This is a genomic window from Burkholderia sp. ZZQ-2, from assembly GCF_050768715.1.
Classification (GTDB): Bacteria; Pseudomonadota; Gammaproteobacteria; order Burkholderiales; family Burkholderiaceae; genus Burkholderia; species Burkholderia cepacia.
In genome coordinates, this window is record NZ_LDVA01000087.1 from 1 (window position 1) to 46,573 (window position 46,573).

36 protein-coding genes and 1 pseudogene are annotated in these 46,573 nt (G+C 68.4%); 21 read left to right on the forward strand and 16 right to left on the reverse strand.

All coding sequences use genetic code 11. The features are described 5' to 3' along the window. A partial coding sequence (locus ABY44_RS03785) for a pirin family protein (RefSeq protein ID WP_431640881.1) occupies window positions 1–371 on the reverse strand: 371 nt, incomplete at its 3' end. A 369-nt stretch (window positions 372–740) separates the two neighbouring features. Here ABY44_RS03785 and ABY44_RS03790 point away from each other — a divergent pair. From ABY44_RS03790 to ABY44_RS03805, 4 genes are all read left to right on the forward strand, one after another. Next, the gene (locus tag ABY44_RS03790; RefSeq protein ID WP_021158492.1) at window positions 741–1,523 is read left to right on the forward strand and encodes an ABC transporter substrate-binding protein; all 783 of its coding nucleotides are present in this window, start codon (window positions 741–743) and stop codon (window positions 1,521–1,523) included. A gap of 241 nt (window positions 1,524–1,764) precedes the next feature. After that, the gene (locus ABY44_RS03795; protein ID WP_027786761.1) at window positions 1,765–2,454 is read left to right on the forward strand and encodes an ABC transporter permease; all 690 of its coding nucleotides are present in this window, start codon (window positions 1,765–1,767) and stop codon (window positions 2,452–2,454) included. Then, window positions 2,451–3,164 carry an ABC transporter permease gene (locus ABY44_RS03800; RefSeq protein WP_027786760.1) on the forward strand — a complete coding sequence of 238 codons (714 nt, stop codon included), beginning with the start codon at window positions 2,451–2,453 and terminating at the stop codon, window positions 3,162–3,164. The genes ABY44_RS03795 and ABY44_RS03800 overlap by 4 nt, the downstream gene beginning before the upstream one ends. 18 nt (window positions 3,165–3,182) lie before the next feature. Next, entirely contained in the window at window positions 3,183–3,962 is a 780-nt protein-coding gene (locus ABY44_RS03805) for an ABC transporter ATP-binding protein (protein WP_027786759.1), read from the forward strand. 76 nt (window positions 3,963–4,038) lie between these two features. Here the strand turns inward: ABY44_RS03805 and ABY44_RS03810 are convergent, their stop codons facing one another. Further along, the gene (locus ABY44_RS03810; protein WP_021158490.1) at window positions 4,039–4,536 is read right to left on the reverse strand and encodes a GNAT family N-acetyltransferase; all 498 of its coding nucleotides are present in this window, start codon (window positions 4,534–4,536) and stop codon (window positions 4,039–4,041) included. 133 nt (window positions 4,537–4,669) lie between these two features. Here ABY44_RS03810 and ABY44_RS03815 point away from each other — a divergent pair, with 133 nt between their 5' ends. Continuing rightward, window positions 4,670–5,596, forward strand: coding sequence for a LysR family transcriptional regulator (locus ABY44_RS03815; RefSeq protein WP_060174821.1), 927 nt, complete (start codon window positions 4,670–4,672; stop codon window positions 5,594–5,596). Window positions 5,597–6,159: 563 nt separating this feature from the next. Then, window positions 6,160–7,239 carry a porin gene (locus tag ABY44_RS03820; RefSeq protein WP_034195856.1) on the forward strand — a complete coding sequence of 360 codons (1,080 nt, stop codon included), beginning with the start codon at window positions 6,160–6,162 and terminating at the stop codon, window positions 7,237–7,239. Window positions 7,240–7,375: 136 nt separating this feature from the next. Here ABY44_RS03820 and ABY44_RS03825 read toward each other — a convergent pair whose 3' ends face one another. After that, window positions 7,376–7,714, reverse strand: coding sequence for a P-II family nitrogen regulator (locus ABY44_RS03825; protein WP_006398637.1), 339 nt, complete (start codon window positions 7,712–7,714; stop codon window positions 7,376–7,378). An 83-nt stretch (window positions 7,715–7,797) separates the two neighbouring features. Further along, window positions 7,798–9,507 (reverse strand): NAD+ synthase, encoded by a 1,710-nt coding sequence (locus ABY44_RS03830; RefSeq protein WP_060174822.1) that lies wholly within the window; start codon window positions 9,505–9,507, stop codon window positions 7,798–7,800. A 110-nt stretch (window positions 9,508–9,617) separates the two neighbouring features. Between ABY44_RS03830 and ABY44_RS03835 the strand changes: the two genes are divergently transcribed. Continuing rightward, window positions 9,618–10,799 carry a GNAT family N-acetyltransferase gene (locus ABY44_RS03835; RefSeq protein WP_060174823.1) on the forward strand — a complete coding sequence of 394 codons (1,182 nt, stop codon included), beginning with the start codon at window positions 9,618–9,620 and terminating at the stop codon, window positions 10,797–10,799. A 64-nt stretch (window positions 10,800–10,863) separates the two neighbouring features. Here ABY44_RS03835 and ABY44_RS03840 read toward each other — a convergent pair whose 3' ends face one another. After that, a complete protein-coding gene (locus ABY44_RS03840; RefSeq protein ID WP_060174824.1) occupies window positions 10,864–13,122 on the reverse strand; it encodes a glycoside hydrolase family 3 C-terminal domain-containing protein in 2,259 nt (752 codons plus the stop codon). A gap of 150 nt (window positions 13,123–13,272) precedes the next feature. Here ABY44_RS03840 and ABY44_RS03845 point away from each other — a divergent pair, with 150 nt between their 5' ends. From ABY44_RS03845 to ABY44_RS03855, 3 genes and pseudogenes are all read left to right on the forward strand, one after another. After that, window positions 13,273–14,307, forward strand: a complete 1,035-nt coding sequence (locus ABY44_RS03845; protein WP_060083247.1) for a helix-turn-helix transcriptional regulator — start codon at window positions 13,273–13,275, stop codon at window positions 14,305–14,307. Between the two features lie 49 nt (window positions 14,308–14,356). Next, window positions 14,357–14,518, forward strand: a pseudogene (locus ABY44_RS03850) (GIY-YIG nuclease family protein); the annotation flags it as partial. A gap of 33 nt (window positions 14,519–14,551) precedes the next feature. Next, window positions 14,552–15,241 carry a GIY-YIG nuclease family protein gene (locus tag ABY44_RS03855; RefSeq protein ID WP_431640891.1) on the forward strand — a complete coding sequence of 230 codons (690 nt, stop codon included), beginning with the start codon at window positions 14,552–14,554 and terminating at the stop codon, window positions 15,239–15,241. A gap of 56 nt (window positions 15,242–15,297) precedes the next feature. Here ABY44_RS03855 and ppa read toward each other — a convergent pair whose 3' ends face one another. After that, the gene (gene ppa / locus ABY44_RS03860) at window positions 15,298–15,825 is read right to left on the reverse strand and encodes an inorganic diphosphatase (protein ID WP_027786751.1); all 528 of its coding nucleotides are present in this window, start codon (window positions 15,823–15,825) and stop codon (window positions 15,298–15,300) included. Window positions 15,826–16,058: 233 nt separating this feature from the next. On the opposite strand from ppa, the gene ABY44_RS03865 reads away from it, so the two are divergent. The 5 genes from ABY44_RS03865 (at window position 16,059) to ABY44_RS03885 (ending at window position 21,641) form a co-directional block, all read left to right on the forward strand. Beyond that, window positions 16,059–17,498 carry an aldehyde dehydrogenase family protein gene (locus ABY44_RS03865; protein ID WP_027786750.1) on the forward strand — a complete coding sequence of 480 codons (1,440 nt, stop codon included), beginning with the start codon at window positions 16,059–16,061 and terminating at the stop codon, window positions 17,496–17,498. 91 nt (window positions 17,499–17,589) lie between these two features. Next, on the forward strand, window positions 17,590–18,348 hold the full coding sequence (locus ABY44_RS03870; protein WP_060174826.1) for an SDR family oxidoreductase: 759 nt from the start codon (window positions 17,590–17,592) through the stop codon (window positions 18,346–18,348). 125 nt (window positions 18,349–18,473) lie between these two features. After that, window positions 18,474–19,778 carry an MFS transporter gene (locus ABY44_RS03875; RefSeq protein ID WP_431640887.1) on the forward strand — a complete coding sequence of 435 codons (1,305 nt, stop codon included), beginning with the start codon at window positions 18,474–18,476 and terminating at the stop codon, window positions 19,776–19,778. A gap of 226 nt (window positions 19,779–20,004) precedes the next feature. After that, window positions 20,005–20,418: a helix-turn-helix domain-containing protein gene (locus tag ABY44_RS03880; RefSeq protein ID WP_059486205.1), complete on the forward strand. Its 414-nt coding sequence runs from the start codon at window positions 20,005–20,007 to the stop codon at window positions 20,416–20,418. Continuing rightward, window positions 20,415–21,641, forward strand: coding sequence for an alpha/beta fold hydrolase (locus ABY44_RS03885; RefSeq protein ID WP_060174828.1), 1,227 nt, complete (start codon window positions 20,415–20,417; stop codon window positions 21,639–21,641). The genes ABY44_RS03880 and ABY44_RS03885 overlap by 4 nt, the downstream gene beginning before the upstream one ends. Window positions 21,642–21,755: 114 nt before the next feature. Here the strand turns inward: ABY44_RS03885 and ABY44_RS03890 are convergent, their stop codons facing one another. Genes ABY44_RS03890 through hemC form a run of 3 tightly spaced genes read right to left on the reverse strand, consistent with a single transcriptional unit; the run spans window position 21,756 to window position 25,920 of the window. Further along, complete coding sequence (locus ABY44_RS03890; protein WP_011352869.1) at window positions 21,756–22,943, reverse strand: heme biosynthesis protein HemY; 1,188 nt, start codon at window positions 22,941–22,943, stop codon at window positions 21,756–21,758. 2 nt (window positions 22,944–22,945) lie between these two features. Further along, window positions 22,946–24,916, reverse strand: a complete 1,971-nt coding sequence (hemDX, locus tag ABY44_RS03895) for a fused uroporphyrinogen-III synthase HemD/membrane protein HemX (protein WP_059697683.1) — start codon at window positions 24,914–24,916, stop codon at window positions 22,946–22,948. After that, complete coding sequence (gene hemC / locus ABY44_RS03900; RefSeq protein WP_027786743.1) at window positions 24,916–25,920, reverse strand: hydroxymethylbilane synthase; 1,005 nt, start codon at window positions 25,918–25,920, stop codon at window positions 24,916–24,918. The genes hemDX and hemC overlap by 1 nt, the downstream gene beginning before the upstream one ends. A gap of 207 nt (window positions 25,921–26,127) precedes the next feature. Here hemC and ppc point away from each other — a divergent pair, with 207 nt between their 5' ends. Further along, window positions 26,128–29,154 carry a phosphoenolpyruvate carboxylase gene (gene ppc / locus ABY44_RS03905; RefSeq protein ID WP_060174829.1) on the forward strand — a complete coding sequence of 1,009 codons (3,027 nt, stop codon included), beginning with the start codon at window positions 26,128–26,130 and terminating at the stop codon, window positions 29,152–29,154. 135 nt (window positions 29,155–29,289) lie between these two features. On the opposite strand, the gene ABY44_RS03910 is transcribed toward ppc, so the two are convergent. After that, entirely contained in the window at window positions 29,290–30,042 is a 753-nt protein-coding gene (locus ABY44_RS03910; RefSeq protein WP_060083242.1) for a class I SAM-dependent methyltransferase, read from the reverse strand. A 218-nt stretch (window positions 30,043–30,260) separates the two neighbouring features. Here ABY44_RS03910 and ABY44_RS03915 point away from each other — a divergent pair, with 218 nt between their 5' ends. From ABY44_RS03915 to ABY44_RS03925, 3 genes are all read left to right on the forward strand, one after another. After that, complete coding sequence (locus ABY44_RS03915) at window positions 30,261–31,070, forward strand: helix-turn-helix transcriptional regulator (protein ID WP_059486192.1); 810 nt, start codon at window positions 30,261–30,263, stop codon at window positions 31,068–31,070. Window positions 31,071–31,208: 138 nt separating this feature from the next. Then, the gene (gene argH, locus ABY44_RS03920; RefSeq protein WP_027786739.1) at window positions 31,209–32,618 is read left to right on the forward strand and encodes an argininosuccinate lyase; all 1,410 of its coding nucleotides are present in this window, start codon (window positions 31,209–31,211) and stop codon (window positions 32,616–32,618) included. 94 nt (window positions 32,619–32,712) lie between these two features. Beyond that, the gene (locus ABY44_RS03925) at window positions 32,713–33,396 is read left to right on the forward strand and encodes an HAD family hydrolase (RefSeq protein ID WP_060174830.1); all 684 of its coding nucleotides are present in this window, start codon (window positions 32,713–32,715) and stop codon (window positions 33,394–33,396) included. A gap of 82 nt (window positions 33,397–33,478) precedes the next feature. On the opposite strand, the gene ABY44_RS03930 is transcribed toward ABY44_RS03925, so the two are convergent. The 5 genes from ABY44_RS03930 to apbC form a co-directional block, all read right to left on the reverse strand. Continuing rightward, complete coding sequence (locus tag ABY44_RS03930) at window positions 33,479–34,306, reverse strand: lysozyme inhibitor LprI family protein (protein WP_059590462.1); 828 nt, start codon at window positions 34,304–34,306, stop codon at window positions 33,479–33,481. Then, entirely contained in the window at window positions 34,306–36,585 is a 2,280-nt protein-coding gene (locus tag ABY44_RS03935) for an arginine/lysine/ornithine decarboxylase (RefSeq protein ID WP_059697693.1), read from the reverse strand. The genes ABY44_RS03930 and ABY44_RS03935 overlap by 1 nt, the downstream gene beginning before the upstream one ends. An 81-nt stretch (window positions 36,586–36,666) precedes the next feature. Beyond that, a complete protein-coding gene (gene dcd, locus ABY44_RS03940) occupies window positions 36,667–37,236 on the reverse strand; it encodes a dCTP deaminase (RefSeq protein ID WP_006398615.1) in 570 nt (189 codons plus the stop codon). A gap of 112 nt (window positions 37,237–37,348) precedes the next feature. Next, complete coding sequence (sodC, locus tag ABY44_RS03945) at window positions 37,349–37,885, reverse strand: superoxide dismutase [Cu-Zn] (RefSeq protein WP_027786736.1); 537 nt, start codon at window positions 37,883–37,885, stop codon at window positions 37,349–37,351. 133 nt (window positions 37,886–38,018) lie between these two features. Next, window positions 38,019–39,110, reverse strand: a complete 1,092-nt coding sequence (gene apbC, locus ABY44_RS03950) for an iron-sulfur cluster carrier protein ApbC (RefSeq protein WP_021163794.1) — start codon at window positions 39,108–39,110, stop codon at window positions 38,019–38,021. Window positions 39,111–39,461: 351 nt separating this feature from the next. Between apbC and ABY44_RS03955 the strand changes: the two genes are divergently transcribed. Together ABY44_RS03955 and metG are read left to right on the forward strand one after the other, a co-directional pair. Next, on the forward strand, window positions 39,462–40,106 hold the full coding sequence (locus tag ABY44_RS03955) for an OmpA family protein (protein WP_021163796.1): 645 nt from the start codon (window positions 39,462–39,464) through the stop codon (window positions 40,104–40,106). A 375-nt stretch (window positions 40,107–40,481) separates the two neighbouring features. Continuing rightward, window positions 40,482–42,635, forward strand: coding sequence for a methionine--tRNA ligase (gene metG, locus ABY44_RS03960; protein WP_059686614.1), 2,154 nt, complete (start codon window positions 40,482–40,484; stop codon window positions 42,633–42,635). A 67-nt stretch (window positions 42,636–42,702) separates the two neighbouring features. Here the strand turns inward: metG and ABY44_RS03965 are convergent. Continuing rightward, a partial coding sequence (locus ABY44_RS03965) for a translocation/assembly module TamB domain-containing protein (RefSeq protein WP_431640889.1) occupies window positions 42,703–46,573 on the reverse strand: 3,871 nt, incomplete at its 5' end.

Genomic DNA, 46,573 nt, shown 5'->3' on the forward strand with positions numbered 1-46,573 from the left:
CCCGCCCCGGCCGGCGCGAGCCAGATCCGCAGCAGGCGCAGCGGCTGGTCCCACGACGCGTTGGCTTCGCTGAGCATGACGCCGGTGCCGGCGCTCAAGCGCTGCACGCCGCCCGCACGCACGATTGCCCCGTTGCCGAGGCTGTCGCGGTGCGCGAGCGCGCCGTCGAGCACGTAGGTGACGATTTCCGCATCCCGGTACGGCCGCATCCCGTAGCCGCGGGTCGGCGCGATGCATTCCTCGTTCAGTTCGCGCAACGCGCCGAAGACCGGCGGCCCGCTCCGGGCGGACGCGCAAGGAAAGCTGTGAAGGAATTCGTGCCAGCCATGGCTGCGCTGGTCGCGATCGGCGGCGCGGCGGATCTGGAACATGGGACGGACACTCCGTGAGAGGCGCTGTTCTGGTATGCCGTCACTGTATGAGTGTGCCAATCGCGCCACAATCCACCGCTCGCGCACTGCATCGTTGCATCTGCGGATGCAATTGACCCAATGCCCGCTGCAAATGCGGCGATTATCGCAACAGCCGGATCAATGCCTCGAAGAATCGATCGGTCGGCCCGGATTGCCGGTTTCCGGGTATCGCGTTCGGGTAAAATACCGCCCTTTTGGCGTTCGCCGTTCCGGCGGCCGCCATCGCCAGAGCGCCGATCGGCGAATTTTGGCCGTCTAGAATACGCCGCGGCGCCCGGTCCGACCGGCCGCGAGCGCCCCCGGAAAGTCAGCAACAGAAGGATCGAAATGAAGAAGGCCGCCCTGTGCGCCGCCCTCGCCCTCGTGGCGGGCAGCGCCTTCGCGAAGGAGTGGAAGACCGTGCGGATCGGCGTCGACGCCAGCTACCCGCCGTTCGAGTCGACCGCGCCGAGCGGCGAGATCGTCGGGTTCGACGTCGATCTCACCAAGGAAATCTGCAAGCGGATCAACGTGAAATGCGTGTGGGTGGCGCAGGATCTCGACGGGATCATCCCGGCGCTGAAGGCGAAGAAGTACGACGTCATCGTGTCGTCGCTGACCGTCACGGACAAGCGCCGCGAACAGATCGACTTCTCCGACAAGGTATACGACGCGCCGGCGCGGATGATCGCGAAGGCCGGTTCGCCGCTGCTGCCGACGATCGCCTCGCTGAAGGGCAAGCGCGTGGGCGTCGAGCAGGGCTCGACGCAGGAAACCTACGCGAAGGCGTACTGGGAGCCGCAGGGTGTGACGATCATTCCTTACCAGAACCAGGACCAGGTCTATGCCGATCTCGGCTCGGGCCGCCTCGACGCGACGCTGCAGGACGAGCTGCAAGCTGACTACGGCTTCCTGCGCACGCCGCGCGGCAAGGGCTTCGCATTCGCCGGGCCGGAAGTGAAGGATCCGAAGACGATCGGCGACGGCACCGCGATCGGCCTGCGCAAGGAAGATACGGACCTGAAGCTCAAGATCAACAAGGCGCTGGCCGACATGCACAAGGACGGCACGTACGACCGGCTGTCGCACAAGTATTTCGCGTTCAGCGTCTATTCGGCTTCGGCCCGCTGAGCGTCGAAAAGAAGAGGTAACGGATGCGGGGGCGGCCCCGTGTCCGGGCAGTACAGGCAGTCGACCACGCGCCGCCCGCCCCCTCGCCCGCCGCTCGCGCGACGGGCTGGCCTGGCACCGATGCCGGGGCGGACGGTCATGATACGCACGGGGCGTTCCGCGCAGCTTGGCGGGCGCGTCTTTCGCGGCGCACCGCGTGCGCCCTACGGGACCCCACTAGGGACCACACCAGGGACCACATATGTTTCTACAAGGTTACGGCCCGCTGATCCTCGCGGGCACCTGGCAAACCGTCAAACTGGCGGTGCTTTCGCTTGCGCTGTCGTTCCTGCTGGGGCTGCTCGGCGCGGGCGCGAAGCTGTCGCGCAACCGCTTCACGAACGGCGTCGGCACCGTCTACACCACGCTGATCCGCGGCGTGCCCGACCTCGTGCTGATGCTGCTGCTGTTCTACAGCCTGCAGATCTGGCTGAACATGGCGACCGACGCGCTCGGCTGGGACCAGATCGACATCGACCCGTTCCTCGCCGGCGTGCTCGTGCTCGGCTTCATCTACGGCGCGTACTTCACCGAGACCTTCCGCGGTGCGTTCCTGTCGGTGCCGCGCGGCCAGCTCGAGGCCGGCAGCGCGTACGGGATGACCAGCTGGCAGGTGTTCACGCGGATCATGTTCCCGCAGATGATGCGCTTCGCGCTGCCGGGCATCGGCAACAACTGGCAGGTGCTCGTGAAGTCGACCGCGCTCGTGTCGATCATCGGCCTGGCCGATGTCGTGAAGGCGTCGCAGGACGCCGGCAAGGGCACGCTGCGGTTCTTCTTCTTCACGCTGATCGCGGGTGCCGTCTACCTCGCGATCACGACGATCTCGAACTTCGTGCTGATGTGGCTCGAAAAGCGCTACTCGACCGGCGTCCGCAAGGCTGACCTATGATCGACCTCATCCAAGAATACTGGCGCAACTACCTCTACACCGACGGCTACCGCATCACCGGCGTCGCGATCACGCTGTGGCTGCTGGTCGTGTCGATCGGCCTCGGCTTCTGCCTGTCGGTGCCGCTCGCGGTCGCGCGCGTGTCGAAGAAGAAGTGGCTGTCGGGCGCCGTGTGGCTCTATACGTACGTGTTCCGCGGCACGCCGCTCTACGTGCAGCTGCTGCTCTGCTACACGGGCCTCTACAGCCTGCAGGCCGTGCGCGGCACGCCGATGCTCGACGCGTTCTTCCGCGACGGGATGCACTGCACGCTGCTCGCGTTCACGCTGAACACCTGCGCGTACACCACCGAGATCTTCGCGGGCGCGATCAAGGCGACGTCGTACGGCGAGATCGAAGCCGCGCGTGCCTACGGGATGTCCACGTTCACGATGTATCGCCGCGTGATCCTGCCGTCGGCACTGCGCCGCGCGCTGCCGCTGTACAGCAACGAAGTGATCCTGATGCTGCACGCGACCACCGTCGCCTTCACCGCGACCGTGCCGGACATCCTGAAGATCGCCCGCGACGTGAACTCGGCGACCTACATGTCGTTCCATGCGTTCGGCATCGCCGCCCTGCTCTACCTCGTGATCTCGTTCACGCTCGTGTGGCTGTTCCGCCAGGCCGAGCGTCGCTGGCTCGCGTATCTGCGCCCGCAAGGCAAGTAAGTTTTCGCAGGACTATTGATGAATTCCCAGACTCAGAAGCTTTTCGTCGACGATCTGCACAAGCGATACGGCGACAACGAGGTGCTCAAGGGCGTGTCGCTGAAGGCGAACTCGGGCGACGTGATCAGCGTGATCGGCTCGTCCGGCTCCGGCAAGAGCACGATGCTCCGCTGCATCAACTTCCTCGAGCAGCCGAATGCGGGCCGCATCTTCGTCGACGGCGAGGAAGTGCGCACCGCGCTCGACAAGACGGGCGCGCTGCGCGCGGCCGATACGAAGCAGCTGCAGCGCGTGCGCACCAAGCTGTCGATGGTGTTCCAGCACTTCAATCTCTGGTCGCACATGAACGTGATCGAGAACGTGATGGAAGCGCCCGTGAACGTGCTCGGCATCCCGAAGAAGGAAGCCGAGGAGCGTGCGCGCGCGTATCTCGAGAAAGTCGGCCTCGCGCCGCGCGTCGAGAAGCAGTATCCGTCGCACCTGTCGGGCGGCCAGCAGCAGCGTGTCGCGATTGCGCGCGCGCTGGCGATGCATCCGGACGTGATGCTGTTCGACGAACCGACGTCGGCGCTCGACCCGGAACTGGTGGGTGAAGTGCTGAAGGTGATGCAGAAGCTCGCCGAGGAAGGCCGCACGATGATCGTCGTCACGCACGAGATGGGCTTCGCGCGCAACGTGTCGAACCATGTGATGTTCCTGCACCAGGGCCGCGTCGAGGAAGAAGGCGTGCCGTCCGAGGTGTTTGCCAACCCGAAGAGCGAACGCCTGCGCGGGTTCCTGTCCGGCAGCCTCAAGTAACGCGCACGAAACGCACGACGTTCGAACGGGCGCCTCGCGGCGCCCGTTTTGCGTTTACGTGGCATTTACGTGGCGTTCATGCGGCGCTCACCGGCGCGCTGTCGGCAAACGCGCGCAGTTCGTCGCCCGCGAGCCGGTAGCGCACCCATTCGCTCTGCGGCGCCGCGCCGACGCTCTCGTAGAAGCGGATCGCCGGCTCGTTCCAGTCGAGCACGCTCCACTCGAAACGCCCGCAGCCCGACTCGACCGCGATCCGCGCGAGCGCCTTCAGCAGCCGCAGCCCGGCGCCCGCGCCGCGAAAACGCGGCGACACGTACAGGTCCTCGAGATACAGCCCCTGCCGGGCGAGCCACGTCGAATACGAGAAGAAATACACGGCGAAGCCGGCCGGCTCGCCGTCGACCTCGCAGATCAGCGCGCGCGCCGGCGATCCGTCGCCGAACAGGCTGCGCTCGAGCGACGCGGGCGTCGCGACCACTTCGTGCTCCGCCTTCTCGTAGACGGCCAGTTCGGTAATGAAACGCAGGATCTGCGGCACGTCGGCGACGGTGGCGGAACGAATGTCGATTTGCACGGGATGAGCCCTCCTCCGGCCCGGACTTGAAACGGAAAGCGGCGCCGCGCAGCCGCGCTGGCGCCAATCAGATCGTCATGCTACGTTCACGCAGCGCCTGCAGGAAGTGCAGGTTTTTCATCCTGACCTGAACATGATGCATCCCGACCTGCGCCGTCTCGACCTGAACCTGCTGCTCGTGTTCGACGCGCTGTACCGCCACCGGTCCGTCGCCGCGGCCGCGCACGAGCTCGCATTGAGCCCGTCCGCGCTGAGCCACGCGCTCGCGCGGTTGCGCGACGCGATCGGCGATGCCCTGTTCGTGCGCCTCGGCAACGAGATGCAGCCGACCGTGCGCGCCGACGACATCGCCACCTGGGCCGGCGACGCGCTCGACGCGATGTCGAAGGGGCTTGCCCGCGCGCGCCGCTTCGATCCCGCGCAAAGCGACCGCACGTTCGTGTTCGCGGCGACCGACTACACGGCATTCGCGGTACTGCCGGCGTTTCTCGCGCGCATCCAGCATGTCGCGCCGCGGTTGCGGATCCGCGTCGTGCATTCCGACCGGAAGATCTCCGTCGACGAACTCGCGGCCGGCCGCATCGATTTCGCGCTCGGCTACCACGAGGAATCGGCGGCCGACGCGCCGGGCATCGAGGACTTCGACTGGTTCTCCGACGACTACGTCGTCATCGCGAGCGCCGCGCATCCGGACGTCCGCCGGCGGCTCACGCTCGACCAGTACCTGGCGGCACGCCACGTGGTCGTCACGCCGTGGAACGAGTCGCGCGGCGTCGTCGACCACGTGCTCGACCGGCTCGGCCTCGCACGGCAAGTCGCCGTGCAGTTGCCGACCGTGCTGGCCGCGCCGTTCCTGATTGCGGAATCCGCGCTGCTGATGACCGTGCCGAACCGCGCCGCGCAGGCGCTGCGGCACGCGGCGCCGATCCGCATCTTTCCGGCGCCGTTCGAGATCCCGCGCTACACCGTGAAGGTCTACTCGCACGCGAAGCACGCACGCACCGATGCGCATCGCTGGATTCGCACGCAGTTGCTCGAAGCGAGGCCGGAGCCTGCCTGACCGGAGCGCGCCGGCGCACCGCGTCGCGCGTTGCCGTGCCAGCGCGACAGGCACGGGCCGGCGACGTCCGGTGCCCGCCCAATCATTACGAAATACTTACCAATTCCTCTTGTATGGCGCTTACGCCCGCGCCCCCTGCAACGTCAATAGTGGCAATCCTTGATCCATGTTTGCGAAAGCTGTGTCTCCCTTGTGGGACAAGGGTTTTCCGTTAATTGCAAACCCTCGGCGCACCTGTTGCCCACCGTGTTGCATGGCAATTTGGCGACAGGTGTTAGTCAAACAACGATTTCCATCGCCACAAAATTGTATTTTTGCTAAATTAGTAACCAAAGTAGCAAAACGAAGTTCGTGAAATGTAGTTTAGCTTCACGACACTACAAGGAGACCCCGCAGGCCGACCCGGCTGCGCGGGACCGCTCAACGGTTTTCCGTCCGCTTGCCCGCGTGCTGCGCTTACCGGCCCTGCACGAGGTCTCCCTGGTTATCCCGCTTTTGCCCGGCGCTCGCGCTCCGGGCATCTCGTGCAGTCTGGGTTGACTTTTTGACAGGGTATGGAGGAGATGATGAAGAAAGCTTTGGTCGCGGCCGCGCTGATGGCTGCTGGGGTGGTGACGGCGCACGCGCAGAGCAGCGTCACGCTGTATGGTCGCCTGGATGCCGGCCTCGAGTACCTGAACGGCCTGCAAAACGGCCACCAGGTGCGCGCGGAAAGCGGCGACTGGGGCACCAGCCTGTGGGGCTTGAAGGGCACCGAAGACATCGGCGGCGGCAACAAGATCCTGTTCCACCTCGAAGGTGCGTTCAATACGATGACGGGCGGCTTCAGCGGCTCGATCTGGGATCGTTATGCGACGGTCGGTATCTCGAACGACCGCTACGGTACGCTGCTGCTGGGTCGTGAACTCGCGATCGCCAACGGCGTGTGGGACTTCGACCCGTTCGGCCAGTCGGCCTGGTCGACGGCATCGCTGGTGCGCGGTCGCAACTGGAACAAGACCAGCAACAACGTGTCGTACCAGTCGCCGCAGTTCTACGGCCTCGACTTCTACGGCCAGTTCTCGTTCTCCAACTCGACCAGCTTCAACGGCAACACGACGGCCGGCCAACCGGGCCGTGCAGCCGGCGCACAGGTCACCTATACGAATTCGCTGTTCCAGTTGCGCGGCATCTACGACGAAACGCGCGACAGCAACGGCCGCTTCTCGGACGTGTTCAACTACTCGCGTGAATACTTCGCGGGCGTGAACGTGTTCCTCGGCCAGTTCAAGGTTCAGGCCGCTTACCAGGCCTCGCGCGCGGACGGCAGCGGCGGCCCGGCAGTGAACGCCGGCGTGACGGGCACCCAGCAGGTCTGGGGCGGCGTGACGTGGCAGGCAACGCCGGCAGCGGCGCTGATCGCGGCCGTGTATCACGTGAACGCGAACCACGGCGGCGGCAACGCGAACATCTACACCGTCGGCGGCTCGTACAACATCTCGAAGCGCACGCTGTTCGACCTGCAGGTCGCGACGGTGCGCAACAGCAAGAACGCCAACTTCGGCCTGAACGCGAACGGCGCCGGTACGGCCGTGTCGACGGGCAACCCGAATCCGGGCGGCAGCCAGACCGGCGTCTACGCCGGCATCCAGCACCTGTTCTGATCAGGCGCCGTCAAAGAACGATTCGGCAACACTTTCCACGCTGCTGCGAGAGGCGCGTATCGGTGCGGTACCCACCCGGGTATCGCACCGTTTTTTATTGGCGGGGCCTGAAACGGCCCGCTGACGAATACGGCGCTCAGACGGCCGCTTCGTTCTCTTCGCCGGTGCGGATGCGGATCACGCGCTCGACATCCGACACGAAGATCTTGCCGTCGCCGATCTTGCCGGTGCGCGCCGCGCCGATCACCGCGTCGATCACCTGGTCGACCTGCGCTTCCGCGACGACGACCTCGATCTTCATCTTCGGCAGGAAGTCGACGACATATTCGGCGCCGCGATACAGCTCGGTATGCCCCTTCTGGCGGCCGAAGCCCTTCACTTCCGTCACGGTCAGGCCCGTGAGACCCACTTCGGCGAGCGCTTCGCGGACTTCGTCCAGCTTGAACGGCTTGATGATGGCAGTGATGCGTTTCATGGTGGTTGTCCCCCAATGCTCGTTTGGATGAAAAATCGCGACCCCGATTGTAAGCCTGCGAGCCGCATGCGGCCCAGCACGGCTCAGTCGAGGCGTTCGGTAAAACGTGACGTGATCGGGTAGCGCCAGTCACGCCCGAATGCGCGATGCGTGACGCGAATGCCGATCGGCGCCTGGCGGCGCTTGTATTCGTTGATCTTGATGAGCCGCGTCACGCGTTCGACGTCCGCCTGCGCATAACCGGCCGCGACGATCTCGGCGAGCGGCCGATCCTCTTCCATGTACATCCGCATGATCGCGTCGAGTACGTCGTACGGCGGCAGGCTGTCCTGGTCGGTCTGGTTCTCGCGCAGCTCGGCCGACGGCGCACGCGTGAGGATCCGCTCGGGGATCACGTCGCGCAGGGCATAGTCGGCCGTTTCGTTGCGATAGCGGCAGAGCCGGTACACGAGCGTCTTCGCGATGTCCTTGATCACCGCGAAGCCGCCGGCCATGTCGCCGTACAGCGTGCAGTAGCCGACCGCCATCTCGCTCTTGTTGCCGGTCGTCAGCACGATCGAGCCGAACTTGTTCGACAGCGCCATCAGCAGCGTGCCGCGGATGCGCGCCTGGATGTTCTCTTCCGTCGCGTCTTCCGCGCGGCCCGCGAACTCGCCCGCGAGCGATGCGCGGAATGCGTCGAACATCGGCGCGATCGCGATCTCGTCGTAGCGCACGCCGACGCGCCGCGCCATGTCCGCCGCGTCGGTGGTCGAGATGTCGGCCGTGAAGCGCGACGGCATCATCACCGCGCGCACGCGCCCGGGCCCGAGCGCATCGCATGCGACCGCGAGCACCAGCGCCGAATCGACACCGCCCGACAGCCCGATCAGCACGCCCGGAAAGCCGTTCTTGCCGATGTAGTCGCGCACGCCGGTCACGAGCGCGCGGTACACCTGCGCGTCGGTCGACAGCTCGGGCGCGATCGCGCCGGGCAGCGGCCGCGCGCCGTCGAATTCGACGATCGCGTGCCCTTCGTCGAACTGCGGCATCCTCGCGACGAGCGCGCCCTGCGCGTCGAGCACGAACGAGCCGCCGTCGAATACGAGTTCGTCCTGGCCGCCGACGAGGTTCACGTACACCATCGGCAGCCCGGTTTCGCGAATCCGCGCGCGCAGGATGTCGACGCGCACCGCTTCCTTGTTCATGTGGTACGGCGAGCCGTTCGGGATCAGCAGCACCTGCGCGCCGGCCGCCTTCGCGATCTGCGCGGCCGATGCATGCCACGCATCCTCGCAGATGATCACGCCGTACTTCACGCCGTTCAGCTCGAACACGAGCGGCTCGGCGTCCGTCGCGAAGTAGCGCTTCTCGTCGAACACCTCGGTGTTGGGCAGGTCCTGCTTGCGGTAGGTGCCGACGATCTCGCCGCCGACGATCAGCGATACCGCGTTGTAGGTATCGGTGGGCGGCACGCCGCGCTCGATCGGGCGGTTTGCATTACCATCGACGGCTGGCGCATGCGGATCGCCGCCCGGCGCAGCGCGCAACGGATGGCCGACCAGCACCGCGAGCCCGTCGAACGCCTTCAAGGCGCCGGCGAGCGCGTCGAGCGCGGCGGCCGCCGCCGCGTAGAACGCCGGCCGCAGCAGCAGGTCTTCCGGCGGATAGCCGGACAGCGCAAGTTCGGGTGCGATCATCAGCTGCGCACCATCGTTGTGCGCGGCGCGTGCGGCCGCGACGATCCGCGCGACGTTGCCGGCGAAATCGCCAACGGTGACGTTGATCTGGGCGAGAGCGAGTCGGGTCTTCATGGCGGGATTGGCGCAGCCCGGCGGCGCGCCCTGAACGGCTGACGAAATCGTCCCGGTGCGGGCCACGCAGGCCCTCGCATCCGGCGACACAGAACGGTACGGATTCACGCTTGAAACACGAACGCATCGATTATCGCACGGGCATCCTGTCGTCCCCCGCGGAGGTGCCGGCCGACGAATGGAACGCACTGCTCGCCCGCGACGCGCAGCCGACGCCCTTCCTGCGCCACGAATTCCTCGACGCGCTGCACGTCGCGCGCTGCGCGGTCGACGACACCGGCTGGTCGCCGCATTTCGTCACGCTGACCGACGAGCGCACCGGCCGCCTCGCGGCCGCCGCGCCCGTCTACGCGAAGCAGCATTCGTACGGCGAATACGTGTTCGACTGGGCCTGGGCCGACGCGTACCAGCGCAACGACCTGCCCTACTACCCGAAGCTGCTGTGCGCGGTGCCGTTCACGCCCGTGCAGGGCACGCGCCTGCTCGCGGCCGACGACGATGCGCGCCGCCGGCTCGCGGCCACGCTGCTCGCATTCGCCGAGCAGAGCGACGTGTCGTCGCTGCACGTGCTGTTCCCGACCGGCGACGAAGCGGCGCTCCTCGAATCGATGGGCATGATGCTGCGCGAAGGCGTGCAGTTCCACTGGATCAACGACGGCTACCGCCACTTCGACGATTTCCTCGGCACGCTCGAGCAGAAGAAGCGCAAGAACATCCGCGCGGAGCGGCGCAAGGTGCACGAGGCGGGCGTGACGTTCCGGCGGCTGACCGGCGACCGGATCACCGACGCCGACTGGCGCTTCTTCTCGCGCTGCTACCGGCAGACCTATCGCGAACACTATTCGAGCCCGTACCTGAACCTCGACTTCTTCCGCACGATCGGTGCGACGATGCCCGAGAACCTGCTGCTCGTGATCGCGGAAGCCGGCGGCCAGCCGATCGCGAGCGCACTCGCCGTCTACCGGCGCGGCGAGAACGGCGGCGGCACGCTGTACGGCCGCTACTGGGGAGCGGTCGAGCACGTGCCGTGCCTGCATTTCGAGACGGCCTACTACCAGCTGCTCGAATTCTGCATCGAGGCCGGGCTCGACACGTTCGAAGGCGGCGCGCAGGGCGAACACAAGCTCGCACGCGGCTTCCTGCCGACCGTCACGCACTCCGCGCACTGGCTCGCGCACCCGGCATTCTCCGACGCCGTCGCGCGCTTTCTCGAACGCGAGACCGAGCATATCCACGCGTACGTCGACGAATTGCGCGAACACGATCCGTTCCGGCGCGGCGCCGGAACGTGACGGTACGTGCCGGCATGCGGCGAGACCACGACCGGCCTCGCCGCATGCCGCGCGGCCGCCCGGCTCAGTGCGCGGCGAGCGTCACCGTCGTCGACTGCGCCTGCGGGTCACGCGACGAAGCCGCCGCCGACAGCCCGTAGCTGCCCGCGGCGATCCGCCACGCATGCGCATTCGCATCCCACACCGCGAAGCGCTGCGCCGGCACCGCAACGCTGACGGTACGCGCCTCGCCCGGCTGCAGCGCGACCTTGGTCCAGCCGACGAGGCGCTTCGGCGGTTCGCCGAGCGACGCGGGCAGTGCCGCGTAGATCTGCACCGTCTGCGCACCGGCCCGCGCGCCGGTGTTCGTCACCGTCACGCCGACCGTCACGTTGCCTGCCGCATCGGCCCGCGCGGACATCGCCGACAACGCATACGTCGTGTACGACAGCCCGTAGCCGAACGGGAACAGCGGCTCGATCGCCTTCGCGTCGAACCAGCGATAGCCGTACGCGAGCCCTTCCGCGTAGACGGTCTGCGTGCGCGACGGATCGATCGCCGGCTGCGGCAGGTCAGCCTCCTGCTTCGGGAACGTCAGCGGCAGCCGGCCTGACGGGTTCGCATCGCCGAACAGCAGATCGGCGATTGCCTGGCCGCCCTGCGCGCCGGGATACCACGCTTCGAGCACGCCATGCACGTTCGCGAGCCACGGCATCAGCACGGGGCTGCCGTTCTCGAGCACGACGATCACGCGCTTCGCCTTCGCCGCGACCGCCGCAATCAGCACGTTCTGGTCGTATTGCTGGTTGTACGGATCGGCCTTCGCATCGGGCAGCGACAGGCTCGCGAGGTCGAGCCCTTCCGTCTGCCACTGCGTCGCGAACACGATCGCGACATCGGCCTGCGCGGCCGCGCTCGCCGCGGCATTCGCGTCGGTTCCGTCGAGGTAGCTGACCGCCGCGTTCGGCGCCTTCGCGCGAATCGCCGCGAGCGGCGCGGACTTGTACCACGTCGCACAGCCGCCGAACAGCGTGTCGGCGGGTTGCTGGCAGGTCGTCACCGCATTGCCGTCGATCGCCGGCACCGCGCCCGAGCCGCCGCCCGACAGCACGCCCGCGTCCGCATGCCCGCCGATCACGACGACCGACTTCAGCGCGCCGGCCGCCAGCGGCAGCACGGGCTGCGCATCGCCGGGCGCGGCCGCGTTCTTCAGCAGCACCGCGGATTGCCGCGCGATCGCGAGCGCATCGGCGTTGCCGGCCGCTTCGTCGATCGCGCCGCCCGGCTTCGGCGGTGCGTCCATCACGCCGATGCGGATCAGCGTGCGCAGCTTGCGCTGCACCATGTCGTTCAGCCGTGCGGCCGACACGCTGCCGGCCTGCAGCGCCGCACGCAGCTTCGTGTTGAAGAACGAGCCGAGCGGTGCGTTGTTGTCGTCCGCCGCGCCCGGCTCCTCCTCGTCGAGCCCCGCCTGCACGGCCGCGACCGTCGAATGCGTCGCGCCCCAGTCGGACTGCACGACGCCCTTGAAGCCCCATTCGTTCTTCAGCACCGTGGTCAGCAGATACGGGTTCTCGCACGCGTACACGCCGTTCAGCTTGTTGTACGAGCACATCACGTTGCCCGGCTGGCCGTCCTTCACGCCGATCTCGAACGCGAGCAGTTCGGCCTCGCGCATGGTCCGCTCGTCGACGACCGAATCGATCGTCATCCGGTTGGTTTCCTGGTCGTTGAACGCGAAATGCTTGATCGTCGCGATCACCTTCTGCGCCTGCGTCGCCTGGGTGCGCGCGGCGCTCAGCGTGCCCGCCAGCACCGGATCCTCGCCCATGTATTCGAACGTGCGGCCGTTGCGCGGCTCGCGCGCGAGGTTCACGCCGCCGCCGAGCCCTTCCGCGAACCCGAGCGCACGCAGTTCGAGCGCGATACGCGTGCCGTAGGTGCCGGCGAGCGCCGGGTCCCACGTCGCCGCGAGCGCGACCGGCGCCGGCAGCGCGGTCACGCGCGCGTTCTTCACGTTCACGCCGCCCGCCGAATCGGCGCTGCTGACGGCCGGAATGCCGAGCCGCGGCACGCCCGGGATGTAGCTCGCGCCATTGAGTGCGTCGGCCGGGAACGGGCCGCCCAGGTCGAGCGCCGGCAGGCCCGTGCCGTGCACGAGCTGCAGTTTCTCGTCGGTCGTCAGTTGCGCGACGAGCGCGGCCGCGCGCTGGTCGGCCGCGGCATCGGGGTCGGCCGGCGCGGCCGGACCCGCGTGGATGTCGTCGCCGCCGCACGACGCGAGCAGCACCGTGAGCGCGCACGCGGACGCAATCGTCGAACACCGGAACAGCGAAGTTTTCATTGATCCTCCTGAATCGTTCTGTTGTACTTGTCGCCACACTCCAGCGTCCGAGTCTAAAAATTGACCGGTCACCACGCTTGACCGGCAGGAGCATGCGTTGACCTCTCGCAGCGGGGACAAACCCGAACGGCATGACGAAGGGGGACAGACATGGAGTTGCAACAGAAATCGGTATCCGTGCGGATCTACCGCTGGCTGTGCGAAGACGCGCGCGCGAACGGCATCGATCTCGCACCGCTTTACGACACGCTCGGCATCGGTCCGGCCGAGCTTGCCGACGACACGCGCCGCATCGCGGGCGACCGGCACGTCGCCGCGATGCGGCTCACGAGCGCATGGCCGCTGTCGTGGCATCGCCCGCCGCCGCAGGTCGTGCCGTGGCTCGTGCCGTTCCCGGAACTCGCGGGCGTCACGTGCAACGCGGCGACACTGCGCGACGCGCTGCACGGCTACCTGCACTATCGCGAGCTGATCGGCAACGTCGACTGGGTCTTCGCGCATGAGAACGGCGACGCGATCGCGCTCGAATACGTGAACGAAGGCGACGGCCGGCACGCGGGCAGCGCGTTCGCGAACCTCGCGATCCTCGCCGCGCTCGCCCGCCTGTACGATCCGCACGTGTGCGTCGACGACGCCGCCTTCGCCGGCCGCGCGTTCGCACCCGCCGCCGCGCTGCGCGACATGCTCGGTGCACCGATGTCGTTCGATGCCGCGCACAACCGCATCGTGCTGCGCTCCGCGCACTTCGACACGCCGTTCGAACGCTACAACGCGCCGCTCGCCGGCATTCAGCGTCACGCGGCCGACGCCGCGCGCGAGCGTGTACGCGTGCGCTCGACGTTCGGCTCGTCGGTCGAGCAATGCGTGCGCGACTGGCTGCGTACTGCCGACGAAGCCGATGTACCGACCGACACGCTGATGCAGCACGTGTGCACGCGCTTCGCGATGTCGCGCTGGACGCTGCGCCGGCGGCTGCATCGCGAGGCGGTCGGCTTTCATGCGCTCGTCGCGCAGGCGCGGCTCGGCGAGGCGCGCGACCTGCTGCTGAATACGCAACTGCCGATCGGCGAGATCGGCGTGCGCGTCGGCTTCCGTTCGACGAGCGCGTTCACGCGCTTCTTCACGCGCGAACTCGGCGCAGCGCCGAGCCGTTTTCGCGACGGGCACGGCGATCGATGGCGTTGACGCGCGCCTTTTCTGAGACACTGGCGGCTTCGCATCCCGCCGCCCTGCCATGTCCTGGTTTCTGTACCTGATCGAATGCGCCGACGACAGCATCTACACGGGCATCACGACCGATGTCTCCGCGCGCTTCGACGAGCACGCGTCCGGCAAGGGCGCGCGCTACACGCGCTCGCACAAGCCGCGCGCGGTGCTCGCGTCGTTTCCGCTGCCCGACCGGTCGATCGCATCGCGGGCCGAGTACTGGGTGAAGCGGCTCACGGCCGCGCAGAAACGCGAACTGGCGGCCGGGATCCGGACGCTCGAGTCGGTGTTGCCGGCCGGGATGCCGATCGACGGGAACGTCGATGCGGCCGGGTTGAAGGCAGGGTTGAAGGCCGGTAAGCGCGGGCCAAAGAAGGCGAAGGCGCAGTCTGTCGACATCGCGGCGCAGGCCGCTGAAACGGACAAGCCCGTCAAGAAAGCCGCGAAGGCCGGGAATGACGGGAAAGCGTCCGTGCCCGCAAAAACCGTGAAGCGCGGACAGGCCGCGCAGGCGCCCAAGAAGACCAAGGCCACGCCTGCCACGAAGCGTGCGAAGACCGACGACGCGGCCGAAGTGAAAAAGGGCTCGTCTCGCGGCAAGGCGGCCACGAAGGCCACGAAGGCCGCACCGAAGCAGAAAGCGCCGGCAGCCGGCGGCAAGTCCGTCGCCAAACCACGCACCGACGTTGCTTCCGCGCCGGCGCGCAGCCGCGAATCGCCAACAAAGACCACCATCGACGCGGTCGAAACCCCGGCGAATCCGGTCACCGCCACCGGCCGCGCCACGCGCGCGAATCGTGCGAGAAGCGCATCGAACGCGAACGCCCTGCCTGCGCCGGCCCCCGCGCGCCCCCGAAAGAAGGCCACCCCGGGCGCCGGCCCGCGCACAAAACAAAACCGCGCGGCCTCCTGACGAGACACGCGCGGTTTGCGTTCCGAACGAACCGGCCGCGAGGCCGGCCAGCCGGCTTACTTCTTGTAGTTCGCTGCGCCGTCGGCGATTTCCTTGTGCGCGGCTTCGATGCCGGCCCAGCCTTCGACCTTCACCCACTTGCCCTTCTCGAGCGCCTTGTATTGCTCGAAGAAGTGCTTGATCTGGTCCTTCAGGTACTCGGGCACGTCGTCGATCGACTTCAGGTTGGCCGTCATCGGGCAGACCTTGTCGTGCGGCACCGCGACCAGCTTCGCGTCGACGCCCGACTCGTCGGTCATCTGCAGCATGCCGAGCACGCGCGAACGCACGATCGAGCCTGCCAGCAGCGGGAACGGCGTGATCACCAGCACGTCGACCGGATCGCCGTCGCCCGACAGCGTCTGCGGGATGTAGCCGTAGTTCACCGGATAGCGCATGCCCGTGCCGATGAAACGGTCGACGACGAGGAGGCCCAGTTCCTTGTCCGCCTCGTACTTCACCGGGTCGCTTTGCGCGGGAATCTCGATGATCACGTTGAAATCTTGCGGCAGGTCCTTGCCGGCCGGAACATGGTTGAAGCTCATGAGCACTCTCTGTAGGTCGATGGGAATTCGGGACAGGGCGCCGCGGCCGATGCATCGCCGCAGGCGTCCCCCAACGGAATGCGCCATTATAGCCAATCGACCGGTGGCGTCCGGATGACGATCGGCGCGATAATCGTTCCCGATGTCCGGCCGTCGAACCACCGGCCGCGTTGCATGGAATCGGCGTCGGCGCCGGAGCACCGTCGGCGGTCGACGCGAAGACAGGAGCACGCATGGAAGAGGCGAAGCACTTCATCGCAGGCGAATGGACGTTGCCTGCGCAACTGGAAACCATCGCGGTCGTCGATCCGTCCGACGGCCAGCCGTTCGCAGCCATTGCCCGCGGCACGGCGCCCGACATCGAGCGTGCGGTCGCCGCGGCCCGCGACGCGTTCGCGGGCCCATGGGGCGCCAAAAGCGCCGCCGAGCGCGGCCGCGTGCTGATGCGGCTGTCGGCGCGCGTGGCCGATTCCCTCGAGGAACTCGCCACGATCGAGGCACGCGACACCGGCAAGCCGCTCAAGCAGGCACGCGCGGATGCCGCCGCGCTCGCGCGCTACTTCGAGTTCTACGCAGGCGCGGCCGACAAGCTGCACGGCGAAACCCTTCCCTACCAAGCCGGCTACACCGTGCTGACGGTGCGCGAGCCGCACGGCGTCACGGGCCACATCGTGCCGTGGAACTACCCGATGCAGATTTTCGGGCGCAGCGTCGGCGCCGCGCTCGCGGCCGGCAATGCATGCGTCGTCAAGCCGGCCGAGGATGCGTGCCTGTCGTTGCTGCGCGTCGCCGAGCTGGCCGCCGAGGCCGGGCTGCCGGCCGGCGCGCTCAACATCGTCACCGGCTACGGCCATGAGGCCGGCGCCGCGCTCGCGCGCCATCCCGGCATCGACCACATCTCGTTCACGGGCTCCCCGGCCACCGGCAAGCTGGTCACGCAGATGGCGGCCGAGAACCACGTACCCGTCACGCTCGAACTCGGCGGCAAGTCGCCGCAGATCGTGTTCGCCGATGCCGACCTCGAGGCGGCGCTGCCCGTGCTCGTATCGGCGATCGTGCAGAACGGCGGGCAGACCTGCTCGGCCGGCAGCCGCGTGCTGATCGAGCGCGCGGTGTACGAGCCGCTCGTCGAGCGGCTCGCCACCGCGTTCAACGGGCTGCGCGTCGGCCCGAGCCGCGCCGACCTCGACTGCGGCCCGCTGATCAACGCGAAGCAGCAGCAGCGCGTGTGGGATTTCCTGTCCGACGCGCAGCACGACGGCATTCCGATGGCCGCGCATGGGCAGGTCGTCGCCGAGGCACCCGAAAGCGGCTTCTACCAGGCACCCGCGCTGTTGCGCGACGTGCCGCCGTCGCACCGGCTCGCGCAGGAGGAAGTGTTCGGCCCCGTGCTCGCCGCGATGCGTTTCGTCGACGAAGACGAAGCCGTCGCGCTGGCGAACGGCACGCCGTACGGCCTCGTCGCGGGCATCTGGACGCGCGACGGCGCACGCCAGATGCGTATCGCGCGGCGCCTGCGGGCCGGCCAGGTGTTCATCAACAACTATGGCGCGGGCGGCGGCGTCGAGCTGCCGTTCGGCGGTGTCGGCCATTCGGGGCATGGCCGCGAGAAAGGCTTCGAGGCACTGTACGGCTTCACCGCGCTGAAAACGATCGCGATCCGGCACGGCTGAACACGCGGCAAGCAGGACGCGGCATGCGGCCGGCAGCGCGCGGCCGCATGCCGAAGCACGACGACACTAAATCCAGCACAGGAGACACACCATGCGGTTGAGCGGCAAGACGGCCATCGTCACGGGCGGCGGCTCGGGGTTCGGCGAAGGCATCGCGAAGACATATGCGCGCGAAGGCGCGAACGTCGTCGTCAACGACCTGAACGGCGCGGCGGCCGAGCGTGTCGCGAGCGAGATCGCGCTCGCGGGCGGCAAGGCAATCGCGGTGGCCGGCGACGTGTCGCGGCAGGACGACTGGCACGCGCTGCTGCAGGCGACGCTCGACGATTTCCACGCGGTGCAGATCGTCGTGAACAACGCGGGCACCACGCACCGCAACAAGCCGGTGCTCGACGTGACGGAGGCCGAATTCGACCGCGTGTACGCGGTCAACATGAAAAGCCTGTTCTGGTGCGTGCAGACCTTCGTTCCGTACTTCCGCGGGCGGGGCGGCGGCGTGTTCGTGAACGTCGCGTCGACGGCCGGCGTGCGGCCGCGGCCGGGCCTCGTCTGGTACAACAGCACGAAGGGCGCGATGATCACCGCGAGCAAGTCGCTCGCGGCCGAACTCGGCGCCGACCGCATCCGCGTGAACTGCATCAACCCCGTGCTCGGCGAAACCGCGTTGATGACGGAGTTCATGGGCTGCGAGGATACCCCCGAGAACCGCAGCCGCTTCCTCGCGACGATCCCGCTCGGCCGCTTCTCGACGCCGCAGGACATCGCGAACGCGGCGCTGTACCTGGCATCCGACGAGGCCGAGTTCATCACGGGCGTCTGTCTCGAAGTCGACGGCGGGCGCTGCATCTAGCCGTATCCCCCTTGCCGCAGCGTGCCGCGGCCGGCAACCGCCGCGGCACACGCGCATGGCTTCGCACGACTCCGGACCAGGCACCGCTACGCCTTCTCCGGCCAATTACAAGGACAGGAGACAACATGGCAACATCGACGCAGTCGCTGCCGGGCTCGTCCGGCGCATTCGAGGAAGCAACCTATCGCAAGGTGTCGTGGCGGCTCGTGCCGCTCCTGCTGCTGTGCTACGTGGTCGCGTATCTCGACCGCGTGAACGTCGGCTTCGCGAAGCTGCAGATGGCGAGCGACCTGAATCTCAGCGACACCGTCTACGGGCTCGGCGCCGGAATCTTCTTCTTCGGCTATTTCCTCTTCGAAGTACCGAGCAACATCATCCTGCACAAGGTCGGCGCGCGCGTGTGGATCGCCCGCATCATGGCGACGTGGGGCGTGATCTCGATCCTGACGATGTTCGTCACGACGCCCGCGATGTTCTACGTGATGCGCTTCCTGCTCGGCGTCGCCGAGGCAGGCTTCTTCCCCGGCGTGATCCTCTACCTCACCTACTGGTATCCCGCGCACCGGCGCGGCCGGATGACGACGTTCTTCATGACGGCGGTCGCGTTGTCCGGCGTGATCGGCGGGCCGATCTCGGGCTTCATCCTGAAGGCGTTCGACGGCGTGAGCGGCTGGCACGGCTGGCAATGGCTGTTCCTGCTCGAAGGCATCCCGTCGGTGCTCGCCGGCGTGCTCGTGTTCTTCTCGCTCGACGAGCGGATCTCGAAGGCGAAGTGGCTGACCGACGAGGAAAAGGCGCTGCTCACCCGCAACGTCGACGCGGAGGAAGCGACCAAGGAAGACCTGCCGCTCGGCACCGTGATGTCGAGCCCGCGCGTGTGGCTGATGGCGCTGATCTATTTCTCGTTCGTGATGGGGCTCTACGGCGTCGGCTTCTGGCTGCCGACGATCATCAAGGCCACCGGCGTGACCGACACGTTCATGATCGGCCTGCTGTCGGCGATTCCGTATGCGGCCGCGGTGGTCGCGATGATCCTGATCGCGCGCAGCGCGGACCGGCACCGCGAACGCCGCTGGCACGTCGCGATTCCGGCCGCGATCGGCGCGTTCGGGCTCGTGCTGTCGGTGGTCTGGGCGCACCAGACCGCGCTCGCGATGCTCGGCCTCACGCTCGCGACGATCGGCATCCTGACCACGCTGCCGCTGTTCTGGAGCCTGCCGACCGCGTTCCTCGGCGGCACGGCGGCCGCTGCCGGCATCGCGATGATCAACTCGATCGGCAACCTCGCCGGCTTCCTGAGCCCGTACCTGATGGGCTGGCTCAAGCAGGCGACGGGCGCCAACGATTCGGGCATGTACATGCTCGCCGGGTTCCTCGTGCTCGGCGGGCTGCTCGCGCTGTCGGTGCCGAAGCGGCTGGTCGACAAATGACACGGGGCGCATCGGCGCCTCCCTGCCGGCGGACGATCCGCCCCGGAAACGCCCCGCTGGCCGGAACCGCTCCGGCCAGCGGGGCGTTTCTGCTTCCACATGCGTGCCGCCCGGACGATGCCGGCGCGGTATCCCGCCAGCTCTGATGCCATGATTCCCGCAATACCCCCAATTGATCCTTATTTCATGGAACAATAGGGAACATATTGAGCATCACGAGCCGATCATGTTCCATACCGTCGACGAGTCCGCCGCCCGCCTGCGCCTCCACCCGAAGACCGTCCTGCGCTTCATCCGCGAGGGCAAGCTGCGTGCGACGCGGGTCGGCCGCGCCTACCGCATCCTCGACACCGACCTCGCCGCGTTCGCGCAAACCGAGCCGGCCGCGCCCGTGCCGCGTGCGGTGCGCGTCACCAGCATCGTCGACATTCCGGACGCGTCGCAGTCGCTGCACCAGTACCTGTCGCGATCGCTGCATGCGATGGCGTCCGGCCGCACGTCGTACGTCGATCCCGTGCGGATCGACGTCACGTTCGATCCCGCCGCGAGCCAGGTCAAGATCATCGTCGCCGCGACGCCGGCCGACACGGCCGTGCTGATGTCGTCGCTCGAGGCGCTGCTGCAGCAAAGCGGGACATGAGCGCGATCTTCAGGTCGCCGCGCCATGCACGCGCCATTCGCGCGGCTTACGACGCCGCGCTGTCGCACTGGCCGGCCGGGCATCGGCGCGTCACGGTGCAGACGCGCCATGGCGCGACGCACGTGATCACCTGCGGCCCCGAGCACGCGCCGCCGGTCGTGCTGATCCACGGCGCGCAGACGACGGCGGCGAGCTGGCAGCATTACGCGGCGCAATGGTCGACACACTTCCGGCTCCATGCGATCGACGTGATCGGCGAAGCAGGACCGAGCGCGCCGTCGCGACTGCCGCTTGAGGGCGACGCGCATGCGCAGTGGCTCGACGACGTGCTGGACGGCCTGCAGGTGTCACGTGCCGCGTTCGTCGGCATCTCGCTCGGGGCACGAACGGCGCTCGACTTCACGTTGCGGCGGCCGGCACGCGTGACGCGGCTCGCGCTGCTCTGCCCGTCCGGCATCGGCCGGCAGAAGCGGTTTCTGTGGTGGGCGCTGCCGCTGTTACTGCTCGGCGATGCCGGGCGCGCGTGCGTGCGACGGCGCGTGCTCGGCCGCCTGCCGCCCGCGTCGACGGCGGCCGAACGTGACACGCTCGCGCTGATGCACGCCGTCGATCGCGGGTTTTGCCCGCGCATCGAACCGATTCCGGTGTTCGCCGACAACGTGCTGCGCACGCTGTCGGTGCCCACGCTGGCGATCGTCGGCGGCCGCGACGTGATGCTCGACTCGCGCGACACGCGTGAGCGCCTGACGCGTCTCGTGCCGCACGCGCAGATCCTGTTTCTTCCCGAGCAGCCCCACTTCATCCGCGGGCAACGCGACACCGTACTCGCGTTTCTCGCGTCGACGGAAACCATCGACATGCCCCACCGAATCGTTCAGGCAGCCGGCCGCCGCGTGCTGGTCCGTGATCCCTCCGCCGCCGTCGTGCAGCGGGAAAGCGATGCGCTCGACCTCGTCGCCCTCGCGCACGAGCACGAAGCCGACTGGATCGCGGTGCCCGCGGACGCGCTGCACGACGACTTCTACCGGCTCGAAAGCGGCCTCGCGGGCGCCGTCCTGCAGAAGCTCGTCAACTACGGCGTCAGGCTCGGCGTGGTCGGCGACATCGAGCGCTGGCTCACCCGCAGCGAAGCGTTCCGCGCACTCGTGCGCGAATCGAATCGCGGGCAATCGGTGTGGTTCGTCGCCAGCGAGGACGACCTGCTGCGCAAGCTAGACGCATGACGTGTCGTCCGGGCCCGCCCTGGACGAAAAAAAGCCCCGAAGGCCTTCCGGCATTCGGGGCTTTCTTGCGCGGGTTGCGCGGGCCGCCTGCGGCAGGCAGCCACGCCGCCCGCGTCAGACCACGGTGATCGCGAGCGCGCTTTCGCGGTAGTGCTTCGCGGCCTTGTCGGTTTCGCCGAGATGCTCGAACAGGCGCGCGAGCGCACGATGCGCACGCACCTTCAGCGCCTCGTTGTCGGCGAGCTTCAGCGCCGATTCGAGGAACGACTGCGCCTTGCCCCACAGCTGCTGCTGCTGGCACAGGCGGCCGAGCGCGAACAGCAGGTCGGCATCCTCCGGGTGATCCTTCTTCCACCCTTCGGCCTTCTGGATCAGCGGCAGCGCATCGGCGCCGGCCGTATCCGGGTAACGGCGCAGCAGGCGCGCATCCCAGTTGTGGGCAAGCGCGTCCTCGACGATGCGGCGCGCTTCGTTGCGGCGCTCGAGCGGAACGAGAAGATCGGCCGCGAGATCGGCGAGACGCGGCGACTGGCGCTCGACCGGCGACAGCGACTGCCACACCTCGAGCAGCGCGTCCGGGTCGTGCCGGCGTTCGCGCAGCAGGTTTTCCGCAGCCTGCTGGCGCAGCCGCACGGCCGCGGCCGGATGCAGCGCCTCGCGCTTCTCGAGCGCCTTCGCAAGCTTCAGCACCTCGGCCCAGTTTTTCAGCTGCTGCTGCGCGCGCAGCGCAACCTGCTGCGCATGGATACGCTTGCCGCCCGCCTGCAGGTCGGCCAGCGCGGCGAGCGCGCCGTCGGCATCGCGCGCGTCCGCGCGCATGTCGGCCGCGGCGAGCAGCCGTGCGTCCTGCCACTCGGGTGCGTCGACCTTCGACAGCCAGTCGTCGCGACGCGTGTACTCGTGCATCCGGTGCGCGGCAGTCGCCGCGACGAGACTCGCCGCGCCCTGGTTCGCGTCGACCGACAGCGCTTCACGCGCGGCCTTCTCCGCGCGCGAGAAGCGGCCCGCGTACAGGTTCGCGATCGCGTCGCGCAGCGATGCCTGCGCCTTCTCGTTGCGCGAACGCGCGCGATACGCGGCGACCCGCTGCGGCATGCGCCAGATGTTGCGCACGATGCGCAGCAGCGCATACACGACGATGAACAGCACGACGATGGCGATCACGAACAGGTTCAGCGACACGTCGATCCGGTACGGCGGATAGACGAGCAGCACCTGCCCCGCGTCGAAACGGCCGACGGTGGCGAGCGCAGCGGCGATCGCGAACAGGACCGCGAGCCAGACGATTCCTCGAAGCGTCATCGTTACCCCCGGCTCTTGAACTGCTGAACGGCGTTCAGGCTCGTGTTCAGGTTCGGCACCGCGACCGTCAGCGATGCGCCGTCAACCTGCTTGAGCAGATCCTCGACGGTCTGCGTGTCCTTCGATGCCTGGTCGAAATACTTCCCGAGCGACGCCTGCGCGGCGTGCAGGTCGGCCTTCATCGCGCCGTCGTTGCGCGCGAGCAGCGACAGGCGCGCGGTCAGCAGGCGCAGCTTCACGTTCTCGCGCACGAAGTAACCCTGGTCGGGCGACGCGAGCATCGCGTCCGCGTTGTCGATCCGGCGCACCTGCACGAGCCCCTTCAGCTGCTGGCCGAGGCCGGCCGAGAAGTCGTGCCACCACACCTTCCAGCGCGGCTCGCCGGCCACGGCCGACGATGCGGCCACGGCCGGCGCAGCCTTCGGCGCTTCGTGCGGGACGATCGCCTCGCCGGACAGCGGCAGCGCGTCGATCTTCGCGATCGCGTCGTCGAGCTTGATCGCGAGGCCCGTGAGGTCGGCCGCCGGTGCGGCCTTCAGCTTCTCGATGTCCAGCGCGAGCGCCTTGCGCACCGTGACGGCCTGCGCGCTCTGCGAGGTGGCGAGGCGTGCGTCGGCATTCTGCAGCGCGATCAGCGCGAGCTGCGTGTTGCCGGTCAGCTGAAGCTGCTGGCTCGCGCTCGACAGCATCTGGTCGACTTCCTCGAGCATCCACGCATCGCGGTTGCGCGACAGGTCCTGGTATTGCTGCTGCAGCGCCTGCTGCGCGCTCTGCGCGTCGGCGAGCTTGCCGTCGAGCTGCGCGAGCTGCGTGTCGACCTGGTGCGTACTCGCCAGCGCCTGCTCGGTCTTCATCCGCGTTTCGGCCGTCTGCGCGTCGAGCGCCTTCTGGCGCGCGACGAACGTGCCATCGAGCCGGTCGATCTTGCGGTTCAGCGCGTAGCCGCCGACGCCCGCCGCGCAGCCGAGCACGACGACGACGAACCACAGCACCGCGCTGCCGCCGCGGCGCGCGGGCGGTTCGGACGCCATATAGGCGGGACGGGACGGCGGTGCGGATGCAGCGGCCGGCTGGGAAGCGACGCTTTTGGAATCGTTGGTATCTGTCATGCGTTTAGTCACCGGTGCGGCTGTCGCCGGTTGGACGGCCTCGTCGGCCATCGTTCGAAACGCGCGGACGATGCGCTCATCGCCCGCGCCGGTCAGCGTAATCCTATCAAAACCCAATGCGCGCGCGGTCTGCTCGATTCGCGGATGCGGCGTGACGAGCGGCACATGCTTCAGCGCGGCGATCTCGGCATCGTTCAGATGCGTCCGCGCGAGTTCGTGCAGGTTGCGCACGCCTTCCGAGCTCGTGACGAGCCACGCATGCGGTTCGCCGTCGAGCAGCGCATGCACGCGCTCCCACGCGCCGACGCGCGGCTCGGGCACGACGCGCCGGTATGCGGCGACGAGCGTGACGTCCGCGCCGGCCTCGCGCAGCCGGTCGGCGAGCCATTCGCGCCCGCCGTCGCCGCGTACGATCAGCACGCGCTTGCCCGCCAGCGCGGGCGCGCCGCCGAATTCGGCCTCGATGCACGCGAACAGGCTTTCCGAATCGTAATGGGGTACGCCGCCGTCGGCCGGCGCCTGCGGCGCGATCACGCGATGCGCGGGCGCCGCGATGCCGTGACGCTCGAGCGCCGCGACGCTGCCGGGCCCGACCACGCCGACCGGCAGCGCGTTCGGCCAGATCGCGCCGTACTGCGCGAGCGCGCGGTCGATCGCGTTCGGCGACACGAAAATCACCAGCGCGTAATCGGCGAGCGCCGCGAACGCGGCGTCGAGCGGCGCCGGATCGTCGACGGGCGCAATATCGATCAACGGGAATTCGAGCACGTCGCAACCGGCCTCGGCCAGTTGCGACGCGAGCGCGCCGGACTGGCCGTCCGGGCGCGTCAGGACAGCGGTGAACGCGCGCGCGCCGCCCGCCATCAGGCGTCGCCCTTGCCGGCGGCCTGCGAGCCCGCGAGCAGCGCCTGGACGATCTCGAGCGCGCCTTGCGCCTCGAGTTCGTCGGACACGGCGCGGCCGAGCGCGAGCGCATCGGCGACGCTCATGACGGCCCCGCACTCCTCGGCGGTCAGCACGCGCTTGCCGTCGGTCGTCGACACGCGGCCCGTCAGGTACAGCTCGCCCGCGCGCCACACCGCATGCGCGGCGAGCGGCACCTCGCAGCTGCCGCCGAGCGCGCGCGACACCATCCGCTCGGCCTCGACCGCGAGCGCGGTCTGCGGGTCGTGCAGCGGTGCGAGCCACGCGGCGACGTCGTCGCGGTGCGACGCGATCTCGATGCCGAGCGCGCCCTGGCCCGCGGCGGGCGGGCTCGCGTCGACGTCGAGCAGCGCGCGGATCCGCGCTTCGAGGCCGAGGCGCTTCAGGCCGGCGGCCGCCAGGATGATCGCCGCGTAATCGCCGCGATCGAGCTTCGCCAGGCGCGTGTCGAGGTTGCCGCGCAGCGGCAGCACGTCCAGGTGCGGGTAGCGCGAGCGCAGCATCGCCTCGCGGCGCAGGCTCGACGTGCCGACCACGGCGCCGGCCGGCAGCGCGTCGAGCGACGCGTAGTCGTTCGACACAAACGCATCGCGCGGGTCTTCGCGCTCCATGATCGCGGCAAGCGAGAAGCCTTCCGGCAGCGCCATCGGCACGTCCTTCAGCGAATGCACGGCGAGATCGGCGCGGCCGTCGGCCAGCGCGGCCTCCAGTTCCTTCACGAACAGGCCCTTGCCGCCGACCTTCGACAGCGTGCGATCGAGAATCTGGTCGCCGCGCGTCGTCATTCCGAGGATTTTCACGTCACAAGCTGGATATAATTTGCGCAGCGCATCACGCACATGTTCGGCTTGCCACATCGCCAGGCGGCTCTCGCGCGAAGCAATCGTCAACGTCGCGGGCGGCTGTGCCTGTTGCGGCCCGGCCGCAGGAGTCTCGGAATTCATTGCTGGAACATCGAAGGACGGGATTGAAGATCGAACAATGGTAGCACGCACGCCCCCGCCCGCCCGGGCCCGGAGCCTGCGTCCGGCCTGCCGCCGGGCGGGTCGCGGCGCCGATGTGCGGATGTGCCGCACGTAGCTGGTTGCTTGACCGCAGTTTCGCAGTTTCCGCAGTTCCTTTTGACTCGAGCTTTCCCAAGGAAACCCATCGTGAAGTCTTCCGGATCGGCGCGTACGGCGCGCCGCAATGCTGCCCTGTCCTCCTCCGACGCCTCGACGGACACCGTCGCCACCGCCGCGAACGGCCGTGCGAAAACGGCAACGAAACCGAAAGACCCGATACGTCAGACAAAACGCACGGCGAAAGCCGCCGGCCCGGCCGCCCGCACCGCGGCCCGCACGGCCGGTGCGACGAAGGCCGGCACCCGCACGCGCGACGACAAGGACGGCCCGCTGTTCGACGACATCCGCTTTCTCGGCCGCCTGCTCGGCGACGTCGTGCGCGAGCAGGAAGGCGACACCGTGTTCGACGTCGTCGAGACGATCCGCCAGACGGCCGTCAAGTTCCGCCGCGAGGACGACAGCGAAGCCGCGCAGACGCTCGAGAAAAAGCTGCGCAAGCTGACGCCGGAGCAGACGGTGAGCGTCGTGCGCGCGTTCAGCTATTTCTCGCACCTCGCGAACATCGCGGAAGACCGCCACCACAACCGCCGCCGCCGCATCCACGCGCTGGCCGGCTCCGCGTCGCAGCCCGGCACCGTCGCGTACGCACTCGAGCAGCTGAAAACGACCGGCAACGCGTCGAAGCGACTGCTGCAGCGCTTCTTCGACGATGCGCTGATCGTGCCGGTGCTGACCGCGCACCCGACCGAAGTGCAGCGCAAGAGCATCCTCGACGCGCAGCACGACATCGCGCGCCTGCTCGCCGAGCGCGACCAGGAGCTGACCAGCCGCGAGCGCCAGTACAACGAATCGATGCTGCGCGCACGCGTCACCACGCTGTGGCAGACCCGCATGCTGCGCGACGCGCGCCTGACGGTCGGCGACGAAATCGAAAACGCGCTGTCGTACTACCGCGCGACGTTCCTCGACGAACTGCCGGCGCTGTACGGCGACATCGAGGCCGCGCTCGCCGAGCACGGCCTGTCCGCGCGCGTACCCGCGTTCTTCCAGATGGGCAGCTGGATCGGCGGCGACCGCGACGGCAACCCGAACGTGACCGCGTCGACGCTCGACGAAGCGATCAACCGCCAGGCCGCGGTGATCCTCGAGCACTATCTGGAACAGGTGCACAAGCTCGGCGCCGAACTGTCTGTGTCGAACCTGCTCGTCGGCGCGAACGACGCCGTGAAGGCACTCGCGGCCGCGTCGCCCGACCAGTCGCCGCACCGCGTCGACGAGCCGTATCGTCGCGCGCTGATCGGCATCTACACGCGGCTCGCCGCAAGCGCGCGCGTGCGTCTCGGCGAAGGCACGGTGCCCGTGCGCAGCGCGGGCCGCGGCGCGCCGCCCGTGCGCGCGATCCCGTATGCGGATTCCGAAGCGTTCGTCGCCGACCTGAAGGTGCTGACCGCGTCGCTCGACGAACACCACGGCACGTCGCTCGCCGCGCCGCGCCTCGCGCCGCTCGTGCGCGCGGCCGAAGTGTTCGGCTTCCATCTCGCGAGCATCGACCTGCGCCAGAGCTCCGACATCCACGAAGCCGTGGTCGCCGAGCTGTTCGCGCGCGCGGGCGTCGAGGCCGACTACGCGGCGCTCGCCGAGGAAGACAAGCTGCGCGTGCTGCTCGCCGCGCTCGCCGATCCGCGTCCGCTGCGCTCGCCGTACCTCGAATACTCCGCGCTCGCCCAGAGCGAACTCGGCGTGTTCGAGAAGGCGCGCGACGTGCGCGCCCAATTCGGCCCGCGCGCGGTGCGCAACTACATCATTTCGCATACGGAAACCGTCAGCGACCTCGTCGAGGTGCTGCTGCTCCAGAAGGAAACGGGCCTGCTCGAAGGCGCGCTCGGCGTGCCCGGCGGCAACGCCCGCAACAGCCTGATGGTGATCCCGCTGTTCGAGACGATTCCCGACCTGCGCGACGCCGCGCGCATCATGCGCGAATACTTCGCGCTGCCGGGCATCGACGCGCTGATCGCGCACCAGGGCGCCGAGCAGGAAGTGATGCTCGGCTATTCGGACAGCAACAAGGACGGCGGCTTCCTCACGTCGAACTGGGAGCTGTATCGCGCGGAACTCGCGCTCGTCGACCTGTTCCGCGACCGCAAGATCACGCTGCGGCTGTTCCACGGCCGCGGCGGCACGGTCGGCCGCGGCGGCGGCCCGACCTACCAGGCGATCCTGTCGCAGCCGCCGGGCACCGTGAACGGCCAGATCCGCCTGACCGAACAGGGCGAGGTGATCGCGAGCAAGTTCGCGAACCCGGAGATCGGCCGCCGGAACCTCGAGACGGTCGTCGCCGCGACGCTCGAGGCGACGCTCCTGCCGCAGAACAACGCGCCCGCGCAGCTGCCGGCGTTCGAGGCCGCGATGCAGACGCTGTCCGATTCGGCGATGGCCGCGTACCGCGCGCTCGTCTACGAAACCCCGGGCTTCACCGACTATTTCTTCTCGTCGACGCCGATCACCGAGATCGCCGAGCTGAACATCGGCAGCCGCCCGGCCTCGCGCAAGCTGCAGGATCCGAAGCAGCGCAAGATCGAGGACCTGCGCGCGATTCCGTGGGGCTTCTCGTGGGGCCAGTGCCGGCTGCTGCTGACGGGCTGGTACGGCTTCGGCAGCGCGGTGAGTGCATATCTCGACGGCGCGCAGGATGAAGCCGAGCGCACGAAGCGCGTCGCGCTGCTGAAGAAGATGAACAAGACCTGGCCGTTCTTCTCGAACCTGATGTCGAACATGGACATGGTGCTGGCGAAGACCGACCTCGCGGTCGCGTCGCGCTACGCGCAACTGGTCGCCGACCGCAAGCTGCGCAAGCACGTGTTCGAGCGGATCGTCGCGGAATGGGAGCGCACGTCGCAGGCGCTGGCGGAAATCACCGGGCACGAAGGCCGCCTCGCGACCAACCCGCTGCTCGCGCGCTCGATCAAGAACCGTTTCCCGTATCTCGATCCGCTGAACCACCTGCAGGTCGAGCTGATCAAGCGCCACCGCGCGGGCGACACGAACGCGCGGCTGCGCCGCGGGATTCACCTGACGATCAACGGGATCGCGGCCGGCCTGCGCAACACGGGCTGATCCGCATGCGGCGCGGCGTGATGCCGCGCCGGCCGGCGACGTGAAAGCCGCGATACCCACCGTATGCACGGTGGCGTATCGCGGCTTTTTTCATGCTTGCGGGCGTCGACGAAACCGTGCCGGCGCACCGCACGCTCAGTGCGCGTCGATCAGCAGCGCGTCGTGCTCGAACGATCCGTCGGGCTGCACCGCGTAATAGCCGCGCACCTCGTCGGGCGCATGCGTCCACAGCGCGCGAATGCCGGTCACGCTGTCGGCCGGCGTGCGGATGCGCGCGACCCACGTATCGAAATCGATCGGCAGCCGCCAGCGGCTGTGCACGTGCGCGTCGAAGCCGGCATCGCGGAACATCGCGAGCCATTCGTCCGCGCGGTAGTCGCGCACGTGCGACGCGTCGCGCAGCACTTCCGCGGCCTGCAGGTACGTATCGAGGAGCGGATGGTCGTTGCCGGCGATGTCGATCATCAGCACGCGGCCGCCCGGCTTCAGCACGCGGCGCACTTCGGCGAGCGCCGCGCGCATGTCGTGCCAGTGGTGTGCGCTCATCCGGCTCACGACCCAGTCGAACGTCGCCGTCTCGAACGGCAGTTTCTCGGCCGGGCCCTGCTGCGTACGGATGTTCGCGAGCCCGCGCTCGCGCGCCGCGGCGTCGACCGTCGCGAGCATCTGCGCGGCGAGATCGTAGGCGACCACGTCGCGCACGTGCGGCGCGACCGCGAAGCTCGCGTGGCCGGCGCCGCAGCCGAGATCGAGCACCGCGGCATCGGGCGTCGCACGCACCGCGTCGGCGAGCGTCTGCAGGTCGGCGCCCGTCGCGTGGACCGTGCTCGTCAGGTAGGCGGCGGCCGTCGTGCCGAATGCGTCGGCGACCTGGTCGTGGTGTTTCATCGTTCTCTCCTTTCTTTTGCGCAATCGGCCGGCGTGGATGCGTCAGTGCGCATTCCGGCCCCATGCAACACGTTTTGTGGGACGCCCGCTCCCCTGGCAGCGCGCGAGCCGCTACAATAGGCCCGCGCTTGTACCAGTACAAGTTAAGCAGTTATTCTGGTATTCGATACACCCGTCTGATCGTTGCCGCATCCCCGCTTCCACTTCGCCGTTTCCGCATGAACCAGCCGTCCTCCGTCCCCGTCCCGCCGCTCGATGCCACGCCCGCCCGTGCGCTCGGCGAATTCATCCGCGCCCACCGCGAGCGGCTGTCGCCGCAGGCCGTCGGCCTGCCGCCCGGCCCGCGCCGCCGCACGCCGGGGCTGCGGCGCGAGGAAGTCGCGCAGCTCTGCGGCGTCAGCCCCACCTGGTACACGTGGATCGAACAGGGCCGCCCCGTGTCCGCGTCGGCCGACGCACTCGCGCGGATCGCCGTCGCGCTGCAACTGTCGAAGGCCGAGCGCGCGTACCTGTTCGAGCTGGCCGCGCAGCGCGACCCGGCCGAGCCCGACGTCGCGGGCGGCGACCTGCCGCCGACGCTCGCCGCGACCGTCGCGGCCATCGCGACGCCCGCCTACGTGCTCGACCGGCAATGGAACGCACTCGCGTGGAACGCACCGGCCGCCGCGCTCTTTTCCGGCTGGCTCGACGGCGAACACGACCGCAACCTGCTGCGCTTCACCTTCATGTCGCCGGCCGCGCGCACGCTGATCGTCGACTGGGAAACCCGCGCGCGGCGGCTCGCGGCCGAATTCCGCGCCGATTCGATCCGGCACCTGACCGACGCGCCCACGCGTGCGCTGATCGACGCACTGACCGCCGGCAGCGACGCCTTCGCGCAGTACTGGGCATCGCAGGACGTGTTCGAACGCGAAGGCGGCCTGCGCGAATTCGACCATCCGGCCGACGGCCGCCTCGTGTACCAGCAGATCACGCTGAAGCCCGCGCACCGCGAAGACCTGAAGCTGGTCGTGCTCGTGCGCGACTGAACGGGCCGGCCCGCGCGGGCCACGGCCGGCGGGCCGCCGCGAACGGCTGCGCGCCGCGGCGGGCAGGCCCGCGAATGTTAGAATCGCGGGATTCCCTCGGCGGCGCACGCCGCCCAACATCCCCTTCGAAGAATCGCCATGACGTCCCAACTGCACAAAAAGGGCGAGGCCTGGTCGGCCCGCTTCTCGGAACCGATGTCGGAGCTGGTCAAGCGCTACACGTCGTCGGTGTTTTTCGACAAGCGCCTCGCGCTCGTCGACATCGCCGGCTCGCTCGCGCACGCGAACATGCTCGCCGCGCAGAAGATCATCAGCGCCGACGACCTGGCCGCGATCGAACGCGGCATGGCGCAGATCAAGGGTGAAATCGAGCGCGGCGAATTCGAATGGCAGCTCGACCTGGAAGACGTCCACCTGAACATCGAGGCGCGCCTGACCGCGCTGATCGGCGATGCCGGCAAGCGCCTGCACACGGGCCGCTCGCGCAACGACCAGGTCGCCACCGACATCCGCCTGTGGCTGCGCGGCGAGATCGACCGCATCGGCGGCCTGCTGAATGACCTGCGCGGCGCGCTGCTCGACCTCGCGGAACAGAACGCCGACACGATCATGCCGGGCTTCACGCACCTGCAGGTCGCGCAACCCGTCACGTTCGGCCACCACCTGCTCGCGTACGTCGAGATGTTCTCGCGCGACGCGGAGCGCATGCGCGACTGCCGCACCCGCGTGAACCGCCTGCCGCTCGGCGCGGCCGCGCTCGCCGGCACGAGCTACCCGATCGACCGTCACGCCGTGGCGAAGACGCTCGGCTTCGACGGCATCTGCGCGAACTCGCTCGACGCGGTGTCGGATCGCGACTTCGCGATCGAATTCACGGCGGCTTCCGCGCTCGTGATGACGCACGTGTCGCGCTTCTCCGAAGAACTCGTGCTGTGGATGAGCCCGCGCGTCGGCTTCATCGACATCGCCGACCGCTTCTGCACCGGCAGCTCGATCATGCCGCAGAAGAAGAACCCGGACGTGCCCGAGCTCGCGCGCGGCAAGACGGGCCGCGTGAACGGCCACCTGATGGCGCTGCTGACGCTGATGAAAGGCCAGCCGCTCGCGTACAACAAGGACAACCAGGAAGACAAGGAACCGCTGTTCGACACGGTCGACACCGTCGCCGACACGCTGCGGATCTTCGCCGAGATGGTGGCCGGCATCACCGTGAAGCCGGACGCGATGCGCGCGGCCGCCCTGCAGGGCTTCTCGACCGCCACCGACCTCGCCGACTACCTGGTGAAGCGCGGCCTGCCGTTCCGCGATGCGCACGAAGCCGTCGCGCACGCCGTGAAGATCTGCGACGACCGTGGCATCGACCTGGCCGACCTGACGCTCGACGAGATGAAGCAGGAACTGCCGAACGTCGCGCACCTGATCGGCGAAGACGTGTTCGGCTACCTGACGCTCGAAGGTTCGGTCGCCAGCCGCAATCACCCGGGCGGCACCGCGCCCGACCAGGTGCGTGCGGCGGTCAAGGCAGCCCGCGCCGCGCTCGGCCGGTAAGCCCGCTGTTCCGGACGGACGCCATCGGCGTCCGTTTTTCATTCGGGCGGCCGCCGCGCCGCCCATCGCCTTCCCCGCTTCCCGAATGCCGCCGATGACCTTTTCCGCCGCGCTCTTCGACATGGACGGCCTGCTCGTCGATTCCGAGCGGACCATCATGAACACGTGGATCGACGTGTCGAATGCGCACGGCGTCACGCTGACCACCGCTGACTACCTGCAGATCGTCGGCCGCTCGTTCGCCGAAGGCCAGGTGATCCTGGCGCGGCTGATCGGCAACCCCGACACGTTCGACGCGGTGCGCACCCGCGTGCGCGAGCAGCTCGCGGCGCCCGAACCGCATCCGAAGTTTCCGCTGAAGCCCGGCGCGTTCGCGCTGCTCGACGCGCTCGCGCAAGCTGGGATTCCGTGCGCGGTCGCGTCGTCGTCCGCGAGCGAGGTGATCCGCGCGCGGCTCGACGCGGTCGGCGTGCTGCCGTTCTTCCGCGCGATCGCGGGCGGCGACGAAGTCGCGCGCGGCAAGCCCGACCCGGCCGTCTACCGGCTCGCGGCCGAACGCCTCGGCGTGCCGGCACACGCATGCGTCGCGTTCGAGGACAGCGATTTCGGTGCGCAGTCGGCCGCCGGCGCGGGCGCATCGGTCGTAACGGTGCCTGACCTGAAAGCGCCCACGCCCGAAATCGTCGCGCTGAGCCTGCACGTGCTGGCCTCGCTCGACGATGCGCTCGCGCTCGTGCCGTCGTGGTTCGGCGGGCACGTTACGCGACGGCCCGCTTAGATCGCGTGCCACCCGATGCAAAACGGGCACCCGAAGGTGCCCGTTTTGCCCTATCGCCGAACAACCGGCATCGCGGTTGCGCTTACTTGTTGCCCGCCGTCTCCGACAGCCGTTTCATCGTCGCGATGCGCGCGCCGATCAGGTCGACGCGGCCGTCCTCGCCGACGAGCGGCGCCGTCGCATCGCGGAACCCGACCCACGCGCGCTGCGCGCGTACGAGCGTCGCGGCCGAGTGCGCAGGCATCTTGCGGCGCAGCTTCTGGTAATAGCGGTTCAGGTCGAACAGCGCGTGCTCGCACGCGGCGTCCTGTTCGCACGGGCGCACGCGGCGCACGGCCGGATCGCGCGGCGCGTTCGCCGGCTTGCCGTTCGGCCGGGCCCCACCCTGGGCCGCACTCGTGCCGCCCTGCGCGCCGCTCGTGGCCGCCACCGGCACGGCGGCGGGCGGCGGTGCATAGCGATCGGCCGCGCCGCGCAGCGCCAGCGCGCGATCGCGCACGGGCTGCAGCTGCAGGTCGGCACTCGACATCGCGTACGACGTGCCGCGCGTGGTGTCGTACACGGCCTTCAGCAGATGCACTTCATCCTTGCGCCACGTGAGCCAGCGGCGCTGGCTGTCCTGCCAGCCGCGCTTCGCGTCGGCCGGCGCATCCTTCAACAGGCGCTGGTATGCGCCGTCCATCACGGCCTGCCACTGCTGCTGCGCTTCGCCCATGCACTGGATCTGGCCGGCCGGCGAAGACCGGTCGCGCCGCGCGAGGCATTGCCGCATCGCGACGTCGATCGGGTCGGCCGCCGCGACTTCCGCGTGCGCGACACCCATGCCCGCCAGCCCAGACACGCCTGCCGCCCAGACGACGAGCGCGGCCACCGCCGCACGCATCGCCTGGATTCGTCCGTGCGTCGCCATCAGTCGCGCACGCAGTCGACGAAGTACTCGACGCGGCCGTTCACCTCTTCCGCGACGAGGCCGTGGATGTCGGTGTGGAAGCCCGGGAAGCGCTCGTTGAAGTCGCGCGCGAACCGCAGGTAGTTCACGATCGTCTTGTTGAAACGCTCGCCCGGAATCAGCAGCGGAATGCCCGGCGGGTACGGCGTGAGCAGGATGCTCGTCACGCGGCCTTCGAGCTCGTCGAGCGGCACGCGGTCGATCTTGCGGTGCGCGAGCTTCGCGAACGCGTCCGACGGCTTCATCGCCGGTTCCATGTCCGACAGGTACATCTCGGTCGTCAGGCGGGCGATGTCGTTCGCGCGGTACACGTCGTGGATCTGCGTGCACAGGTCGCGCAGGCCGACACGCTCGTAGCGCGGATGCTGCGCGACGAATTCCGGCAGCACGCGCCACAGCGGCTGGTTGTTGTCGTAGTCGTCCTTGAACTGCTGCAGCTCGGTCACCATCGAGTTCCAGCGGCCCTTCGTGATGCCGATCGTGAACATGATGAAGAACGAGTACAGGCCGGTCTTCTCGACGATGATCCCGTGCTCGGCCAGGTACTTCGTGACGATCGCGGCGGGGATGCCCGTCTCGCCGAACTCGCCGTCGACGTCGAGCCCCGGCGTGATGATCGTCGCCTTGATCGGGTCGAGCATGTTGAAGCCTTCCGCCAGCGGGCCGAAGCCGTGCCAGTGGTCGTTCGGCTTCAGCATCCAGTCGTCGCGCGAGCCGATGCCTTCTGCCGACAGCTCGTCCGGGCCCCACACGCTGAAGAACCAGTCGTCGCCGTATTCGGCGTCGACCTTGCGCATCGCGCGGCGGAAATCGATCGCCTCGGCGATCGATTCCTCGACGAGCGCGGTGCCGCCCGGCGGCTCCATCATCGCGGCCGCGACGTCGCACGACGCGATGATCGCGTACTGCGGGCTCGTCGACGTGTGCATCAGGTACGCCTCGTTGAAGCGGTGCTTGTCGAACGTGCGGTTCTCCGAATCCTGCACGACGATCTGCGATGCCTGCGAGATGCCCGCGAGCAGCTTGTGCGTCGAGTGCGTCGCGAACACGAGCGCGCCCGTGCGCGGACGGCCGTCGCCGATCGCGTGCATGTCGCGGTAGAAGTCGTGGAACGTCGCGTGCGGCAGCCACGCTTCGTCGAAGTGCAGCGTGTCGAGCAGGTCGCCGAGCAGGTCCTTGATCATCTCGACGTTGTAGACGACGCCGTCGTACGTGCTCTGCGTGATCGTCAGGATGCGCGGCTTCATGTCCGGGTTCTGGCGCAACGCCTCGCGCGCGAACGGGTTCGCCTCGATCTTCTTGCGGATGTTCTCCGGCTTGAACTCGTCGCGCGGGATCGGCCCGATGATGCCGAAGTGGTTGCGCGTCGGCGTGAGGAACACCGGAATCGCGCCCGTCATCGTGATCGCGTGCAGGATCGACTTGTGGCAGTTGCGGTCGACCAGCACGATGTCGCCGGGCGCGACCGTCGCGTGCCAGACGATCTTGTTCGACGTCGACGTGCCGTTGGTCACGAAGAACAGGTGGTCCGCGCTGAAGATGCGCGCCGCATTGCGCTCGGACGCCGCCACCGGGCCCGTGTGGTCGAGCAGCTGGCCGAGTTCGTCCACCGCGTTGCAGACGTCGGCGCGCAGCATGTTCTCGCCGAAGAACTGGTGGAACATCTGGCCGAGCGGGTTCTTCAGGAACGCGACGCCGCCCGAGTGGCCCGGGCAGTGCCACGAGTACGATCCTTCGTCCGCGTACTTCACCAGTTCCTTGAAGAACGGCGGCGCGAGCGAGTCGAGATAGACCTTCGCCTCGCGGATGATGTGGCGCGCGACGAACTCCGGCGTGTCCTCGAACATGTGGATGAAGCCGTGCAGCTCGCGCAGGATGTCGTTCGGCAGGTGGCGCGACGTGCGCGTTTCGCCGTACAGGAAGATCGGGATGTCCGCGTTGCGGCGGCGCACTTCGGTGACGAACGCGCGCAGCTCGATGATCGCGGTCGCGAGTTCGGGCAGTTCGCCGTCCGGGCCGGTTTCGCCGAGCATGAGTTCGTCGTCGTCGATCGACAGGATGAAGCACGACGCGCGGCTCGACTGCTGCGCGAACGACGTCAGATCGCCGTAGCTCGTGAGGCCGAGGACTTCGACGCCCTCCTTCTCGATCGCTTCGGCCAACGCCCGGATGCCGGAGCCCGAGATGTTCTCGGAGCGGAAATCTTCGTCGATGATGACGACGGGGAAACGAAACTTCATGGGCGATTCTCCAAAAAGAACGACCGCGGCGCGTCACGCGCAGCGGTCACCCGGAAACTGGTGAGACGTTATGCAACCAGATCAGGTTTTCGGCAGCGTGACACCGCGCTGCCCCTGATACTTGCCGCCGCGATCCGCGTACGACACGTCGCACACTTCGTCGCTTTCGAAGAAGAGCACCTGCGCGACGCCTTCGTTCGCGTAGATCTTCGCGGGCAACGGCGTGGTGTTCGAGAATTCCAGCGTGACGTAGCCTTCCCACTCGGGTTCGAACGGCGTCACGTTGACGATGATCCCGCAGCGCGCATAGGTCGACTTGCCGAGGCAGACGGTGAGCACGGTGCGCGGGATGCGGAAATATTCGACGGTGCGGGCCAGCGCGAACGAGTTCGGCGGGATGATGCACACGTCGCCCTTGAAATCGACAAACGAACCCTCGTCGAAGTTCTTCGGATCGACGATCGTCGAGTTGATGTTCGTGAAGATCTTGAATTCGTCCGCGCAGCGGATGTCGTAGCCGTAGCTCGACGTGCCGTAGCTGACGATCCGGCGGCCGTCCTCGGACGCGCGAACCTGATCGGGCACGAACGGCTCGATCATCTTGTGCTCTTCGGCCATGCGCCGAATCCATTTGTCGGACTTGATACTCATATCGGGGCGCCTGGAAACGCTGCGTGACGGTCAGGGAGGGCCGCTCGCGCGAGACGGCGGCCGGGAAAGGCGGACATTTTACGCGATCATCGGCGCGCGCACGCGGCGGCCGTCAACGGATCACGCCGCAGGCGAGCGCGGGCCCCGCGCCATGCTGCGGAAACGCGGGATCGCTCGAGTCGCGGTGCACCAGCGCCGCGCGGTTCATCGCCGAGCGCACGCCATCGAGGGCCAGATCGGGCGCGACGATGAAGCCGGCCGCGACGCCGTTCGCGTCCGCATGGATGTTGCCGAGATCGCCGGCGACGCGGGCGCCCGCGCGCAGCCGGTCGGCGGCCGGCGCGAACACCTGGCCGGCGCTCGAGCCGTCGCCCGCGTTGCAGTCGCCGCGTTCGTGCACCTGTAGCGCGTGATCGCTGTTGGGCGGAAGGCCGGCCAGGTTGTACGTGACCTGAACGCCGTCCGGACGCTCGACGAACGTCACCGCGCCGCGCGCCTGCGAGCCGACCGTCGGCTGCAGTTGTGCGTCGGCCCGTTTTTCGTGCGACGAGGAAAAGGAGGTGCAGCCGGCCAGCAGGCCCAGCGCGGCGGCGGCCAGCAGCGCGTACCGCACGCGGCCGGCGCGCACGCCGTGATGTCGTTGTTTCATTCGATCCTCATGCCGGCTGGCGGCCGTTTGACACGACGGCCGCGCCGGGCGGGTAAAGGGACCCGGGAAAAGTCGCCATGATACCGCGCCTCGCGGCGCCGTAAACAGCGTGAGGCCCCGCCCCGCAAGGGTTTTACGTATTTTGAACAACGATCGACGGAAACTTCGACGTCATGTCGCGCGAACGCTCGGCAATCGCCAGTGCGACACCGCGCGCGATGTCGCGGTAACGACGGGCCAGCGCGCCTTCGGGATCGGCCGCGACCGTCGGCGTGCCGCTGTCGGCCCGCTCGCGGATCGCGATGTCGAGCGGCAGGCTGCCGAGCACGTTGACGTCGTAATCCTTCGCCATCCGCTCGGCCCCGCCGGCGCCGAAGATGTGTTCTTCGTGGCCGCAGTTCGAACAGATGTGGATGCTCATGTTCTCGACGATGCCGAGGATCGGAATCCCGACCTTCTCGAACATCTTCAGGCCCTTCTTCGCGTCGAGCAGCGCGATGTCCTGCGGCGTCGTGACGATCACCGCGCCCGTGACCGGCACGCGCTGCGCGAGCGTGAGCTGGATGTCGCCCGTGCCGGGCGGCATGTCGACGATCAGGTAGTCGAGCTCGCGCCAGTTGGTCTGGCGCAGCAGCTGCTCGAGCGCGGAGGTCGCCATCGGGCCGCGCCATACCATCGGGTTGTCTTCCTCGATCAGGAAGCCGATCGAGTTCGCCTGCAGCCCGTGGCCGACGAGCGGGTTCATCGACTGGTTGTCGGGCGACTCGGGGCGCTGGCCGTGGATGCCGAGCATCGTCGGCAGCGACGGGCCGTAGATGTCGGCGTCGAGGATGCCGACCGACGCGCCTTCTGCGGCGAGCGCGAGTGCGAGGTTGACGGCCGTCGTGCTCTTGCCGACACCGCCCTTGCCCGACGCGACCGCCACGATGTTCTTCACGTTCGGCAGCAGTTTCACGCCGCGCTGCACCGTGTGCGCGACGATCTCCTGCGACACGGCGACGCGCGCGTCGCGTACGCCGGGCACGGCCTGGAGCGCCGCGGTGACGCGTGCGCGCACGTCGTCGTGCTGGCTGCGCGCGGGATAACCGAGCACCACGTCGAGCGCCACGACGTCGCCGTCGATCGCGACGTTGCGCACGCCCTTGTTCGCCGCATACGGACGGCCGGTATTGGGGTCGACGACAGCCGCCAAAGCGGCGTCGACTTGTGCCCGGTCAATGCTCATCGAAACTCCGTGAAAACGTTTTTCTCGCGCGCAAACGTCAAAAAATATCAAATTGCGCTGCGAAAATCGGGAAAAGTGAAAGAATCTGTTGCACGCCATTGCGCGAACGCGCGACCCGGCGCACTCTTCGCCTGCGGCATGCTATGGGGCCAAATCGGCCACCAACCGCCTATATTGTAGAGGCTGACGCGTCGCACTGCCCGAACAGCCACGCTGACGGACAGGGCATGCGGCCACCTCGGCGGCTGCCGCTGGCGCAGGCCTGTCCTCCTTTTTCGGGCGGCCCGCGCGTGGAGCCGTAACTGTTGTTGTCGTCGTTGTCGACTCGTTCAACCAAGAGAGGAATCCAAGATGAACATGAAAATCGCGACCCGTCTGTCCGTCTTCGCATTGGCCGGCGCACTGCTGGCAGGCTGCGCCACGCAGCAAGGCAACAACACGGCCGTCGGTACCGGCACGGGTGCGGCGCTGGGCGCAGGCATCGGCGCGCTGGCGGGCGGCGGCAAGGGCGCGGCGATCGGCGCGGGCGTCGGCGCACTGGTCGGCGGCGTGACGGGTTACAACTGGCAGGCGATCAAGAACAAGCTCGCGCCGTCGGCAGCCAAGACGGGTACGCAGGTGACCGAGCAGCCGGACGGCTCGCTGAAGCTGAACGTGCCGAGCTCGGTGACGTTCGCGACGAACCAGTACGCGATCACGCCGGCCTTCACGCCGCTGCTGAACGACCTGGCGACGACGCTGAACCAGAACCCGCAAGTGACGGCATCGATCGTCGGCTACACGGACAGTACGGGTTCGCAGCAGCTGAACCAGACGCTGTCGCAGAACCGTGCGCAGAGCGTCGTCAACGCGCTCGTGCAGCGCGGCGTTGCCGGCGGCCGCCTGTCGGCACAGGGCATGGGCCCGTCGAACCCGATCGCGGACAACGCGACGGAAGCCGGCCGCGCACAGAACCGCCGCGTCGAAATCTACCTGCGCGCAGCACAGGCGCAGTAAGCGCACGACGAGGGGAAGGCGCGGGCCCGCCGCCCGCGCAGCCCCGCCGGACAAGACTTCCGGCGGGGCCGGTAACAAATCGAAAAAATTTTCGAACTTCTGTCGCAGGCCGTGGTCAGTATTTACGGTACGCGGCTGGTGTTGCCGGCGCGTCACCATTCTCCTCTTGTCGTTGTTGCTCCGGGGCCGTATCCGCCCCGGTTTTTTTGCCCGCAGAATTCGTGCTGCGCCGCAGCATGTCACCGCCGGGCACGCCGCTTGCGCGGCCCCGCCCGTTCCGGCGCCCGGTCAGCGGCGCCCTGCCCGCGTCGCCGGCGCGCGCCCCTGCTAGAATCGCAGTTTCCCGTCGTTTTCCGCCGTTCCTCTACAGACCCTATGTCCGCATCCGACCTCACTTCCGTGCAGGCTGCGGCGCCGCAAGGTGACCGCCAGATCCTCGTTACGTCCGCACTGCCCTATGCCAACGGGCAGATCCACATCGGCCACCTGGTCGAGTACATCCAGACCGACATCTGGGTGCGGACGCTGCGAATGCATGGCCATGAGGTCTACTACATCGGCGCCGACGACACGCACGGCACGCCGATCATGCTGCGCGCGGAGAAGGAAGGACTGACCCCGAAGCAGCTGATCGACCGCGTGTGGACCGAGCACAAGCGCGACTTCGACAGCTTCGGCGTGTCGTTCGACAATTTCTACTCGACCGATTCGGACGAGAACCGCGTGCTGAGCGAGAAGATCTACGTCGCGCTGCAGGAAGCCGGTTTCATCGCCGAGCGCGAGATCGAGCAGGCGTACGATCCCGTCAAGGAAATGTTCCTGCCCGACCGCTTCATCAAGGGCGAGTGTCCGAAGTGCCACGCGAAGGACCAGTACGGCGACAACTGCGAAGTGTGCGGCTCGACCTACCTGCCGACCGAACTGCTGAACCCGTATTCGGTCGTGTCGGGCGCGACGCCGGTGCGCAAGACGTCGAAGCACTACTTCTTCCGCCTGTCCGATCCGCGCTGCGAAACGTTCCTGCGCGAATGGGTGAGCGGCCTCGCGCAGCCCGAAGCGACCAACAAGATGCGCGAATGGCTCGGCGACGCCGGCGAGGCCAAGCTCGCCGACTGGGACATCTCGCGTGACGCGCCGTACTTCGGCTTCGAGATCCCGGGCGCGCCCGGCAAGTATTTCTACGTGTGGCTCGACGCGCCCGTCGGCTACTACGCGAGCTTCAAGAACCTGTGCGACCGCAACGGCGTCGACTTCGACGCGTGGATCCGCCCGGGCTCGACCACCGAGCAGTATCACTTCATCGGCAAGGACATCCTGTACTTCCACACGCTGTTCTGGCCCGCGATGCTCGAGTTCTCGGGCCACCGCACGCCGACCAACGTGTTCGCGCACGGCTTCCTGACGGTCGACGGCGCGAAGATGTCGAAGTCGCGCGGCACGTTCATCACCGCGCAGAGCTACATCGACACGGGCCTGAACCCCGAATGGCTGCGCTACTACTTCGCCGCGAAGCTGAACGCGACGATGGAAGACATCGACCTGAACCTCGACGATTTCCAGGCGCGCGTGAACAGCGATCTCGTCGGCAAGTACGTGAACATCGCGAGCCGCGCGGCAGGCTTCCTGATCAAGCGCTTCGACGGCCGCGTGCAGGACAGCGCGATGAACCATCCGCTCGTCGTGAAGCTGCGCGATGCGATTCCCGGGATCGCCGCGCACTACGAAGCACGCGAGTACGGCCGCGCGCTGCGCCACACGATGGAGCTCGCGGACGAAGTGAACGCGTACGTCGACGGCGCCAAACCGTGGGATCTCGCGAAGGATCCGGCCAACGCGGTCGCGCTGCACGAAACCTGCAGCGTGAGCCTCGAGTCCTTCCGCCTGCTGTCGCTCGCGCTGAAGCCGGTGATGCCGCGCGTGGCCGAGGCCGTCGAGTCGTTCTTCGGGATCGCGCCGCTCGCATGGGCCGATGCCGCGAAGCCGCTGTCGTCGGAACAGCCGATCAAGGCGTACCAGCACCTGATGACGCGCGTCGACCCGAAGCAGATCGAGGCACTGCTCGCCGCGAACCGCGATTCGCTGCAGGCCGAGGCCACCGGCGCGGCCGCCGCGAGCGCGAACGCCGCCAAGGAGGCGAAGAACGCCAAGGCGAACGCGAAGCCGGCCGCCGTGAACGGCGCCGACGATGCCCCCATCTCGATCGACGATTTCGCGAAGATCGACCTGCGCATCGCGAAGATCGTCGCGTGCCAGGCTGTCGAGGGTTCGGACAAGCTGCTGCAGCTCACGCTCGACGTCGGCGAGGAAAAGACCCGCAACGTGTTCTCGGGCATCAAGTCCGCGTACCAGCCCGAGCAGCTCGTGGGCAAGCTGACCGTGATGGTCGCGAACCTCGCGCCGCGCAAGATGAAGTTCGGCCTGTCCGAAGGGATGGTGCTCGCCGCGTCGGCCACCGACGAGAAGGCGGAACCGGGCCTCTACATCCTCGAGCCGCACAGCGGCGCGAAGCCCGGCATGCGCGTGAAGTAAGCCGAACGCGCTGCCGCTGGCGCCAAACAAAGCCCCGCACGATTCGTTTCGTGCGGGGCTTTTTCATTCATGGCTGCTCGGCACGCCGCGCCCGCGCCGCATCGCTGCCGAACCACCGGTCGAAACGCCGCGTGTAGTTCAGGTCGACGCCCTGGAACGTGCCGCCGTACGCGGAGACGGACCAGAAGCGCGTCAGGTTGATCGTCGCCTTGAACGCGTTGCTCGCCGACTGCAGCCCCTGCTCGAAGCCGAGCACGAACCGCTCGTTGATCGCCTTCGACACCAGCACGACCTGCGGGTCCGTCAGGCCCACTTCGCTGCGGCCGACCGAGACCTCGTCGAGACCGAAGGTCTGCGCGACCCGCTTGCCGGTCACGCTGCCGAGCAGCCCGAGCGCCGCCGTCATCGTGCCCTGCTGGCCGACGTTGTTGCCCTGGTCGGTGCCGTGCCCGAACAGCAGCCACGACAGCTTTTCGTTGTCCGTGACGTTCGGTTCCGACACCAGCTTGACCGTCAGCGACTGGATCGTGCCCGTGACCTGCACGCCGGCCTCGACTTCCTGGTTGCGCCGCATCGCGAGGATGTTGACGCCCGGGTTCGACACGGGGCCGTTGAAGGTGAAAAAGCCGTTCTCGATCGCGAGCTTGCGGCCGAACGACGTGTACGTCGACCCTTCGGTCACACGCACGTTGCCGACCGCGCGCAACGGCACGCCCGGCGCGCTCATCACGGTGATCGTGCCGCGCAGCCCGAGATCCGCGCCGTGCCCCTTGAAGCGGAAGTTGTTGCCGAGGCCGATGTCGATGTTCGCGCGCGGCGCGAGCGACGGCGCCGGTTTGTCCGCGGCCGGCTTTGGCTTGGCAACGGCGGTGCCGGTCGGCGTCTCGCCGCGCACCGTGCCGTCGGGTTGCACGATCACCACGTCGTCCGACAGATGCGGCGCCGACTCCTCGGGCAGGTCGAACAGTGCACGATCGACGACGAACTTGCCGTCGATCGACAGCGCGCCGCGCGGCCCGTCGTTCGCGACCGTCGCCTTGCCCGACAGCGACAGCTTCCGGTCCGGCGCCGCGAACAGCTCGAGCTTGTCCGCGACGATGCTCGCGGTCAGGTCGGGCGCCTCGCCGTCGAGACGCACGCGGCCAAGTGCGCGCAGCGTGCCGTCGCCACCGTGGAACTCGACCTGCTGGAATTCGACGAGGTTTTCCGACAGCTTGATACGCACGATGCCGTCCTTCAACTGCACGCCCTGGTCGACGAGCGTCGCGGACAGGTCGTCGCCCGTCAGCGTCCCCGACAGGTTCGGCTTCGCCGGCGTGCCCGCGACGGTCAGCTTCAGCGCCGCGCGCCCGCCGAGCAGATAGCTCGGCCCGAACAGGTTGCCGGTCGTCTTCAGCGCCGGGACGTCGACGTCGATGCGGCCCGACAGCGGGCCGTCGTCGACCACGCCGAACATGCCGTCGCGCAGCGCGAACGGCACGGTGACGTTCGCGTCGAGCGTGCCGATCCGGTTCGCCTTCGCGAGCGCCGTCACGTTGAGCCGGTTGCCGGGCGTGAAGTTCGCGCGCGCGGACAGCTCGGTCAGCCCCAGCGACGCGATGCCGCGCCCGCTCTCGATCGTCACGTCGCCGCCGCGCCGCTTCACCTGCACATGGCCGGTCGAGTTCGCGCCGAGCGAGAAATCCCAGTCGGCGTCGAGTACGACGTCGGTTCGCACCGGCGGCCGCTGGCCCGTCAGCTCCTGGCGGACCTCGAGGAAACGCGCGACCGACACGCCGCTCACGGAGCCTGCCGAGCGCATCTGGCCGTGATCGAACACGAACGACTTCAGGTCGATCGCCGCGCCCTCGAGCGTGAGCCGCGTCGCGCCGAGCGTCACGCGGCCGGCACCGGCCGATACGGTCAGCGGCGCCTGCAGCGCGACGGCCGGCGTGCCGCGGTTCGCGAGACGCGTCACGGTACCGTCCCAGCGCATCCCGTCGCGGCTCTCGACCACGCCGCCGTTCGCCGCGAGCGTCAAGTCGATCACGCGGCCGCCGGCCGTCCCGAGCGCCGACGCGTCGAGCGTGTGCTTCGCGCGCGTACCGTCGAGGTTCGCGCGCAGCGATTTCAGATTCAGCGAACCGAGCGCGAGGTCGGTCGCGTCGGCCGTGAACACGAGGGCGCCGTGCGCGCCGTCGCGGATGTCCGCGCGGCCCTGCGCGGCACCGATCCGGTTCGAGCCGACGACGACGTGCTCGGCCTTGTAGGTGGCCGTCACGTTCGGGTGCGCGAAGCTGCCGGTCAGGTCGCCCTGCGCCTGCACGAGCCCTTCCACGCCGAAGCCGAGCCGGTCGAGCTGCGGCGCGTCGATGACGAAGCGCAGCCGGTCGCCGGGCGCCCCGAAGCTGCCGCGCAGGTCGACATGATTACCGGCAATCGACAGGTTCGCGTTGCTCGGCAGGATCCGCGAGCCGACGAGCTGCACGACGCCGGCGCCGGTCAGCGGCACGCCGTCGTACAGGCTGTCGCCGAGCTTGAAGGTCGCCTTCGTCGACACCTGCGGCGCGAACGCGCCCGACGCCGTCAGCGTGCCCGACACGCGCGTCTCGCCGCGCCTGGGCGGCGCCTTCGCGACCTTGACAGGCGCCTTGCCGCTGCCGGCCTTCGGCGCGCTCTGCGCGGCGAGCAGCAGCGGATCGAATCCGGTCAGCGTCGCCTTCGCGTCGTAGCTCGAATGCGCATCGTGGCGGAACACGCCCGTCAGGTCGATGCGGCCCTTGCCCGCCGTCACGCGTGCGTCGGTCAGCACGGTCTGCTGCGGCGTCAGCGCAACCTTCGCGCGTGCGCCGAGCGCGAGCTTCGGATCGTTCAGGTTGAAGTCGACGGTCGTCACGCCGGCCGCGAGCGTCACGCCGAGCGGGCCGCCCAGGCGCATCGGCCGCAGCTCGGCGACGAAGGCGTTCAGGTCGAGGTTCGCGACCTTCAGGTCGAAGCGGCCCTTGCCGCCCGTCAGCGTGCCGTTGCCCGTCACGCTGCCGTCGCGGATCAGCTTCAGCGCGAGCGCGTCGATCCGCTGCGCGTGCGCGTCGAGATGCACGTTCGCGTGCGCGTCGATCACCGGCAACAGGTGGTCGCCGAGCGTGCCGGGCTTCGCGTTGACGATCGACACCGGGCCCGTCACCGCGAACCCCTTTGCGGGTGCCGAGCCGGCCGGCGCGGTCACGGGTGCGAGTTCCGCGCGCACCGCGAGATCGGCGGCCGGCGCGCCGGGCGCGAGCGCCTGCGGGTTCACGTGATCGAACGCGAGCGACGCGCGCGTGAGCGGCACCGCGCCGAACGGCGCGGCCTCGACGTGCGCGCGCCCGTTCAGCTTCATCCCGCTCGCGTCGACTTCCGCGACGAGCGCCTCGAGCGAACCCGACACGCGAGCGCGCGCATCGACCGGTTCGTCGGCCAGCTTGCCCGCGTAAGTGGCCTCCCCCGTCAGCGCGAACGGCTTCACGCCGTCGAGTTTCGCGCGCGCGGTCAGCGCGCCGTACGGCGTATCGACGCCGTCGAGCACGAGTTCATGGTGACGACCGTCGCTGCGGCCGTTCAGCGCGAGATGGTCGAGCTGCGTCGTCGAGCCGCCGTCGTGGATCGCGAGGTGATCGACGCGCAGGTCGTCGATCCGCAACTGCAGCGGCAGGCTCAGGTCCTGCGGCGTCGCACTCGGCGTCGACGGCCCCGGCGGGATCCGCACGTCGATCGTGCCGGCCCGAAGATACGCGATGGACAGACGCCACGGCGCGCGGGTCAATGCCCAGCGGCCGTCGAGCCGGTCGATGCGGATTTCGGTACCGGTGCCGTCGGGGCTCGTCCAGGCGAACCCGCGCAACCGCACGCCGGTCGCGAGCGAGCCGCCGTCGAGCGTGCCCGCGAGCCGCGCGCCGAGCACGCGCTCCGCCACCTGCCAC

Bases quoted from the DNA above. Each gene is read 5' to 3' on its own strand.
- ABY44_RS03885 (WP_060174828.1), top strand. From the start codon at position 20,415: ATGAGCGCGATCTTCAGGTCGCCGCGCCATGCACGCGCCATTCGCGCG.
- ABY44_RS03840 (WP_060174824.1), bottom strand. From the start codon at position 13,122: ATGAAAACTTCGCTGTTCCGGTGTTCGACGATTGCGTCCGCGTGCGCG.
- ABY44_RS03875 (WP_431640887.1), top strand. From the start codon at position 18,474: ATGGCAACATCGACGCAGTCGCTGCCGGGCTCGTCCGGCGCATTCGAG.
- sodC (WP_027786736.1), bottom strand. From the start codon at position 37,885: ATGAAACAACGACATCACGGCGTGCGCGCCGGCCGCGTGCGGTACGCG.
- hemC (WP_027786743.1), bottom strand. From the start codon at position 25,920: ATGAATTCCGAGACTCCTGCGGCCGGGCCGCAACAGGCACAGCCGCCC.
- ABY44_RS03815 (WP_060174821.1), top strand. From the start codon at position 4,670: ATGATGCATCCCGACCTGCGCCGTCTCGACCTGAACCTGCTGCTCGTG.
- ABY44_RS03910 (WP_060083242.1), bottom strand. From the start codon at position 30,042: ATGAAACACCACGACCAGGTCGCCGACGCATTCGGCACGACGGCCGCC.
- ABY44_RS03865 (WP_027786750.1), top strand. From the start codon at position 16,059: ATGGAAGAGGCGAAGCACTTCATCGCAGGCGAATGGACGTTGCCTGCG.
- metG (WP_059686614.1), top strand. From the start codon at position 40,482: ATGTCCGCATCCGACCTCACTTCCGTGCAGGCTGCGGCGCCGCAAGGT.
- dcd (WP_006398615.1), bottom strand. From the start codon at position 37,236: ATGAGTATCAAGTCCGACAAATGGATTCGGCGCATGGCCGAAGAGCAC.
- ABY44_RS03820 (WP_034195856.1), top strand. From the start codon at position 6,160: ATGATGAAGAAAGCTTTGGTCGCGGCCGCGCTGATGGCTGCTGGGGTG.
- ABY44_RS03845 (WP_060083247.1), top strand. From the start codon at position 13,273: ATGGAGTTGCAACAGAAATCGGTATCCGTGCGGATCTACCGCTGGCTG.
- ABY44_RS03825 (WP_006398637.1), bottom strand. From the start codon at position 7,714: ATGAAACGCATCACTGCCATCATCAAGCCGTTCAAGCTGGACGAAGTC.
- ppa (WP_027786751.1), bottom strand. From the start codon at position 15,825: ATGAGCTTCAACCATGTTCCGGCCGGCAAGGACCTGCCGCAAGATTTC.
- ABY44_RS03890 (WP_011352869.1), bottom strand. From the start codon at position 22,943: ATGACGCTTCGAGGAATCGTCTGGCTCGCGGTCCTGTTCGCGATCGCC.
- ABY44_RS03805 (WP_027786759.1), top strand. From the start codon at position 3,183: ATGAATTCCCAGACTCAGAAGCTTTTCGTCGACGATCTGCACAAGCGA.
- ABY44_RS03790 (WP_021158492.1), top strand. From the start codon at position 741: ATGAAGAAGGCCGCCCTGTGCGCCGCCCTCGCCCTCGTGGCGGGCAGC.
- ABY44_RS03930 (WP_059590462.1), bottom strand. From the start codon at position 34,306: ATGGCGACGCACGGACGAATCCAGGCGATGCGTGCGGCGGTGGCCGCG.
- ABY44_RS03925 (WP_060174830.1), top strand. From the start codon at position 32,713: ATGACCTTTTCCGCCGCGCTCTTCGACATGGACGGCCTGCTCGTCGAT.
- ABY44_RS03830 (WP_060174822.1), bottom strand. From the start codon at position 9,507: ATGAAGACCCGACTCGCTCTCGCCCAGATCAACGTCACCGTTGGCGAT.
- ABY44_RS03955 (WP_021163796.1), top strand. From the start codon at position 39,462: ATGAACATGAAAATCGCGACCCGTCTGTCCGTCTTCGCATTGGCCGGC.
- ABY44_RS03880 (WP_059486205.1), top strand. From the start codon at position 20,005: ATGTTCCATACCGTCGACGAGTCCGCCGCCCGCCTGCGCCTCCACCCG.
- argH (WP_027786739.1), top strand. From the start codon at position 31,209: ATGACGTCCCAACTGCACAAAAAGGGCGAGGCCTGGTCGGCCCGCTTC.
- ABY44_RS03915 (WP_059486192.1), top strand. From the start codon at position 30,261: ATGAACCAGCCGTCCTCCGTCCCCGTCCCGCCGCTCGATGCCACGCCC.
- ABY44_RS03795 (WP_027786761.1), top strand. From the start codon at position 1,765: ATGTTTCTACAAGGTTACGGCCCGCTGATCCTCGCGGGCACCTGGCAA.
- ABY44_RS03870 (WP_060174826.1), top strand. From the start codon at position 17,590: ATGCGGTTGAGCGGCAAGACGGCCATCGTCACGGGCGGCGGCTCGGGG.
- hemDX (WP_059697683.1), bottom strand. From the start codon at position 24,916: ATGGCGGGCGGCGCGCGCGCGTTCACCGCTGTCCTGACGCGCCCGGAC.
- ABY44_RS03800 (WP_027786760.1), top strand. From the start codon at position 2,451: ATGATCGACCTCATCCAAGAATACTGGCGCAACTACCTCTACACCGAC.
- apbC (WP_021163794.1), bottom strand. From the start codon at position 39,110: ATGAGCATTGACCGGGCACAAGTCGACGCCGCTTTGGCGGCTGTCGTC.
- ABY44_RS03935 (WP_059697693.1), bottom strand. From the start codon at position 36,585: ATGAAGTTTCGTTTCCCCGTCGTCATCATCGACGAAGATTTCCGCTCC.